The organism is Acetomicrobium sp. S15 = DSM 107314, from assembly GCF_016125955.1.
In the GTDB taxonomy this organism is placed as follows: domain Bacteria; phylum Synergistota; class Synergistia; order Synergistales; family Thermosynergistaceae; genus Thermosynergistes; species Thermosynergistes pyruvativorans.
Window position 1 is genome coordinate 1 of record NZ_JADEVE010000173.1, and the last position, 56,184, is coordinate 56,184.

Genomic DNA, 56,184 nt, shown 5'->3' on the forward strand with positions numbered 1-56,184 from the left:
TGGACTGCGTTATAGAGGGATGACTTTACGGCTTCGTAGAGCGGAGCCTCCGCGCCGAAGGATGCGGCGCGGTCCAGCACGACTACGGCCTTCTTGCCGTCCAACGCTTTTCTGATCTCCTCTTTGGGGAAAGGCCTGAACGTCCAGAGTTTCAAGAGTCCCACCTTTTGACCCTCTTCTCTCATCCAGTCGACGGCGTATTTGATCGTGCTGTTGGTGGAACCAAGGGCGACTATGACGCAATCCGCATCGTCCGTGCGATATCGCTCGACGAAGTCGTATCTCTTTCCGAAGGCCTCTTCGAACTCCTGGGCGAGAACCGGGAAGAGCTCTTTAGCCCCTTTCATTCCCTCTATCTGCTGCCGTTTGTGTTCGAAGTAGTAATCGTAAAGGTCGATGGGGCCATACGTTACAGGGTGCGAGGTGTCCAGCAGGGGGTAGTACGGTTTCGCTTCTCCCACGAACTTTTTCACCTGGTCGTCAGGGTAAATCTCGACTGGTTCCACTCCGTGCGAGAGGATAAAGCCGTCAAGGCACACCATGACCGGCAGCCTCACCTCTTTCGATTCGGCGAGCCTCACGGCCAATACGGTGAGCTCATAGGCCTCCTGGTTGTTCTCGGCGTAGAGCTGTATCCACCCGGAATCCCGCTCGGCCATGGAGTCGCTGTGATCGCAGTGGATGTTGATGGGGCCGCTCAAGGCCCTGTTTACCACCGGCATCACCACGGGGAGCCTCATGGAAGCGGTTATGTAGACCACCTCGTGCATAAGGGCCAATCCGTTGGCGCTGGTGGCGGTCATGGCCCTGGCGCCGGAGGCTGCCGCCCCGACGACGGCGCTCATGGCGGAGTGTTCGCTCTCTACGGGGATCATTTCGGTCTTGACCAATCCGTCGGCTACGAACTGGGCGAAATATTCAACTATAGGCGTCTGTGGCGTTATGGGGTAAGCCGCTACCACATGCGGCTCTATCTGCCTCATGGCGTGAGCTACGGCTTCGGCTCCGGTGAGGGCCTGCTTCGCTCGCATTTTTTCTGCTACCGTGACCATTGCGATTCCTCCCTTACTCCAGAAATTCCGTCTCGGCCTTCATCTCGATAGCCTTTGCCGGGCATACGCTCGAGCACAGGCCGCACCCCTTGCAGTAGTCGTAATTGATGCCGTCCATATGCCCTTGTGTTTGGAGTATCGCCTGATCGGGGCAGTATAGCCAGCAGAGCATGCAGCTCGTGCACTTGTTTTTATCGTGAATGGGCCTCATGACCCTCCACGAGCCGGTCTTGACCTCTTTCGCATTTCCGGCCTCCGTTATCGTTCCGCCGATGGGTATCTCTTTCCATCCCTTTGCAGCCATGTCTTCGCCTCCTCTAATGCGAACAACGGACCTCTTCGTAGCCCCTCTTTAGGGCGCGCTTGTTGGCCTCTATGACATCTTGTGAGAACTTGTCGCCGAACATCTCTTCTATTCGCGCCTCTAAGGCTTCTGGCGCGACCACGCCTGTGACTTTGGCGAGGGCCCCGAGCATGGGGGTGTTCGGTATCCCTCTCTTGATCTCCTGAAGGGCTATCTCCGTGGCGTTGACCGTGCATATCTTACCTTCAAATTGCGTCTTCTCGGCCACAAATGCGGCATCCTTTGCGGTGTTCACGAGCAGAACCCCGTCGTCACTCAGCCCTTCCGCCACGGCGGGGGAGAGCAGCGTGTCGTCTATGACCACTACCACGTCGGGGTTTTCCACGGAGGACCTTACGAGCACGGGCACGTCCCCGATCCTGTTGAAGGCCTTCATGGGAGCGCCCGACCTCTCGGCCCCGTATTCCGGAAAGGCCTGGACGTGTTTTCCCGCTCTCAGGGCCGCCTCTGCGAGCATCTGAGAAGCGCTCTTCGCGCCTTGTCCCGCTCTCCCGTGCCATCTCACCTCAAAATACTTTACCGGCACTTTATGCACCTCCCGTTTCCTTTTGATTTTCTTCGGTATCTTGCGGCGGGCTCGTTTATGCGCCCTTTCCTTTGGTCCGGCGCGCCTTATACAAAGCGGCTGTAAGCTTTTTTAAAGAGCGGCGGACCGCTCCAAACTTTCGTTTATTATAAAACATAGGGCGATGCGTGTATACAGATCGACATGTGTCCGTATATGCCGAAAGCCGCGCCTTGAACATATTTTCTTCCCATGGTAAGATTTTGTCGCGGACCTGTAGCTCAGTAGGATAGAGCGACGGCCTCCTAAGCCGTAGGTCGCCGGTTCGAGTCCGGCCAGGCCCGCCAGGTTTTATCCCGACTGGCTTTGTGCCCTGTCGGGAATTTTTATTGCGATTTTAAGAGCAACGGCCTGCTTTCTTGCTGTGCCGTGATGACACTCGAAATTGCAGCTTTTCCTAAAATTTAAGGCTTCCCTCTTTAAAATTACTGTGTTTTTTTGCTTCTGCCCTACAGCCTTTTAGCAAGTCGCACTCACGCCTTTGACAGAGGCGCTTTTGTTACATTGCTTCTATCCATGGTACTTTATATCCCATTTCTTTATGTTTTTCGAGGTCAAGCTCTGACCTGGGTAGCAATTTTGCCTGCTTAAGAGTGGCGGATTCTATTTTCCTTCTTCAGAAGCTTTCAAGCCGTCTCGGCCGTCTGTGTTTAGAAGCGGCGGTGAGCCTGTGCCAAGACACAAAAAGCGAAGACAAACCCAGCATTCACACGCCATACTTTAAGAGTGTTCAACTCTTGTTGGGTATGATGGACCCCTCTCTTTGGTTTTTCCCATAGGTTTGCTTTACCTCAAGGCCACCCCTTTTTACGGGAAATGTGGGACGCCACCAAGGAGGCGTTGACGATGATGACCTGATAGTGATATAAATCCATTGCACCCGCGTGGCCAAGTGTTCGTGGCGATTGGTAGCCTATATATCCTGGTTGTTGGCAGGGATACCCTAAGGCAACGAAAGATGGTTCAGCAAACTCTAATAACTGTAATAATGCGGGTCTGCCTAAGGAGGTAGCAAGCATGCTCCAAGATTTCAAGGCATTCATAATGAGAGGCAACATGATCGACATGGCCGTAGGCATCATCGTAGGTGCTGCCTTCGGTGCAATTGTAAACTCTTTTGTCAAGGATATCATTATGCCACCTATAGGTCTTATTCTGGGCAACGTCGATTTTACCAATCTCTTCATTGTCCTTAAAGAAGGAGCAACCCCTGGGCCATATGTCTCGCTGGCTGCTGCCCAAGCTGCCGGAGCTGTTACGGTCAATTATGGGGCCTTCATAAATACCATTGTTAACTTGCTCATAACAGGAGCGAGCGTCTACTTTTTGATTGTGCGTCCGGTTGCCAGGCTGCAGATCCACAGGAAGGTGGAAGAAGAGACACCAACTACAAAAGAATGCCCGTACTGTGCTACCGCTATCCCCATTAGAGCCAGCCGTTGCCCGAACTGCACTTCGGAACTAAAAAGCGGCACATAAACCAGCAAGTGTAAAATACTATTAATGATAGACCCCAAAGGAGGACGAGGGAATGCGGAAGACGATTTTAGCTCTTGTGTTGGCGGTTGCGGTGATGTGGGTGGCTGTGCCGTTTGCTGCGGCGGGCACGCTCGACAAAGACGTGATACTGGTGGGCACGGAAAGCACTTACCCTCCCTACGAGTTCCGCGATGACAAAAACCAGCTCCAGGGCTTCGACATAGAGCTGGTGGAAACCATAGCCAAGGAGCTCGGCAAAAAGGTGGAGTGGGTCGACATGCCCTTCGACAGCCTGATCCCGGCGCTCATTTCTGGCAAGATCGACCTGATAGCGGCCGGCCTTTCCGCGACGCCCGAGAGGGCAAAGCGCGTCTCCTTTACGATTCCCTACGAAATAAGCCTGAGCTCTTTCATAGTGAAGGCCGATAGGGACGACATAAAGACCCTCGACGACCTTAAGGGCAAGGTCGTGGCAGTGCAGCTCGGAACGGTCCAGGACACGTACACCACGGGGCTTGGCACTGTGGAGGTTAAGCGCTTTCAAAAGTTCGACGACTGCGTGCGCGAAGTGAGCCTGGGGAGGGCCGATGCCTCCCTGATGGATCGCCCCGTGGCCAACAACTTCGTGGAGTCCGATGAGTTTAAGGGAAAAGTTAAAATCGCCTTCGACCAGGAGATAACGGGCGCCGGCAAGGCGTTGGCCATAAGAAAAGACGATACTGAGTTCCTTAAAGCTGTAGACGCGGTCTTACAAAAGATGAAGGACGACGGTCGCCTGGATGCCTTGCTTAAAAAATGGATGAAGTGGTAACAAACGAAGCCTTAGGGGACGGTTGCGCCCCCTAAGGCTTGTTTCCGAAAAACTGCTTGAAAAGCGAGAGAGGCTTTTTATTTGCCGTTGACTTGCTTAAACGGCGCTTAAACAGTGAGAGCAAAGTGAATAGCAAGCGCTTATTGTTGTTATTTAAGTTTTTAAGCGATATGGTTCAAATATTTACCCTTAAATTTAACCCAAAGCGCCTTACGAACAAAGGCTTTATGCGCGCACCTTTAGGGCGATGCTGTTTCCCGATGGGATCACCACGGCCTTTTTGGGCTTGGCTTCTTTAGCGATGTGCCTAAAGGCTTCGCCAAGCGAATGCGTGACCATGCCGGGATACTCTATGTCCGTCTTGGGTGTTACGAGAACGCTGTTGAGCTCCACCAGATTTTTCACCGTCTTTAGGGCTATAAAAGACGGTATTGTGAAATTCTGCCTCACCTCTTCGAGAGCGCTCCCGAAATCGTCCATGGCCTTCAGCAAAGTCGTGCCGAAATCGGGATATCCCAACCCCTCCGGCAAATCCGCCACCAGTATGAGCCCACCTCCGGGGCGCACGGCGCCGTATGTGGCGGAAACGGCCTTCACGGCCTGATACAGGTCTATGTCAAAGGGATAGCCGCCGCTCGAAACGATGACCAGATCCGCGGGTTCGTCTATGTAAAGCCCCTGGAGCGCTTCGGCTTCCTCTATGCCTTTGGCCCAGGCCTCTTCTATGCTTCCGGCCACGTAGGTCGCCGGCTTTCCCTCCTTGTCGCCGATCACGTTGAGCAAAAAGGATTTCTTGCCCTCTAAGGCTGTGCGCACAAACTCCATCATGTCTCGATGTATCGGGTTTTCGTCGAGCGATCCGCAGTGCACGCCTGGGTGAATGCCGTTGCCCGAAAAGGCGAGGCCGTGGTTGTGCTGGGTAGAGCGCTTGCCCGCAACGCCGGGTATAATCCCCTTGCGCCCGCCGCTGTAACCGGCCAGGTCGTGGTGCGTTATGCCGCCCAAGACCACCACGAGCTCCGCGTCCACGACGGCAGGATGAAGCTCGACGGGCGTTCCGGCAGTCGTCTTTTTGCCCAAGGGGGCAGCTTTGAGGGCATCGTGGGCTAAGATGCGGTCGCCAGAGCTGGGAGCAGAACCCAATATGAGCTCGATCTCCTCGTCCGTGGGCAGCCTGTGCTGTCCTCCTCCGATTACCCAATCCACGCTTTCTACGCCGCACTGAGCGAGCCTCCTTCTGACAGGCTCGGCCATGAGGGGCACGCGCTGCCATGCCCTCGTTGCGTCGGGCACGACGACAGCTATTTTGGAGACTCCCTTCGACAATTCCTCAAGCCTTGGGGAACCGATGCAGTGTTCCAAAGCTTCGTCCGCAGTGCGCCGCTTCACATGCCCTTCCTCGATGTGCGTCTCCTGCAGGGGCAGCAGCAGCTCGAAAACGATTTCATCCCTTCCGATGGGAAGGCGAACGGTAGGCATTCTCTCTCCTCCAGTCTTTGAGAAACTCCGATCCTCTCGGATGTAACCACAAGTATAAGTGTAATATATTTTAAGTGAATGTGAGTGTGAATGTGAATGTGAATGTGAGTGTGAGTGTGGATGTGAATGTGAATGTGAGTGTGAGTGTGAGTGTGGATGCGAAAGCGAGGGTGAGGGTGAGAGTGAGGGTGAGGGTGGACCCGGGCGTGAAATTTCCGAGGTTTCGGCTGTTGAAGTGCCCGACGATGGCCGAAAATAAGATAGGCCTTTTTGTAAAGCCAAAGCTAAAGCGCATATCCGTGAGGTGAATGGTATGAGGGCGATAAAAACGCTCAGGTTCGGAGTGCTTCAGATCAGCGAGGAGGACGTCGTCCGTTTTCCCAAAGGCATCCCCGGTTTTGCCGACCATACGGAGTGGGTCTTCGCCGGCGACGAAGATAGCCCCATAAAATGGCTCCAAAGCTTAAAAGACGGCGACGTGGCGCTCCCCGTGGCCCCGCCCGAACTGATTTTAGCCGATTACGACGCCAAGGTTTGCAGCGAAGACATTAAGGAAATCGAGGCCTCCTCGGCGGGAGAGTTGGCGCTTTTGGTGGTTATAACCATCCCGCCCGATGAACCGTGGCAGGCCACGGCCAACCTGCGCGCACCCTTAGTAGTAAATATCAATAAGCGTTTGGCTAAGCAGGTGATAGTCCAAAACGAGGAATACGCCGTGGCGCATCCGCTCTTTGACAGAGCGGCCAGGGAGGCGATGAGGGGCAGCTCGCACCCGGCTCCCGAGGAAGCTCGTGCGGGAGGGGGCGCTTAAGGTTGCTCGTGCTCTCGCGCAAAGCGGGCGAATCCATAATCTTGGGCGACGATATAGAGATAACAGTGCTCGAGGTCAAAGGAGACTCCGTAAAACTTGGTATAGAGGCGCCAAAAGAGATTCCCGTGTGGCGAAAAGAGCTGGCCGAAGAGATAGAGAAAGCCAACGTGGCCGCCGCTCGGGCAAAGGAGGCCGAGGCCTTGGCGCGTCTCTTCAAGTCTGCTAAGAAGTGACCGCGGGTGCGACTTAAGATGAAAACGAGCCGGGGATGGTGATATTTATATGGCTTCTTCCGTCTGGCAAAAAAACATAGAAGAACTAAAAAAACATCAGCCGCACCTCGAGGCCCTTTTAGAAGAGAAAAAGGTATCACTCGATAAAGAAAACGGCCTTTCAGGACGCGAGGTCAAAGAAACGCCTTCGGGCTTTTGGGTAAAAGGCTTAACGGAACGTCCTTTTTTCGAGCGCAAAGAAAGCCAGGGGCAAAAAGCTTCGCCAAAAAGCGCCTGCGTCCTTGTTATGGGCTGCGGGACGCCTTCTTACTTCATTAAAACCCTTAAAACCCTCGGCAAATCGGTGATGGCGGTCATCGTCGTAGAACCGAATATAAATTTGCTCTTGCACTTGCTCGACGAAGTCTTCGTGTATAAGCTTTTGCCTCCTTTTGTGAGGCTCGGTTTTGCCGTAAACGATGACGACGAGCTCGTTCAAGAGCTTTTGGGCGTTACAGTTGGCCCCCTTGGGACTTTCGCGGCAGGGGATTTAGAGTGCGTCGTTCACGAGGGGGAATGCGAGGCTGGTGGTGCCTTTAACGCCGTATTTTCAAAGCTTAAAGAGCGCATACTTATCAACCTGCAACTAATAGGAAACTCGGTGGAAGACACGCTTTTGGGCCTGCGCCAGATGGCGCTTGCCTCCCCCTGGGTCGTCTTTGGGCCAAAGCTCAGACATTTAGCCGGCGCCTTTAAAGATAGGCCCGCCGTCGTGGTTTCGGCAGGGCCATCGCTCGATAAAAACTTCGAGCTCCTTAAAGGAAAAGAAGACCGCCTCATCATAATCGCCACGGACACGGTGCTCAGGAAGCTCCTTAAAAACGGCATTAAACCTCACATAGTTTGCGCCTTGGAAAGGGGCCTCGTGGTTTTTGACAAGCACTTTAGAGACGTCGTAAAAGACTACAAGGAAGAGCTAAAAGACGTGCTTTTGGTGGTGCAGTCGGTTTGCGTGCCACAAATCGTCGGCACCTGGCCCGGCCCCAAGGCGGTTATAGGCAAAGCAGGCCTACCCCTCGACTTGTGGGTTGTGGCACAGCTTTTGGGCGGAGACGTAATTTCGTCAGGCGCCTCCGTGGCCCACATGTGCGCTACCGTAGCGGCAGCGCTTGGAGCTTCTTCCATCGCCCTCATAGGCCAAGACCTCGCCTACGGCCCTGAAGGCTTTACCCACAGCAAAGACACGGCCTGGGAAAAAGAAAAGTCGGGCGACGCCGCAGTGCCTAAAGAAAACCGCATCGAAGTTCCAGGGGCTTTGGGCGGGACCGTTTACACAAACAGGATATGGCTCATGTTCATCCGCCTTTTTGAACAGATGATACCGTCTCTTAAAGAGTCTGGCATAAACGTTTACGACTGCACCGAGGGGGGCGCGCTCATAAAAGGAACAGCTATAATACCTTTTAATGAGTTTTTAAGCAACTTCGTGGACTCACTTGAACCTCTTGACGTTACGCCATCTCAGGCGGCGACTTTAGCGGCAGAAGAAGATATAGTTTCCTCAGCGGAGCGCGTGCTTAAAAAAATCGACGAGGGCATAGGGGGCTTTAAGCTCTCTTTAAGCCTTTTGGACCGCCTCGAAAAAGAAAAGGCGCGCGTAACCTCACCCGGCCTTTCACCCGCCCAAAGGCAAAAGCTCGCTTACGAAGCTTCTTCTGTGATCGACGCGCTCCACGCCCAAAACAGGGTGTTAGAGTTTTTGGGGCAGACCTACGCGTACGCAACGCTACTTGAAATCATACGAACGCGGGAGCTAAGGGATATAGAGATGATCAAGCGGTGGGAAAAGGCCCACGATGAACTCATAGCGGCCCACCGGGTGGCCGCCAATTTTGCGATTCGATGGCTCAACTACACAAAAGAGGCGCTTAGCTCCTTCGTAAACGCGCCTCGAAATGTTTTGCCTTTTGACCTAAAGCCGCTTGCCGAGAAAGAAGCGTTAAAGCATTTAGAAAGCTTACTCGACGAAAGCGAGGCTTCAAGCGCCGCCCTAAACAAACCGCTGATAGATAACATCATCGCCAGGTGCGACCCCATTTCAGCAGACTGGCCATACAAAGTGTTTTGGAAGCTTGCCCTTCACCTTGAAAGCGAAGGCAGGTGCGAAGAGGGATGCGCTTTTATCTTTAAGGCCATAAAGCTGCTTGAAGATAGCACAGTCCAAACAGAAGAAGCAACCGCAATACTTAAAGATTGGGCGCGCCTTTTGGCTTCGCCCGACCTGTGCCGCCTCCCTCAAATAGAAACGGCAAAGGTAGCTTTAGGTAACGCCCTGCGCTACGCCCCTGAGGACGAAGAGATACAAAGCATGTGGAAGTCGCTTACCGAGCAAGAATACGTTACCTTTAGCGACCTCTTGCAAGTTGACCCTGAAAATGCCGCGATAAAGTGGAGGAAGCGCAAAGCCGAGGTCGAAAGCCTTATCGCCTGTGGCAAAGTCTTTGAGGCGCTCGGTGAAGCCTGGGAAATGGCAGAAAGCTTCTTGCAAGACCTACCAGATGAAAGCAGGGCTATGGCTTCTTGGTGCCTTTCTACGGCAGAAAAACTCATCCCCGCTTTGGGCGAAAAAGACGAAAGGATCGAGGCCTTTTTAGAAAAAATTAAGCAAAACCTCGACATTTTTAAAGAGCTTAGCGTTCCCGTGCCGGCGGGCCTTGCTAAAGAAATATTTTCTGGATTTGAGCTAAAGTTTGAAGCCACAAAGGCCGAATAAAGAAAAGAGGGGGTGGTGCCATAGATAGCAGAAGGTAGGGGAAAAGTTTTTAAACAGCAACAGTTTTTGTTCCAACGGCAGAGCAAGGATGCCCTGCCCGAGCATCAAAAAACAAGGAGGTTGAAAAGTTATGAGAGTTTACCACAATATTCCCGCTCTTTTTACTTACAACGCTTTAAACAGCACCAATGAAGCCCTGCAGAAGTCCATTAACAAGCTATCGACAGGTTTAAGGATCAACACCGCTGCCGACGACGCGGCGGGCCTTGCCATAAGCGAGAAGATGAGGGCTCAGGTTCGAGGCCTCGATATGGCCGTGAGGAACGCCCAGGACGGCATATCGATGATCCAAACTGCGGAAGGCGCACTGAACGAGACCCACTCGATCCTTCAGAGGATGAGGGAACTGGCAGTACAGGCCGCAAACGACACGCTAACGGCAAACGACCGCCAGGTCATCCAGCTTGAGATCGACCAGCTTAAAGAAGAGGTTGACCGCATCGCCTCGACCACGCAGTTCAACAAGAAAAAGCTCTTAGACGGCACGGCGTCTGTCCTTTGGTCAGCGGACAAGCTCGAGACCAAGGCCTTCGTGCGCGGCAGCCTGCGCCAAGTTGACCAGTTCGGCCAGAAGGCGGCCGCCGAAGGCAACTTTAAGATCTCCATCAACGCCACTCCGGGCCAGGGGCAAATTCAAAAAAGCGACGTGTTTAAGATCAAGCACGAAGACGTCATGATGAACGTGAGCGTAAACACGCTCAAAGGCGTCAATGACGTCAGCATCGACGGCCTCCCTGCCGGAGATTACAAGCTTAGTCTTGCAATTGGTCAGATATCAATTAACTCGACTGGTACTACTATAAATAGTATTGACTTGAGTGCAGCTGCAAACCTGGTGAGCTATTATGGTTATAGCGGAGTCATCGTGGCAGGTAGCGCTGCTTCAGCAAATGCCAACATACTCTTTGAGGTTATTGCTGTAAACACCGCAGCGGGCCAGGTTACGTTCCGCGGCGTCTCTTACGTATTGGACAAAGACGGCAACATGAATAATTACGTAGACGAAAATATAGTCGTCCCTCTCGCTGGGAATGGATTGACTGCTTATAACGGTCTCGGAGTGACAATAGACCTTACGCTGTCAAGTATTTCCAAGGCAGATAAGGGTGACAAACTTGTCTACCAAGTAAACGCTAAGGCAGATGTATCTAGCAACGAAATCGTAGCCACATGGGATTTTGAGGTTAACTCCGCATGGCCTTTAGGCTGGAACGGCGCGGGCTCGCTGGCATTTGCCTTTAATAATGCTGGCATCGACAACAAGACCGTCCACTTTAGGACGTTCTACCTCAACACCGCAAACGGCGTCACTTACGAGGGCGACATCAGTGCCCGCTTCGGCTCTTTGACGGGGATTGTAGCAGATGAATCCGTGATGGGCGCAAGCTTCACGGCGGCTTACATCGGGCAGGTCGCAGCTGATGACGTCATGCTCCGCGACCTCGACCGCTTCTGGGACGCTAACGGGCGCTTTTTGCTTGAAGATCCTCAAACCATAACGCTCATCCAGGGTGACGGCACAAAGGCTTCTGTTACGCTATACGCCACAGACACTATCAGAAACGTCCAGGAAAAGCTCAACGCCGCGATCCGCGACCAGTTGGGCCAGGGCCAATACGTGTCGAGCAATGCCGATAAGTTTGTAACTTACGTGTCCGAAGGCGATGATAAGGCCAATACGCCTGAGGCCCTCGCCGGGACCTTCGTCATCCGAAGCGTCGTCGCCGGAACTAACGGCGAAATAGCTTTTGCCGGTGACGAAGACGTCATAAAGGCCTTGAGCCTCAGCGTAATCCAAAACTCCAAGGAAAACGAGTTCCGCGTATCAGTCCAGGATGCCCACAGCGGCGCCACGGTAGCTTCCAACACCAAGGTGACGGGTAACATGCTTATAGGCATAGTGCACCCGAACGTCGACGTCGAGTTTGACCCGATGGCCGACATCGCTATCGCCTGGAACGACAACACGAAACAGTTTGAACTTTCAGCCGAAACGACCACCTATGAAACTTATCTACATCTGGCCGACAACTCCACGGTGTTTCAGATCGGCGCCAACGAGAGTGAAGACATGGGCATAGACATCGGCAACATGTCGTCTCGCGCTCTTGGCATCCACAGGGTGCTGGTCACCGACCGCGACTCGGCGTCCCGTTCCATAACGATCATAGACTCTGCCTTGGACCGCGTTTCTAACCAAAGGGCAAAGCTCGGCGCATATCAAAACAGGTTGGAACACACCATAAATAACTTGAACACCGCTTCTCAGAACCTGACCGCTGCCGAAAGCCGCATCCGCGACCTCGACATGGCCCAGGAAATGATGAACTTTACGAAGCTTCAAATACTCATGCAGGCCGGTAACGCGATGCTAGCTCAGGCTAACACGCTGCCTCAGGCAGTGCTCCAGCTCTTGCGGTAGCAGTAGCACGAAGGAGGGGGCTTCCCCCTCCTTCCCCCTTTGGGGTCAGGTCTTTAATTTTTTTGTTTCTTAGCTTCCCCTAACTTTATACCTACCCCGTGGGGGATTAGTTTTTGCTTTTTTAATGTTTTTTAAGACTGTCGCAATCTTAAAGGGGGTTAAACCGTGAGCGCGGGCGGCCTCGACAGCCTAAAACAGGTTTCTCATGAAGGAAGTTTTTTGCGGGAAATAGCAACTGAGGCGGGCAGACGCCTCTTAAAAAACGGTCCTATTGAGGTTGAGGCTCCTTTAAAGTTGGCCGAAGGCAGGCGGCAGGAGCAGGAAGCTGAACCTGCCCTCGCCAAAGAAGGGCTTGCCTCCGCCGTTCGTAAGGCAGAAGAAATGGCCCGCATCTTCGACAGGAGTTTGCGCTTTGAATATGTGGAAGAGGCCGGCATGTACCAGGTTCACGTCATCGACACCGTCAGGGATGAAGTGATCCGCAAGATTCCGCCGGATGAGCTCATCCGCTTTATCGCATACATAAACGAAATGCTCGGCGCTCTGCTCGATGTGGAAGCCTGAAGTTATAATCGCAAATCAGGCCTAACGATGTTGCCTGTCAAAGACTGGCGTGGCAGCAGGCTTTGGGTTAGTCAAGCATCTTTAAAACTTCCGACTTAGACTCGGCGTCGAGTATGGCTTCGGCGGCTGCGTCGAGCTTCGCTTCGTCGTTTATCGAACGTATCTTTTCTTTTTCCCAATGCGTTAAGCCGAATTTGCGGCGAAGCTGTTTTATCAAGGTGGTTTGTTTGCCTTCCATCTTGCCGCGCTTTATCAGCTTCTCAGCCAGTGACGGCATCACTTCTTCACCTCCGAGTTTCTTCACTATTTCCCACACGGTCTCTTCTTCTACGTCCAAGGCATAGATCATGTACCAAAATAAGGTCAGTTTGTCCCTCTCGGGCAGTAATATTATATCAGTTACGCCCATGATGCTTGAGGCATCTTGGCGGGGCACGTATTTCATAAGTTCAAGGCTTGCGGCAAGGAATGCGTTGCCTTTGGCTTTTTGCCTTATTTCTTCGTCTGAAAACAGGCTTAAGTCGATTAGGGCGTATTTAAATTCAGGCATGTAAGGCTTTATCGTTTCTTTTTAGCTCTTAAATTGGCCTTGGAAGTTCGTAGGTATGTTCCACTCCTGGCCGCCATGGTATACGACTACTGGTATTATAGGCGTTAGGGGTTTGTTTTCTTTCTTCCGTTCATCCCATGTCGCGTACATATAGCCCAGCATTTGAAGCAACACGCCCTCATCGGGATAAGATTTGTGCTCGAATATGAAATAGACTTGAGCCTTTGTGTCGTCTATATTGCATTTTACTGCCAAGTCCATGTGATACTTCGTATATCTCCTGACCTTTTCCGTCGGAAGCATCTTCATGTTGTTTAAGCTTATTTCCGTGGAGAGCTCCTGAGGCAAAAACTCCTCGATGAACTGTTTTACGTTCACGCTGTCTGACATTACGGCCTTAAAAAACCTGTCGTGAGGGTCCTTAGGAGATAGGTCTTTTTCTTTCATGAAAGATGCCTCCAAATCTAATAGATTGAGTTTCTATATCGACACGGCTTATTTTACATGAGCGCGGGCGGCCTCGGGCGGCCTAAAAACAAATTTCTCTTTAAAATGGCGATCGAAGCCCATTCAGCGAGATCATATTACCACTGACAGCTCTCATTTTTTACGTTATGCAATAAACAAGCTGCCGTTTGTGTTTTGTAAAGCGTGGTCGCGCGTCGATGGGATATTTGCCATCGAACCGGTGCTGACCGGGCCGTTTGCATCGTCCTCATATTCGCCGAGCCTCTTGCGTCTAAGGGCGGTCGGGTCGAGTGTATAATATGGGCGAACGCGGAGCTGAAGCGGCAAAAGGAGAGCAAGGATTGAAAACCATGGTGCGTGTGCACGAAGACCTCATAATAAAAGTCGTCGTTCCGATTTTGGAAGAGCTAAAGGAAATAGCAGGGGCCTACCTTTTTGGTTCAGCTCTGGAGCTGTGCCGGCCAGACAGCGACGTCGACATAGGGTTGGTCATAAAGCCGTTGAGCGGGGAGCCTGAAACCTATTACTTTAAGACGGCTCTTGCTGTAGAGAATCGCCTTGGTCGGCTCGATGGGCACCCTTTTGACATCATACCTTTGAATACGGCTAACAGCATTTTTGCCTTTAAAGTGATAAAAAACGGGCATTTGATCTACGATCGAGATCATGAAACGATCACCGACTTTATTGAAATCATAAGCCGCCGCTATGGGGAAAATTACCCACGCTATATTAAAAGCCTAAAAGACATTGTGGGAGCATAAGAGATGACCTTAGATATAGAGCGCATCGAACGGAAGATCGCCTATATTCGTGAGCAGATAAATACTATTAACAAAATAAACTTGTGGAGAACAAGATATTTTTCAAGACCCGTTGAAGCTAAGTGGCTTAAAGTATCTTTTACAGACGAGCATCGAAGCGATGATCGACATAGCCTAGCCTGTGGCTGCCAAAGAGTTTTGTTACCCACCAAACGACGCTCGAGATACCCTGAAGGTGCTAATGGAAAAGGGTGTTATTTCAGCCTCAGAGTTTGATACCTATGTTGCTATGGTGGGCCTTCAGAACCGTCTGGTTCATGGTTATGAGAGGGTATCGGCTGAAGTGTTGTATGAAGTTGTAACAAAACAACTAGACGACTTCGAGAAATTTATCGGATCAATTATGCCGATAATTCGCTCAAGAAAATCAGACCGTTAATCTAAAAAATAGCCACCCATTGTCCTGTGGTTCAGATACTGGATTGATTGTAAGTCCTTAAGACGTCTCCTGCGGGTTTTTGCATAGATATGGCGAGCTCGCCCTGCCTTTACACCGCGTAAAACCCACAAAGCTGCCGTTTATTTACGCTCACATCCACTTCTGCATAATGCCAGTTGCCACTGAAGGAAAAAGCAGGCCGGCTTCCTTCCATTTTGTAATCAAATGGTCACCAACCAATATTCGATCACTCCTGCTCGTTACAGCAGCGATGATAACTTCTTGACGGCCTTGATGATAAGCGTCTGAGCTCACTATCAATGCGGGGCGCCGCTTTATGCCGGTCTCGTCGGAAAAGACGAAGTTAACCAGCACTATGTCTCCTCGCTTATACTCGATCATAGGCCCCGTCTTTTTCGTTGTCCCAAACTTCGGCAAGCACTGGGTCTACTTCGGCTGTAAGCGCAATTAAACCGTTGGCGTCATTCTCAAATGCGCTTTTTTTGAGGGCTTTATCAAGCTCGTCCTTGCGGAAACGCCAAGAGCCTCTCTTGCTGGTCCTATAACCCGTCAATTTTTTCTCGTGGCAAAGCCTGTAAATTGTCCGCTTTGATACCCGCAGACGCTTAGCAGCCTCATCTACCGTAAACCACTCTTGTTGTGTCGTCACGCTTTTGTCTCCACGTCTTTATTTATCAAGTTCTGGCAAAAGTTTAGCTTTTTGGCAAGAATTTGCAACCACTTGAGGCCACTAATCTTTGTTTTCTCTCACCTTCATATCCACGCTCATTTGTTCACATCTCACGCCTTACGTTTCACATCCCCATTTAGCCTCGCTTAACCCTTGTCTTTATCGCTCGCTCTCGCTTTCGCCACATATTTTCAAGGGTTCATTGTCGCTATAGCCTCACTTTAGCTGCCTATGTGACCCCACGACAGGGGTGTCCCGCGCTTTATGTCGCAAGAGGCTTTCTTTCCCAGCACTTCTTTCAAGAATTTAGGGGGCAGGCCATGGCCGGGCCTGATAGAACGGACGTTGTCTTCCGTAAAACCCTCACCAGCTTTTACGTCTTTAACGACAAATAAGGAGCGCCTAAAAACTCGGCTCTTTGCCTCTTTTTCACTTACTCCGTAATATACTTTACCGAGCGTTTTTTCAGCAGCCCTCACAGCTTCGACCATGGCTTTCAATTCGTGCGGCTCTATAGAAAAGGCAGAATCTGGGCCTGGAAAATCGCGCGACAGTGTAAAGTGCTTTTCTATAATGCAGGCTCCTAACGCGACCGCAGCGACAGGCGCTGCTATTCCCAAGGTATGGTCAGATAGCCCCACTGGAAGGCCAAAGCCTTCGGCCATGTGTGGGATGGTGCGCAGGTTCATCTCTTCAAGAGGGGCGGGGTAGGCGCTATTGCATTTAAGCAGGGCAACTTGAGAAGCTCCAGCGCCTTTAGCGGCGCTAACGGCTTCGTCTATCTCGGCCAATGTCGCCATACCAGTAGATATGATTAAGGGCTTTCCTGTTCGGGCCATCTTTTCTATAAGCGGGATATCGACGATTTCAAACGAAGCGACCTTATGGACTGGCACGTCCATTTCTTCCAAGAAATCCACAGCCGTGGAGTCAAAAGCCGTGGAGAATAAGTCTAACCCTAAATCGTTTGCGATCTCTTTTAGTTTAGGCTGCCATTCCCAAGGCATGTAGGCCTCAGAGTATAAATCGTAAAGCACGCGCCCTTCCCAAATAGTCCCGTCTATACGAAATTCGGGGGCATCGGACTTAATAGTTATGGTATCTGGGGTATATGTCTGAAGTTTCACCGCATCGGCCCCAGCTTCTTTGGCGGCATGCAAAATCCTTACAGCTTGGTTGAAGTCTCCATTGTGGTTGGCTGACATCTCTGCAATGACGTAAACCGGACATTCTTGCCCAATGCGTCGCTTGCCAATTTCTATATGTGAACTCACCGCTTTTTACCTCCTATCGGATAGAACGTATCATTTCGAAAGCCTCAACAGCCTCTCTGCCTACAACAGTTCCCCAGCGGCGTGAAATAGCGCAAATCGCTTCAGGGGATCGTGGGTGAGGAAATGCGCGAACTTCTGTATCGTAGCAAGATAAGGCTTTGATTTTAACGTTTACAGTCTTGCTGATGTCTACAAAGACGTTGGGGTGGAAAGTGGGGTCAAACTGCTGGAAGCTCCACTCCGTAGATGAAGGGACCTCAAAGGCACAAATTTCCCGCACAGATTGATCTTCCACAGGGCGCGTCGCCGTCAGCACCGCCCGGTGCATTATAACGTGGTCTATATTTAGGTCGCCGCCATGATGAGTAAAGATTACTCGGGGTTGCAAGTGCTCTATCAGCCCTTCAATAATCTTAATTACATCCAATAGCGGCACGGTATCGAAACGATTGTCGGGTAAACCGTAAAGAAAAAGGTCTTTAGCGCCCAATAATCCTGCCGCTTTCTCGCAACGGCCCTGAAGCTCCTTAACCAGCGTCTGGTCGGCTTCTTCTCGCTTTTCGTAGCGGGACGTGATGCCTTCGCCCAAAATGGCAATGTAAACGTCGTGCCCTTCTTGGGTTAGTCGAGCGATAGTGCCACCGCAACCAAGGACTTCGTCATCGGGGTGCGCAGCCACAACTAAAATATTCATGAAACATCGCTATCTTTCAAGGGTCTTATGGTTACATCGGCCACAATGCGTCCATCATATAGCGCTGCCCTGCTAAATTCATACAAAAAACCTCTACATTTGATAAAGGCACGGGGATACCCTTCGGCGTCGAGCATGCGGATAAAATCATATAACGCTTGTAGTGAATTAAGTTCAGGAATTTCGCTTTCTTCTGGCTTACGCCGTTTAAATACCAGGGGTTCTCCAATTTGGGGCACTGGTTCTGGTTGCTCTTTAATAATACACTTGACCATTTCTGCAGCAAGGTAGGCAGTACGTATGTAAATCTCTTCAGCGTTGCCTTCAAGGCAAAGGTCCTTTTTTAAATAAACAGGGCCGGCGTCGAAGTCTTGTGTCATGCGCAAAGCGGTGAGCTTGGTGTGCCGATGCCCTCTAATAATGAGATTTTGAAGAGGACTTCCCCCACGTCCGTAGGGAACATCAGTCATATGAAAACACACACACTCATAATTATTAATAATCTCATTAGGAACTTTCCAAGACCAGTGAAGAAAGAATATATACCGCGGGTTAATTCTTTTAACACTATCGAGGGTTAGCTCCTGCGGCGAACTAACAAAATACCACTTCCCAGGTAGCTTGTTTATAACCTCTTCAAACACACGCCTATTCCATGGTTTGCTACCAGCCACGATGTATACACATTTTTCTTCAATAGAGCTCATTTTATCTCTCCATCACATAATGTTTTGCCTTGTGTCCTTTTGCGGTATCTATTCCAATATATCTAAATCCAGCTTTTTCAAAGCTCTTGGTCGAGCTAATATTGTCTGGCTTAATAAATGCATGCACTGTTTTAACCATCGTGTTCTGAAATAGCTCTTTTACTCCATTTTCGATAATATAAGCTCCATATCCTAAGCCACGCTTACCTTTATCTATACTCACATCAACTTCTGCCTGTTCGCCCTCGATGTCAAATCGTATTTGCCCAATAGGGATGCCTTTTTGGTCTTCTGCAATAAAGACAAGACAATTAGGATCGCTTAGTTTGTCATTGAACCACTTTACATGCTCTTCCCAAGGAATCAGCACTGAACAAAACGCCGACTCTCTAACTTGCGCATCGTTTGCCCATTCCCACAGTAGCTGGCAATCCTCTTCGCATGCAGGTCTCAACCTAAGGGCTTTTAGACCCATATAACATAAAACCCTTATGGCTCCTTTGCCATCCACTATTTGCTGTCCGCACTGATTCATTTCTGCACGGCGTTTTTGATTTAGCAGCAAACTCAGCAAAGGTTCTGCTATTTCTGAAGAAGATAAATTATAATACCAACCTAGGTTTAAAGCGCAACCCGCATCGTTAAACGCTTCAGCGACCAGGCGCTGGTTTTTCGCCAGCGCTATAACAATAAATGGTAAGCCTGAGAATACCAGCTCCCAGCAGGTTGTGCCGCCCGCAGCTATTGCGATGTCGGCCCAGCTCATGAGTTCTGCCATGTTGGGCACATCGCGCATCAAAATAATGGAGTGCCTCGACGTGCGTGCAGCTCTTTCTAAAGCTTCATAATGCGGGTTAGTCGGCCCAACTACTACCGCCACTTCGAGCGGTTCAAAATCGACCATGTTTATGGCGTTAATCACCTTTAAGGTTACGTTTTTAGGGTCAGAGCCGCCCATCGTAACGAGCAACTTACGAGCTACTTCCGGCACTTCCCTCTTCCATCCGCGCCACTTTAAAAACTCACGCCGCAAAAGCACATATTTTGTGCCCAAAAGTAGCTTCGTATAAGGCTCGCAGGAGTACGGAAGGCTTTCGGCGTGGAGGTTTTGGTTTAAGACTATATCGGCGTAGTAGTGGCCGGCATGCCCATAGTCATCGATAGCAAGCAGCGGGTGTCCCGACTCCTTGACCAAGCGCTGGTATGAGGAGTCAAAGTGATAGCCGTCGATAACAAGCCAGGCCCCCTTGTGTTCTTCTAAGATCTGCCTTGTCGTCTGCCAATCTTGGGGGTGAGGGTATGGGTTTTCTATTTTATGCACCCTAAAACCTTCCTCATAAAGGCGGCCGAGCAGGTTGTCGTTTGAGCATGCAGTGGCGAAAACGACCTCACCGCCACCGTCTTTCCATCCTTGAGCCAGGGCGAGGCAGCGCATTAAGTGACCGCTACCTATATGAAGGCCGGCATCGGCACGGATAATAAGAGGTTCTAATGTTACCACGCGGAAAATCCCCCATCCACAACCAGACATTCACCGGTAATGTAAGAAGCCTCATCTGAAGATAAAAATGCTACGGCGTTAGCGATCTCTTCTGGAGCAGCCATGCGTCCCAACATTGTCTTTCTGGCGTAGTTACTTACAAATTCATCGGACTGTCTTGAAGCGGAACGAACACCACCAGCTACAATAGCATTAACTCGGACGCCTTGTCGCCCCCAAAGCGCTGCCAAGTACCTGACAAGCCCCAACATTCCGGCTTTAACCGCAGCATACTGAGGTGGCGTAAAAAGCATCCCTGGAGGATAAATAGAATGATCTACACCAACTATGCTATATATTGAAGACAAAAACACAATGCTAGCCGTCTTATCTGAACCAAGCCGTGTAACTATATTCCGAGCACAAAGAAAATGACCCGCCACATCCACTTTAAACAACTGCACGAAATTATCATGGGTTAACTGTTCAAAAGGTGTTGCAAGACCATCGCGCAACGATGCATTAGCTATCAATATTGTTGGAACTCCAACCTTTTTCGCCATTTGCTCAAAGGCAAACTCAATGCTACTTTCATCCGTCAAGTCCAACTCGACAGGGAATAACTTAGTAGCGCAGTCACTGGCCTGCTCGCTGATCCACTCTTTTGCCTTTTCAATCCGCCGTGAAGCAACTATTACCCTTACATCAGAGGCTGCCAACCTTAGTGTAATAGCTTTTCCCAATAGACCCGTCGCACCTGTTACCAATGCGATACAGCCGGACAGCCCTTTCATTTACTTCTCCTCCTAAGAAAAAACTCACATAGATCAAAATCAAATTGGGTTCCTACATGAACGGACCGTTCCTCCGGAGTTTCTATCACGCCTAATCGATAGCCAAAAAAATGTCCTGTTTTTTGTAGCTCGTTCAGTTTCGCAATTTTGATTGAACCATTGGGACGATATACGGAGGGCAGTAGAGGGCGTTCTTGCATATATTTATCGCCAAAATATCTCCGCCAATAACCACTTTCTTCGTCTGGTATCACAGCCCAATGGAAATAGTGCGGGTCAATCTTAGTAACGCTAACTACATAATCCAAATCTCCTTGCAAGAAACGATCCACACCCGCTCTTAAATCCTCAACAGAACGTAACGGAGAAGTAGGTTGCAAACAAACCAAGGCTTCTTTGTGCTGCCCTTTGTTTTTAAGAAACTCGGCTATATATTGACATGGTTTGTGAGAAGCCACCAAATCTCCACACAATTCCGGTGGCACCAAAGTGGGCACGCTTGCGCCGTAGCGGCGAGCCACTTCCGCGATAGTTACGTCTTCTGTGCTTACATAAACATTATCGAATAGGCCAGAATCAAGAGCTGCTTCAATTGAATAAGCAATCATGGGTTTGCCAGCTAAAGGCAACAAATTCTTGCCTGGAAGCCTCTTGCTACCTGCCCTGGCAGGAATACAGCATAGCATTTTATCGATCATAAAATTGTCCCCCTAGGAATGGTTTACTATCCACAGGCTCAAGAGGAGACTTCTCGTCTCTTTGCCATAGGCCTCGCACTAACACATCAGCGAATTCAACATCTTCCATGCAATCCAAATCCACGCCTCTGTTTGCATCCATCACCGCTAAATGAAAAGGGTCTCCGTAAAAAGCCCGCTGCGAAACAAAAGCAGATGCTCTTGCCCACCAAATTGCGCCTGTCGGGCAATAAGCTTTTTTAAGATGTTGGCTTAGGGTATTATGCGCTGGGCCGAATAACCAATTTCCTTTGCCCTCATCATCCATTGTCAATGCCCAGTGTGGATAAACCACCCTATATGGCACGACGGATATCTGAAAAAGCCTACGATTAGCCTCAAAAAGGCGGTAATGTTCAATGATGTCATCGCTGCGTCTTAAGGGGCAGTTTGGCATGAGTTGGCATATTATGTCCACTTTTGCACCCTGACTCCCCACAGTTTTAAGTGCATGTAGTTCCACATCTACGAGGGAAGCCTCATCTGTAGCCAACTCCTCAGGACGAGGTAGATATTCAGCGCCATACCACTCGGCAACCTTGCCAATAAAAGGGTCATCCGTCGTGACTATAACTCTATCAAATAGCCCGCTCCTCAAAGCAGCAGCAATAGTATATGCGAGCATCGGGTGACCAAAAAATGGATAAATGTTTTTACTGGGGATCCGCTTAGAGCCTCCACGCGCGGGTATAAGCGCAATAAGAAATTGATTATTTATAGTCAATACATATCACCTTTCTCCGTTGTGATGCGCAATGTGCTGCAAGGGCCACTTGTAATGTTTGATAGCTTTCTTTCAAGCTAACTAACGACGCATCTTCACAAGTTACTCGTGCCAAAAAGTGTTCTACTTCGGCTATGTATGTTTGGTTCGGATCAAATTCATAAGAAATAGTTTCCCAACCGGCTCCATCGGCTCTAAAAATTTGGACCTCGCTTTTTGAATAATCCCAAACTATAGTGCCCTTTTCACCTGCAAGCTTGCACAATCTGGCATAACCACGCTGCACAAAATCCATGTGGATGTCAGCCTGGGTGCCATTTTCGAAGCGCAACAATATAGTCGCGCAATCTTCGACGTTTACTATTAAATTGCTCACCTTGCCAGCCATGCATATTAATTCTATAGGGCGCCCTAACAACCAAATGACATAATCAAGCTCGTGCGAACCATCCAGGATAATGCCGCCACCCAAATCTCTTCTGGCCGTATAGCTTTGCCGGTAATCCTGCCATGGTCGCCAATCTGGAAGATACTGCCCTACTTCAGCATATGCCCACAAGACCCGTCCTATTGTGCCTTCATCAACTAATTGCTTAACTTTTAGAAGTCCAGGATGAAAACGTAAATTGTAACCCACTTGGACAACACGTCGACGACTTTCAGCCTCAGTGATCAATTCAGCAACAGCATCGAGCGTATGTGAAAGTGGCTTCTCAATGAACACATGCGCGTTAACTCGCACGGCTTTTAAAGCCTGGGGGACATGAAATATGGGTGGCGTGCATATGAATACCAACTCTGGCTTAATCGACGCCAATGCTTCATCAAAATCGCTAAACGGTTTCACATTTAGTTCGGTCACCATAGGTGCCAATCGTTCTTGGTCGGCGTCGCAAGCTGCTAAATGTTGGATTCCTATTTTACGCAAATTACGCAAGTGTCGCCTACCAATGGAACCTGACCCAACTACTAAAACGGAGTAATCTAACACTTGCCCGCTCATTGTTAACAGCTAACGACCTTTCGCACTGCAGCTACAACATTACTTACATCATTGTCGCTCATGGCGTAAAAGAGGGGAAGCGTTATGATCTCTTCGTATGCCTCTTCGGCTACCGGGCATAGGCCCTTTTTGTAACCGAGCTTTTGGTAGTAAGGGTGCCAGTACACCGGGATGTAGTGGACATTTACGCCTATGCCTTCGTTTCTAAGCGATGAAAATATGTCTTTTCTGTCGATTTTTCTGTCGATGCTTATTTTGTTTAGATCTAACTTTACCACGTATAAATGCCATGCCGAATTTCTATCGGCCTTCTGGGTTAAGGGCCTTACCGCTTCGATTCTTGAAAAAGCTTCGTTGTAAAAGGCGGCCAATTCCCTGCGGCGCGACACGTTTTGGTCGAGCCTCTTTAGCTGGCTCAAGCCCAAGGCGCAGTTTATGTCGGGCAGGCGGTAGTTGTAGCCCAAATCGACCATTTCGTAAAACCAAGAGCCGCACCTTTCGCGCTCTCTGTGGTCGCTCGTGATGCCGTGGTTTCTAAAGATGCGCATGACTTTAGCCAACTCTGGGTCGTCTGTAGTTACCATCCCACCTTCGCCAGTCGTAATGTGCTTTACTGGGTGGAAGCTAAAGACAGTCATGTCCGCGAGGGCACCGACGCTACGACCTTTGTACGTGGCGCCCAAGGCATGGCAAGCGTCGGCTATCAGCGTGAGGTTGTGCCTTTTAGCTATATTCTTCAGCTCGTCGTAATCGCAGGGTTGGCCCGCATAATCGACGGCTACTATGGCCTTGGTCTTAGGGGTTATCTTTTCTTCTATTTCACTTACGTCGATGAGCAGGGTTTCGGGCTCCACGTCAGAAAAGACAGGGCGAGCCCCCTGGTAGAGGACGCAGTTTGCGGTGGCAGCAAACGTCATGGGGGTGGTTATCACTTCGTCTTCTGGCCCTATGCGGGCGGCGAAGGCAGCCGCATGTAGCGCTGCCGTCCCGCTGCTTAAAGCTACCGCGTATCGCGAGCCCACTTTCGCGGCAAAGGCTTCCTCAAACTCTTCAACTTTAGGCCCAGTTGTGAGCCAGTCGAACCTTAAGACGTCCGAAACAGCTTTTACGTCTTCTTCCGTTACCCATTGGCGCCCGTAGGGGATAGCGCTCATATATATCGCCTGCCTAAACCTTAAAAATTTACCTTATTCTAACTCTTTTATCATGTTTGTAAGCTCCTGGGGCGAAAGCCACCAGGAGTTGTTGTCGCTGGTGTAGGCGAAGCCTTCAGGAACAGGCTTGCTCCCTTTAGAGTTATTTTTGTCCCAAAAGGGGTGCTCAGGCTCTATTACGAAACTGTCGTCGTATTCCACGGCGTGGCGCGACTCTTCTTCCGTTAAGAGGCATTCGTGCAGCTTCTCCCCCGGCCTTATGCCAACTACCTCAAGCTCTGCTTCGGGGGCGATGCACTTTGCGAGGTCCACTATCTTCATGCTGGGTATTTTTGGTATAAAGATTTCCCCGCCCTTCATCCTTTCTATAGAATTTATCACGAAGCGCACGCCTTGGTCTAAGGTTATCCAAAACCTGGTCATCCGATCGTCGGTTATCGTGAGTTTGCCTGTGCGCCTTTGTTCTAAAAATAGCGGAATGACGCTTCCCCTGCTTCCCACCACGTTGCCGTATCTTACGACGGAAAAGCGCGTCTTTTTGCCGCCAGTATACGCGTTGCCGTGAACGAATAGCTTTTCTGCCACGAGCTTTGTAGCGCCATAAAGGTTGACAGGGCAAACCGCCTTGTCTGTGCTTATGGCGAGTACCTTTTCGACGCCGTTGTCTATGGCGGCGTCGATTATGTTAGAGGCGCCATCTATGTTGGTTTTAACGGCCTCGATGGGGTTATACTCGCACGTTGGCACTTGCTTCAATGCCGCGGCGTGGACGATGATATCCACGCCGTTTGCTGCTCGATACAAGCGGTCTTTGTCGCGCACGTCTCCTATAAAGAAGCGAAGGCGCGGATCTCCATTAAAGCGCTTGCGCATCTCCATCTGGAGAAATTCTCCCCTGGAAAATATCCGAACCGCCTTGGGGTTATGCTCTTTTAAGGCCATTTCGGTGAACTTCTTTCCGAAAGAGCCGGTGCCCCCGGTTAAAAGAATGGTCTTTGCGGTAAGAGCCACTTTGAGCGAACCTCCTGTGCGATAAAGGTTACCTTTGCATCACAAGTTTCTACAAAGAGCCTGCATATATGTTTCGACCTTATCGGCCGAAGTTGAAAGCGATTTTTGCCATTTGCGCAGGTTTTGCCGCGCACAGGTTTTCGCCTATTTTTTAAAGGGATACAAGGAACCCCCTTTCTTTGTCCCTCACTCTCACCTTCACATCCACCTTCACATCCACCTTCACCTATCACCTTTTAGCATATAATAAAAAACTAAAGACAAGACGCTTATCGCCGCAAAAGGTCGCCGCGCAGGTGCGGTCTTCGGCGGTTGATATTTTAGAGAGGGGCGACGTTTGAGCAAACCACGAAAGTCCTTAGCGCAAAACCTCATATGGTGGTCGCTGTTACTCTTGGCGCGCTTCTTCAGGTTCCTGCCTCACGGTGTCTCTTTGTCTTTGGGGTCTGCCGTAGCCACAGCGGTGTGGTCTTTGAGCGGGCGCAGGGTGAGGGAAGCGGAAGCGCGATGCGCCAGAGCCCTAAGGGTAGACCCGTCGGAGGCCCGAAGAATCGTGCGCCTTTCTTATGTAAACTTGGGGCGCAGCCTTGCGGAGGCGCTGCGCTTCCCCGTAATTAAAGGTAAAATAGGGGAAATTGTGGAAGCGCACGGCCTCGAGAATCTGGATCGCGCCCTCGCGCTCGGGAAAGGGGTCATACTCCTCACGGGGCACTTGGGCAACTGGGAGCTCGCCGCCGCCTATTTAGGCATAAAAGGTTATCCTATGAAGGTGGTAGGGGCCGAGCAGCGCGACGATCGCCTCACCGATATGCTCGTTGAGCTGAGGAAAGGCGTCGGCGTAACGACTATAGGTAAGGGCTTCGACTTAAGAGGCGCGATAGGATGCCTGAGGCGCGGTGAGATCTTGGGCGTATTGCTTGACCAGGATGCCAAGGAAAAGGGAATTGTGGCGCCGTTTTTAGGGCTGCCCGCGAGCACCCCTTACGGTCCCGTGAAGCTCGCTCAGAGGATGGGTTCGCCCATAGTGCCGCTTTTCATCGTGCGCCGCGACTCTGTGCGCCGACACGACCTTTACGTACTCCCTCCGCTCGAGGTCACCGCAGACGTGAAAGCCTCGGTGACGCGGTGCAATGATGTCATAAGCGAGTGGATAGCACGATTTCCCGAAGGTTGGCTTTGGCTTTATCCGCGTTGGGCTTCCACCGTGAAAGGGGACTAGTGCCGTGGAGTTGGGCATCGACCCTGGTCGAGCCAAGGTGGGGTTTGCCTTTGTGGAAGGGGAAAGCCTTTTAGGTTCAGGCGTCGTGCCAAAGGCTCTCTTTGGCGATTTTGTGCGGATCGTTGCGGCGCAGTCTTGGGGATCGCTCACTTCCTGGCTTTTGGAGGGAGATGCGGGCTCCTTGGAGGGGCGCCGCATTGATGTTATAGTTATAGGAGGAGGAACTGGAGCGGAGGATGTGAGGGCGGAATTAGAAAGAGCGGGATTTAGCGTGGCCATGGTCGAAGAGGCGTTTTCGACGCTCGAGGCCCGCTCTCTGTATTGGAAGCTTCACCCGCCCAGGGGATGGCGCAGGATCATACCGCTTTCACTTCTCGTTCCGCCTCGGGATTTGGACGACTTAGCTGCGTGGATTCTGGTTTTGCGATTCCGTGCTTCTTCGTGGAGGTAATGAGATTGGATGCTGCTACAATAACTGCACTGGTAAACAGCTTTGGCGAAGCTTTGGTTTCCGTAAGCCAAAGCTTGGGGGTCTCGGTTACGATAGACAAGGCCAACGTTAAACCGGGCGTTAACGCGCCGGGTAGCCGCCTTGCGGCCTCTGTGGGGTTCGTGACCTCGAATGTTCAGGGCACGGTGGCCGTCATGATCAACGAGGATAGCTTCAGCCAATACGTGACGGCCATGTCCGGAGGGATGCTCAAGCCGGACGTAAACGACCCCGTTGCTCTGAGCGTCATAGGGGAATTTGCCAACATGGTGGGCGGACACGCAACCATGAAGGTCAGCTCCGAGAGGATTGACCTCACCCCTCCGCAGCTTTTCGTGGGCCATGAGATAAAAGCCGTCTCGTTTCAGGGTGAGTCGGTGAAATCGTTCACGGTTCCCTTTAGGGTGGAGGGCAACGGGATGGTGTTTTTGGTGTTGGCTATCCATGAATGACGATCATATCAGGTGACGGCTGTGGTTCAGGGAGAAGAGAGCAAAGAGCGACACCTTGAGGACCTTTTGGCCTACGTCGTGGGGATGCCTGTCGACGAGATAGAAAGATTGATGGCGACGTACAGGGAATCGGGCGCGAAAGAAAGCCCGGCAGCTCTGTTGGGCTTTCTGGCCCGCTCGGGCAGGAAATACACCCTTCTCTGGGTCGTAATGTCTTACACCGACGAGGTGTCGATAGTCGCGGCTGCGCTCTTCGGACCGGATAAAGCCCTCATCTGGGAAGGGGCTTCGGCTGTGCCCTATGGCGCAGACAGCGGTTCATTCAAGCTTTGGAACCGTGTCCTCGAGTTAGCTTCCGGCATTGCTCTCGGCAAGCCTTCTCCGGTTTCCGAGTCCGATTTCTGGATGGCCCAGCAGATTGCCCGCCACGTGCGCGCCGTGTGGCCCGAATCTGCCCCTCAACTGTTGATAGAGGCAGAAGAAGCGCCCTTCTCTGAGGCGCAGGAGGGCGAGGAAAAATACCTCGAACTGAAGGTCATCGCCCTGAAGAAGGCCGTGGAGCTCGAGAAGGAACTCAGAGATCGGGCGGGGCGATCGCTCCCCCTGTCAGCGCTCCGTATATTCAAGGTTTCCGTGCCCGAATTGCGCGAGATGGCCCTCGGGGTGCATTCGCTTCAGCACGCCCTTGACGACTATATCGCTCGGGCGATCCAAGAACCCCGCCGCGAAAAAGGGATTCCATCGGAAGAGAGCCCTGAAGAAGAGGGAGGAGCTCAAGAAGAAGAGCTCCTCTATTTTCGCCCCCTCGTCGATCCGATCAAGGGAAGGCCCCTTTCTGACCTACGCGCGGGCGAGGCTATATTGCTCGATGGGGGGGAGGAGGCGCTCGAGGGGCAGATATACCTGATCCGCCTTCTCAGGGATGGCCATTACGAGCTCCACGGGATGCTCGCAGGCGGCGGTTATTTCAAATGCGTCGCCCCCGGAGACATAAAGGTAAAGGTTCCCGGGCTCAAGGAAGAACACTCTCAAAAGCAAATGCCTTTGATCGTCGTGATTATGCTCGCCGTGGCCATAGGGATCCTCCTCTTTTTGCTGTGATTGCAACCGTCAGGAATAGATGACAGAAAGTGTCGCTTCGGCCAGAGACGCGAGGCTCGAAACCATCTTCTCTTGGGGCAGCCCGGCCGCGTCGTAAGCGAGGGGAGTCTCGGTGCAGGCGGTCATGAGCGGCAGCGGCTTTTTCTCCCACAGCTTCTCCGCCGCGCGGCGCATCTTCTCCGCCGCCTCGGCCATTTTATTAGCCTTGACCAGCTTTATCAGGAGCTGGATCTCCGATTGCACCTCGGCTTCGGGCAAAAAGAGCGGATATCCCACCTTTGCGGCGTAGGTTTCGTAGATGCCCGAAGCGCGCGTTCCGTCGGTGGCCACGAGCCACGCCCCCTCCGGCGACGTTAGGCGTGCCTTTTCGACGGTAGAGTGGACGATGTGGATGAGGGGCACGGGGATCTCGGCGAGGAAGTGGTCTATGAAATAGTGGGCCGTGTTGCACGGCACTGCCAGAAGGTCTGCCCCCCACTCGACCAGGCGGAGCAATCCCTCCTTTAGATATGGGGTCGGGTCTTCACCCCTGCCGAGTATGGCTTCCGTCCGGTCCGGTATCTTGGGGTTGGAAAGCACGATGACGACCGGATGGTCTTGGTCTTTAGCGGCCGGGGCGAGTATCGTAAGCAACCTCAAAAATTCCGCCGTGGCTGCCGGACCCATGCCGCCGAGCACGCCTAAAACTTTATCTCCTTTTGACATAGAAAAACCCCCTTTGGCCTGTTTTGTAACCATGTTGGCGAATGCGAAGAGCCCCTGCAGACGGAACTGTCGCATCCGCGCCGATATTATATTCTATCCTACTCGGTCTTTCGGCTGTGGTGGAAAACACCCATTTGTAGTTAAATTTCGCAATGAGTGATATCGTTTTGCCATAAGCTTACCGAGCGAGGCGATGGACCGTGAACGCAAGGTTTAAGTTCGCAGCTTGTCTCCTGTTTTCTTTTTGCTTCCTTGTGAGCTCTCCCTCTTCCTCCGAGGGGAAGGCGGTGGTTTTGGCCCTCTCCGGCGGCGGCGGTAAGGGGATGGCCCACATAGGAGTGCTCAAAATCCTCGAGGAACGGGACATACCTGTTGCTGGCATAGTGGGCACGAGCATGGGAGCCATCATCGGTGGGCTCTACGCCGTAGGTTACAGCGCAAGCGAAATAGAAGGGCTAATCGAAGAGTTGGACTTAACTGCCATATTATCAGACCGAGCTCTGCCCGAGATGGTGCCCGCTGGCGAGGAGGAGGCCATGATAAGGCGCCCCTTCTTTAGGCTTTCCTTCGATGAAGAAGGCAAACTGATCGGGCCAAAAGGGGGATTGCCGGCGGTGAGGTTGTTGAACGAAATCGCCGCCATCGTGGCTCAAAGGGCACAAGCTGTGGACTTTTACAAACTCCCCATACCGTTTGCTGCCGTGGCCACCGACCTCGAGACTGGAGAGGCCGTTATCCTGCGCCGTGGGAATTTGGCCTCCGCCATGCGAGCCTCTATGGCTATCCCGGGTTTGTTCGAGCCGTGGCTTTACGATGGCAGGATTCTCGTTGACGGAGGCCTGGTGGCCAACGTCCCAGTCAGGATAGCCAAGGAGCTCTTTCCGGGCTATCCGGTCGTCGCCGTAGACGTGTCCGGCGGCTTGGCCGGCAGGGATGAACTCCGCTCCCTGGCTGGCATAGTTGGTCAAGCCATCACCATCCTTACGAGGGGCAACGTGGAGGAGGATCTCAAATTCGCGGATCTGGTCATAAGGCCGAACGTGAACGAGCTGCCACTTCTTGACTTTTCCAAAGTAGGAGAGGCGGTTCGCCTCGGAGAGGAAGCCGCTACGGCGGCATTTCCGGAGCTGGCAAAACTGGCCGAAAGGGCTCCATCGCCGCCAGAGTTTGTGGCGGAGAAACCCCTGGTGGCCCGCGTCGCGGTGACGGGGTTGCCGTCTCAGCTTGAGCGGGAATTCTTGGCTAAAAGGAGCGATTGGATAGGCAGAGAGCTTGATGTGAAAGCGGTCGTGAGTTCTTGCGAGGAGCTGAATGCCTACGGCGACATTAGAGCGGTTGATTATCAAATCGAGGAAGGCCCGGACGGCGTGGCGCTGGAGTTTATAGCTCACCGCACCCCTCCTCGCCAGCTCGTTTTGGACGGTTACGCGAGCAACCTCACACCCTACAGATGGCTTTTCGTCGACGCGACGGTGAGGGATATCGCCTCCGAGGGGGATGAATTGAAGACGCGATTTCTCGTGGGCGAACAGTGGGGGGCGCGGTTGGCTTACTTTTGGCCTGCCCACGGAGGTGAACGCACGAGCGTGCGCCTGGACGTCCAGGATTGGGAAGTGGAACCCGAAGGGCGAGGTGGGCTTTCCTGGACCCGTTACAACCTCGCATTAAACCATCACATTTCTTGGGGCAAGTTCAGGGCAAGCTACGGACTGATGGCCGAATGGCTCGATGGATCTGGAGACGAAGAGAGTTGGGGACCTATGGCCGAATTGGCCTATTTGGGCTTGGACAACCCCTTAGACCCCAAGAGCGGAGTAAGCGCGCGGTTTTTAGGATGGTATGCCGAGGAAGAGCTGTTGGCCAGGCTTTCTTTCCGCATGGCCGCTTCGCCTTCCGAGAGTTGGCGCTTGCTCTTGGAGGGCGGTGCGGAGATAGGTGACGAGAGCATCCCGGCCCATGCCGCCACTTTGGGAGGCCTTGACGAGTTGTTGAGCAGAGCGTATCACCCGCTGATGGGCGAGAACGCCCTCTGGCTGAGGGCGACGTTGCGCCACCCCTTGGTGCAGACGTGGTGGGGAGGATTGAACGCGGATCTCTTCGTCGGTGCCGGCGCCACGTACGACGGCGGCTGGGGTAAAATGGAAGACGCGTGGGAAGTGGGTGTTGCCCTTTCTGTCCCCAGTGCCTTCTTTGGGGGCAGTATTTACGCGGTTTACGACGATCGCTCCGACTGGACCTTCGGCTTCTCCATAGGCGCTCCGCCTCTTAACGACGAGCCTGTGCGCCAATAGCTCTCGTTGCGTCGTATTCGATCTCAGTCTAAAATGTCAGTTAAGACCATTACAGCTCTGGCTGGGGGCGGAAAAACCCAGCCTGCCCGAAGAGTGGGCAACGTGAGGGGGTTTTATGGCGAGAAACATCACGCCTAAGGAAGAAGATTATTCTCAGTGGTATTTGGACGTCATCAAGATCGCAGAGCTTGCCGACTATGCCCCGGTCAGGGGGTGCATGGTCATACGCCCGTGGGGCTACGCCATATGGGAATCGATTCAAAGCCAGCTCGACGCGCGCTTCAAGGAGACGGGGCACGCGAACGCTTACTTCCCCCTACTCATACCCGCTTCCTTTCTCGAGAAAGAGGCGGAACACGTAGAGGGCTTTTCCCCCGAATGTGCCGTGGTGACCCATGCCGGTGGGGAGGAGCTGGAGGAACCTTTCGTCATCCGTCCCACTTCGGAGACGGTGATAGGTTATATGTACAGCAGGTGGGTGCAATCGTGGAGAGATCTCCCGATACTCATAAACCAGTGGTGCAACGTCATGCGCTGGGAAAAGCGCCCGAGGCTTTTTTTGCGCACCTCCGAGTTTCTGTGGCAGGAAGGGCACACAGCCCACGCCACGAAGGAAGAGGCGATAGACGAGACGCTGAAGATGCTCGAGGTCTATCGTTCTTTTATGGAAGAAGTGCTTGCCCTTCCGGTGGTCACGGGAGAGAAGTCGGAGGGCGAGCGTTTCCCTGGAGCCTTGAACACTTATACGTGCGAAGCGATGATGAGCGATAAGCGCGCCCTCCAGGTGGGAACCAGCCATTTCTTGGGCCAGAACTTCTCCAAGGCTTTCGATATCTCCTTCCAAAACAAAGACGGGAACATGGATTACGCATGGACCACGAGCTGGGGGACCTCAACCCGCCTCATAGGGGCCGTGATCATGACGCATTCGGACGACGACGGCTTGGTGTTGCCTCCGCGCTTGGCCCCTGTGAAGGCGGTTTTGATCCCCATCAGCACCGATGAAAGGAAACTCGAGGACACGCTCTTGCCGAAAGCGCGGGAGCTCGCCAATCGCCTGGAGGCCGCCCTCGGGCCCCGCTCCGTAATCGTGGACTCCCAATTTCACCTCCGCCCCGGCGATAGGTTTTTCTATCACCTCCAGAGGGGAATTCCATTGAGGCTCGAGTTGGGAGAGCGCGAGTGGGACAGGTGTGTCCTTAGGGCCGTGAGGAGGGACACGGCGCAGAAAGAGGAAATCTCTTGGGACGCTGTGGATAGCGCCGTGCCCCGCATATTGGAGGAGATGCAGAGGGCGCTTTACGAGAGGGCGCTCGCATTTCGAGAGGCCAATACCTACCATGCGGGTTCTTTCGATGAGTTTAAGGGGCTGTTAGAGGAAAAAGGCGGCTTCATAAAGGCCTATTTCGCCGGCGGAGTTGCGGAGGAGAGGGCCATAAAAGAGGCTACTACCGCTACGGTTCGTTGCCTGCCGTTGAACGATAATAGCAAGGGCAGGTGCTTTTACACGAAAAAAGACGGAGGCAGGTTGGCCATCTTCGCCAAGGCCTATTAGCGATATATAAAAACCCCGGAGGGGTGATGTCGATGGCGACGGAAAAGAAGGTGCGCGGCGTTACGATACGCCTTTATAAAGGCGATATCACCGACTACGACGGCGACGCCGTCGTCAACGCTGCCAACAATTATTTGTGGATGGGAAGCGGTGTGGCCGGCGCGATAAAGAGGAAGGGCGGCGTCGAGATAGAGAGGGAGGCCGTGGCGAAAGGGCCCATAAACGTAGGGGAAGCCGTCGTGACAGATGCCGGGCAGTTGAACGTGGATTACGTAATACACGCTGCCGTGATGGGCCAAGACTTGACGACCAACGAGCGCTTTATAAGGGAGGCCACGACGAACAGCCTTTTCTTGTGCGATGAGCTCGGCGTAAAGCGCGTCGCCTTTCCCGCCTTTGGCACCGGAGTCGGAGGTTTTCCCTTGAGGGAATGCGCCAAGGCCATGCTCGAAGAGGTTGTTCTGTATTTAAAAGAGGAGGATACAAATCTCGAGGAGATCGCCTTTTACCTCTACGGAGACGAGGCTTTTAGGGTCTTCAGCGAAGTGTTGGAATCGCTTGAAACCGATCCCGGATCGGGGCAATGATAAACCTCTACAGGGGGTGAAGTTATGAGCGCAAATATGTTCAGTTTGGACGGCAAAGTGGCCGTCACCGTCGGAGGGAGCGGTGCCCTCGGGACGGCGGTCTCGCGGGGACTCGCCAGGGCCGGGGCCGATGTGGTTCCTGCGAGTCGCAACCTAAAGAACAACGAGCAGCTGGCCGGTGAGATACGCGCTCTCGGGAGGCGCTCCGTGGGGGTATCCGTCGACGCCACGGACAGGTCTCAGGTTAGGGACTTGATAGAAAAGATAGTCAAGGACTTCGGTCGCCTCGACATATTGGTGAACATGCCGGGGACGCTCTTTAAGAAGCCCATGTTCGAGCTATCCGACGAGGAGTGGGACAAGACTATGGCCGTCAACCTCAAGTCCATCTTCGTCTTCGGTAGCGAGGCGGCCAAAGTCATGAAAGACCACGGAGGCGGGTCTATAATCAATTTCGCGTCGATGGGGTCTTTTTTGGCCATAGTGCGCTCTTCGGCCTACTGCGCCAGCAAGGGCGGCGTGGCACAACTAACCAAGGTGATGGCCGCAGAGTGGGCGCAATACGGCATAAGAGTGAACGCGATAGCCCCCGGATGGTTCAAGACGAAGCTCAACGAGATGTTTTTGGGGCAGCCCGAGGTGGAGGCGCGCATAACGGCCAGGACCATGCTGGGCCGTTACGGCAAGGCGGAGGACCTGGTAGGGCCGGTGGTCTTCCTGGCCTCGGAGGCTTCTAATTTTGTCACCGGCACGATCATCCCCGTAGACGGCGGCTACCTGTCTTACGGCGCATGACGATGAGGGCGCACAGGCGCCCTCATCGTTTCTGTGCATCTGTCATAGCGTGCTGATGCTTAGCAAGTTTGAGGTTTATGGGGAGCCGCATGTGGCTTTTTGCGAGGGGGGATAGGCACGGGCTAATCGTATAACGTGTCCCGTTTGATTAATAATAAGTTAAGTAGAAAAATCTTGATCATAGTGGGAGGCATAGCATGTCACAACCGTCATCCGATGAGAGGCCGGGTAAGGAACATAAGATAATAGTCGCTTGTGGAACGGCTATCGCCACTTCAACACACGTAGCGATAAAAGTCAAGGAATTGCTACAGGAACGTGGCATAAGCGTTCACACGGTTCAATGTCGAGTGCAAGAAATCCCTATGTATGCGACCGACGCGGACCTCGTTATATCGACCGCTCAGGTTCCTTTCGATTTAGATGTGCCTGTAGTTGACGGCATTCCCTTTCTTACGGGGATAGGCTTAAAAGAAGTCATCGATAAGATTGAAGGCATCTTGAAAAAGAAGGGTTGAACGTAATAAGAAATTAGTTAGGCTTATGGATGCATTCCTTTGGACGCATCGTTTAACTAACTTAAATAAAAAGGGGAGATTGTGAATGGAGATTGTGGCTACAGCATTTAACTTTCTCACCGGTTTGGGTTCTCCTGTCATGCTGCCGATCGTTATTTTCATTCTCGGAATTATATTGGGCCAGAAGGTTGGTCGTGCTTTTGTATCGGCCATTACCGTAGGGGTGGGTTTTATCGGTTTGGGCTTGGTTATATCTTTGTTGTTCGATGCGCTTGGCCCCGCCACGAGCGCGCTCGTCGAGGCGACGGGTTTGCAGTTGAACTCGCTCGACGTGGGGTGGGGCGTAGCAGCGGCGATTGCTTTCGGCACATCTGTCGGGGCTCTGGTATTCGTAATAGCTTTGGGAGTTAATGTCATTATGTTGTTGCTAAATTGGACGAAAACGTTAAACGTAGATCTGTGGAATTTTTGGCATTACGCCTTTACTGGCTCTTTGGTATATCTCGTTACGGGGAACAACCTGCCACTGGGCTTGTTAGCCGCTGCCATACATGCCGCGGTGGCTCTGTTGATAGCGGACTGGACCGCCAAAAATGTGCAGGAGTTCTTTAAAATTCCTGGCGTTTCCATACCTCAAGGCTGGGCTGTAAGCAGCGTGCCCATCATCAAGATCTTAAACGCAATAATCGAGAAAATTCCAGGTTTGCGCGAGGTTTACTGGACTTCCGAATCGCTGCAAAAGCGCCTTGGTGTCTTTGGGCAGCCGATAATCATGGGCGCCGTTTTGGGATTGCTTTTTGGAGTGCTCGCCTACGGTATAAATCCCGGGGAGATGGGCCCATCCGAAGTTTTGGGCAAAGTGTTGATGCTATCGGTGCAGATGGCTGCCGTAATGCTGCTCGTGCCTCGTATAATCGCTATCTTCATGGAGGGCTTGACGCCTCTTTCCGAGGCGGCGCGATCTTTCATGCAGAAGCGCTTTGCCGGCCGGGAGTTTTACGTCGGACTCGATTCCGCCATCTTGATAGGGCACCCGATTACGATTGCGGCGGCTATCATACTGATCCCGATCGCTTTGTTTTTAGCCGCCGTTCTGCCAGGGAACACTACGCTTCCTGCCGCTGATCTGGCCGCTACTGCCTTCTTCGTGTCGATGGTCCCGCCGCTTACCAAGGGAAACTTGTTTCGCTCTATCTTATACGGTGCAATCATTATGGTAGTCGTGTTGTATGTCTCGAGCGCTTTTGCCCCTTTGCTCACCCAGATTGCCAAGAACATAGGCTATGCGATTCCGGAAGGCGCCGTTCAGATAACCGGCTTATCTGGCGGCAACTGGATAGCCTGGATTATAACCACTATAGCGAGGGCGTTGTTCGGTTAAGTAAGAATGTGTGAGGCGATGTTTGTGAAAAGAGAGCTCGATTGGGAACTTCTTGAAAAATTGTGTTCGATTCATGCAATGTCCGGGCACGAAGATGCCATGGTCACTTTTTTGTATGATAGGATTGCTTCAATTGTCGATTCCATCAGCATCGACAACTTGGGCAACGTGGTGGGGATCTTAACAGGGTCACAATATCCCGCCAGCCGTCTGATGTTGCAGGCCCACACGGACGAACTTGGCCTCGTGGTCCGCAACGTCACCGCAGATGGCTTCCTTTTGGTGGAGCGCGTGGGCGGTGTGCCCGAAAAGACGCTCCTCGGCCAGCGTGTCGATGTAGTGACCGAAGACGGCGGCATCGTTACGGGCTACGTGGGCCCCAAATCTCACCATGTCACCAAACCAGAAGAAAAATATAAGGTTCCGAACATCCACGACATGTTTATAGATGTGGGTTTGTCGAGCAGTGAAGCCGTGGAGGGAGCGGGAATAAAGGTGGGAGACCCTGTTTTGTACCATCCCAACTTCTGTTGTTTCGGGGATGGCATGATTTCTTCCAAAGCTCTCGACAACCGGGTTGGGGTTTTCGTTTTGCTGGAAACCCTCAGGGCTTTGGCTCGCAACCGTCCGCCTTCTACCTTGGTCTTTTCGTTCACGGTCCTTGAAGAGTTCAGCATCCGCGGTTCTTTACCTACCATCGCTGCCACTGAACCCGACGCCATCATATCTGTCGATGTTACTATCGCTACGGACACGCCTGTCGAGGAGCCGCTTCATCCTGTGGCTTTAGGCCATGGTCCTGCAATAAAGATGATGGATTTTCACGGCCGAGGCACGCTGGCGGGCCTTTTCCCCTCGCCCAAACTGCGTCGATTTATAGAATCGGTTGCGAAGAAGCAAGGCATACCGCTACAGCGCGAGGTAATCGTGGGGGTTATAACGGATCCGGCGTTTCAGCTTTACGTAGGCAAAAAGGGCCAAGTCATTGCGGGAATCTCGATACCGCAGCGATATAGTCATTCCCCAATTCAGACTTGCCACGAGTCGGACATCGCTTGGGCTGTTGACCTGGTGGAGACGACGGCTAGGGCTTTTACTCCAGAGGTGGACTTGAGTCGTGGGACCATTACCGTGAGAAAGGGGCATCAGTGACCATGAAATGGCTGAGGGAACTGTTTGGAACTAAAAAGCCGATCATCGGGATGTGCCATATGCGGGCTCTGCCCGGAGACCCGGGTTACGCACTAGACAAGGGCATGGATTGGATATACGAATGCGCGCTTCGTGACCTTAAGGCTTTGCAGGAGGGCGGGGTGGATGCCGTGTTGTTTTCCAACGAGTTCAGCCTTCCCTACCTGACCGAGGTTGACACCATTACAGTGGCGTGTATGGCAAGCATCGTTGCTTCTCTTAAACCTGAGATCAAGTTGCCCTTCGGAGTTAACGTCTTGTGGGATCCGAAGGCCTCGATAGATTTGGCCATGGCCACAGGGGCGTCTTTTGTGCGCGAAATCTTCACCGGCGTCTATGGCAGCGATTTCGGTTTATGGAACACCAATTGCGGCAAGGTCGTCCGCCATCAGCATGCCATAGGTGCTGACCATGTACGCCTGTTCTTCAATATCGTCCCTGAGGCGGCGGCATACTTAGGTTCGCGAGATATCGCGGATATTGCTCGATCGACGACGTTCAACGCAAGGCCAGATGTTTTATGCGTCTCAGGCCTTACCGCCGGCAGAGAGGCGTCGACACAAACCCTGAAGATCGTAAAGGAGGCTGTACCGGACGTGCCGGTATTTGCTAACACCGGCGTACGATTAGAGAACGTGGCTGAACAGCTCGCCATCGCCGATGGCGCTATAGTCGGCACGGCTTTCAAAGTCGATGGCAATACGTGGAACCCCATCGATGCAAACCGCGTCAAGGCTTTCATGAAAAAGGCGAGAGAGGCTCGGGGAGAGTAGCGAATCGTGCCCGTCAAGATTGCGCCTTCGTTGGCATCGGCACCGTTAACCTGTTTAGCCTCTGTGGTGAAAGAGCTCGAAACGGCAGGGGCAGACTACATCCATTTTGATGTAGAGGACGGGTCGTTTGTGCCGGTCATGACGTTAGGCGTAAAGGTCATAGGAGACCTGCGTCCGCTGACTAACATTCCCTTCGATGTCCATTTGATGATGCATGACCCCGAGTGGCTGTTGCCTTATTTGATAGAGATGGGAGCGGATCGCGTTGTCGTTCATGTTGAGACATGCAAATACCCGCGTCGCACCTTGCGTATGATCGCTGAGATGGGAGCGAAAGCTGGGGTCGCTCTGAACCCGGCTACTCCGCTGCCGGACCTCAAATACCTGCGCCCTTATCTTTCCTTTGTCCTAACGCTGACGACGGAGCCTGAGCTTCCCGATTGCCCTTTCCTGCCAGAGATTTTAGACAAGATCTCTAAGGGGAAGAAAGATCCGGCTTTGAACGGGATTGAATGGGCAGTCGATGGCGGCATCGGGCTCGATAATATAGGCGAGGTCGTGCGTTCTGGCGCAGATACGGTGGTGGTTGGCAGGGCAATCTTTAAAAATAGCGAGATCGCCGAAAATCTACGTGCTCTGCGCGAGGCTGCAAATTCCTGCCGATCGTGAGGGAAAGCTATGCAATATACGTTAATGGATTTGCTAAGACAGGCACATATCATCACAGGTCTTAAAGTTCTCAATGCGCAGGAGGCCATCGAGGAGCTCTCAAAAGCGTTATCGGAAACCGGGCATGTAGAACCGGAGTTTGCCGATGATGTGTGGAAGCGCGAAAAGATTTATCCGACGGGCTTGCCCACAAAGCCGGTAGCGGTTGCCATGCCCCACGCAGATCCAAATCACGTGAAACAGTCGGCTATGTGCGTAGGCGTGCTTAAATCGCCTGTAGAGTTCGGCCAAATGGGCACCGATGGCTCTGTGTTGTTAGACGTGCAACTGATATTCCTGTTGGCCATCAAAGAACAGGAGAAGCAGGTTCAGATGATCCAGCAGTTGGTGAGCTTGATTCAATCATCGGAGTTGCTCGAGGCCCTCGTCAAGAGCGAGAGTGCCGAAGAGGCCTTTGCCCTGATTAAGGCTGCATCCATGCAGGTTCAATCACGTGCTTAGCGGCGCGGAGGAATGATGGTTAGAGAGCGGGCGTATTGGGTTTTAGAGAGGACGGAATCTCCCAAGTTTCCCTATAGGCTTTCCATAGTGAGGGGAGAGGGGATATTGCTCTCTTTGCTGGTGGGGGACCGCTGGCCCGGGAGCAAGGGGAATATCTTTTGTCTCAGGGATGACCCACACTTCTCGCCGGAGCCGCTCGAGGAAGTGGAGCGCGTCCCCGTGGTGAACATGAGGCGCTATGGCAAGCGCCTGTCGATAGTCTTGGATAGGACGAGGAGAAAACGCTGCGACTTCCTCTTCCTCGAAAAGCAATACAAAGACGGCAGTGGCACGTATGAACAGATCTTCTGGCAGACCCAGAAAGGTTTGAAGGAGCGCAAGACCAAGACGCGCTTCGCCGTGTACAACAAAGGCGAAGACGCTCTGCACATAGTGATAGATGCGCACGAGCGTTACCCCTGGAGGTTTGCCGGCTGTCGAGAGGAGCGCTCCGTCTTGCCCGCAGGGGATTACGCGTTGCTCGAGGATGACGAGATCGCCGCAGTGGTGGAGCGCAAGACCATGGAGGATATGATCTCTAGCCTTTCGAACCTGCGCATACTCCACCAGGCCGTCAGCGAGCTCGAGGCATACCCCTTATCCGCGCTGGTCATCGAGGCTGAGTATGCCGACTTCTTGAAGCCAGACAAGATTCGCCCGCTGAACCCTTCCTACTGTGCCAGGGCCTTCGCGGAACTCGTCGCCCTTCACGCTTCGGTCATCGTGCATTTCGCCGGCAGCAGAAAGCTGGCCAATCTTTGGACCTTGGCCTTCTTTCGGGCCGTTTCCGGCATAAAAAAAGAGCCGCAGTTTCAGCTTCCTTTGGGAATGCCCGCCTATGTGAGGTCGCCGGCGCTGCAGAGCAGGGTCTCTCTCCGCGTGAGGGACGCATTGAAGGCGTTGCCTGAGGAATTTCGCTTTAGCGAATTGAGGGAAAGGCTCTCCGACGTCCCCGAAGCGGCTCTGCGGCGCGCTTTGAGGGACATGCGCGACCTCGGGCAGGTGGAGTGCAAAGGAAAGGGGAAGACGGCGCGGTGGGTGCAAAATGCGGCTTTTTGAGGGCGCTGTATTTGCTTGCCTCGGTGTGGTGTTGATCTTATGCACAGAGCTTGCCGGCGTTGTCATGGGCGCCGACATTGAAGACCTCTCCTTGCCTCAATGCGCCGCGTTCTACCTCAGAGCCGACTACGATGTGCCGCTGTTGGAGAGCGGCTTACAGCAGAAGCGCGACGAGGAGTGGAATGCGCGTTATTTTTCTCCTTGGACCGCCGATGGATTTGTCCACTCCGTCTCCGACCTCCTCTATCCCTGGAGAGTTTACGGAGATAGAGAAATCTTCGGGGAGAACGGCCGCCCCAGGGGAAGCTCCTGGCTAAGTGGTTTGCTAAGGGGTGCGAATTTTGCCGCCTTCAGGTCGCTCGACAGTAGAGGCGTGATTTTGGAAGAGACAAACCTGCGCGCCCTTCCGACGGAAAAACCGCTGTTTTTGGCCCCTCCCTCTTCGTATGAAGGTTTTCCCTTCGATTACGCCCAAGTCTCTGCCCTCAATGCGGGTGAACCCGTCAGGGTTTCTCACCTCTCCGAGGATCGTTCGTGGGCTTTGGTCGAGACCGGTTACGCCGCCGGTTGGGTTGACTCTCGCCGCGTCGCCGCTGCAGACGACTACTTCGCTGAGATATGCAGCTATGCGAATATGCCCCTCGTGGCGGTTACGAAAGACGGCGTGGCGATGTGCGACTCAAGCGGGCGCTTTCGCTCGCGCACTCGGATAGGCAGCGTCTTTCCGTTAAAAAAGAATCTATTATACGAATACGAGGTTGCGCTCCCGGCGAGCGATGGAGGCATCGGGGCGAAAGTCGTCTCGGGCAGGATCTCGAAAGGCGCGTCCGAGCGCAAACCCATCCCTTTTACGCCTCGGAACGTGGCAAATTTGATCGATGAGATGTTAGGGGCGAGCTACGGCTGGGGTGGCCTATACGGGAATAGGGATTGTTCCGCCGCCGTAAGGGACCTCTTCGCTCCTTTCGGCATTTGGCTCCCCAGGAACTCCGCGGACCAGGCCGCGTGGGGGCGCACGGTGTCGCTCCAGGGATTGCCCAGGGAGGAGAAGGAAAAGAGGATCGTCAAAGAGGGGATACCCTTCGCCACACTCCTCTACAGGGAAGGGCACATCATGCTTTATATAGGCCACTACAGGGGAAGGGCCATGATCTTCCACAATATGTGGGGCATAAAGACACTTGAGGGTGGCGCCGAGGGCAGACATGTGGTGGGCAAGGCGGTCATAACCACCCTCTATCCGGGTGCAGAGCTCGCAGACCTCCACCCCGACGGACTGCTCATCGATGCCATCACGGCGATGACGTCTCTGGTGCCATCCGAGCGAAGCGGGCCTCTCCGTTTTTGAGGTGGATCCACGTTCGCGATAGTGCGACCCAATAGAGGTTGTGGTCGGTTGCAATATGTGGTAATATGGCCACATAAGAGGGGGAGGCGCGATGAAAGATCTGATCGAGCGCAAGGCGGCGATATTGAAGGCTATCTCTCACCCCGTGAGGCTCTCTATCGTGGAAGAGCTTTCTAAGGGGGAACGATGTGCCTGCGAGTTGGCGTCTCTTTTCCCCGTGGATCGGACCACGGTGAGCAAACACTTGGCGCTGTTGCGCCGCTTGGGGATCGTGGAAGACCGAAAGGACGGCCTGAAAATCTACTACCGATTGCGCATGGGTTGCCTCGTAGACCTCCTGCGGTGCCTCGACGGGGTCCTCATAAATGGCGCAAAATGCTGCAGCGATTCGGGTGAAAGGAGGTATAAGTGATGAAGATCCAAATTTTGGGGACTGGGTGTCCAAAGTGCAAAAAGTTGGCGAGCCTCGTCGAGGAAGCTGCTAAGGAATTGGCGTTGGATTATGAACTTGAGAAGGTCACCGACGTCAACGACATCGTCTCTTTTGGGGTCATGTCCACGCCGGCGCTGGCCGTGGATGGCAAAGTCCTCGTATCAGGCAAAGTGCCTTCCGCTCAGGAGGTAAAACAGCTCCTTGAGGAGGCCATAAAATAGCCACAAAACGAGTGTTGCGCGAGGCCAGTTAAACTCCTGCTTTAGGGCAGGGGTTTTAAAAAGCTCTCTATGTGAATTTTATTGCACATATAGATCGAGGAAAGTAGACGAACTTGAGGAGCGAATTCGATGAACGCGGAGCTTAAAAAATTTTCTCATCTTGCCGTTCTGTTTCTCGTTTTTTATTTTATGCCCGTAGATAGCTTGAGGTTACAGAATGCGGCGATCGAAGCCTTGGCCATGACGCACGAATATGCAAGAAAACACGTGCTGCTGTGCCTCGTGCCGGCTTTTTTCATCGCCGGAGCGATCAGCGTCTTCGTCTCTCAGCAGTCGGTCATGCGCTACTTGGGAACGAGCGCGAAACGCTGGGTGGCCTACGCGGTGGCGGCGGTATCCGGTGCGGTCCTGGCGGTCTGCTCCTGCACGGTCTTGCCGATCTTCGCGGGCATCTACAAGCGGGGGGCCGGTTTGGGTCCGGCGTCGGCTTTCCTCTATTCTGGCCCAGCCATCAACGTCTTGGCGATAGTCCTCACCGCGCGCGTCCTGGGGTTGGAATTGGGAGTGGCCAGGGCAGTTGGCGCTATCGGCTTTAGCGTCCTCATCGGTCTGCTGATGGCCTTCGTTTTTCGCCACGATGAGGAGGAGCGACAGCAGGCCTTTGTGGGGCTGTCGATCCCTGAGGCCGCCCGACCTCTGTGGAAAACGGTCTGGTTCATGGCGAGCATGGTCGCCTTTCTGGTATTCGCCAACCTGGCTGCGCCGACCGTGCCTGTGGGCTTTTGGGCTGCCGCATACCGGGCGAAGTGGGTCGTGGCTGGTCTTGCTCTTGTTTCTACAGTCCTTTCGGCTCGTCTTTGGTTCGACAGCGGAGAGAGGGCCGACTGGTATGCCTCTACCTGGAGCTATGCTCTGCAGGTGTTGCCCCTCCTTTTCGGCGGGGTTTTGGTCGCCGGTTTTCTCTTCGGCCGCCCCGGGCACGAAGCCCTGATACCGAACCGCTGGGTGGTAGCCATGGTGGGGGGAAACTCACTCTTCGCCAACCTCTTCGCGGCGGTCGTGGGGGCCTTCATGTACTTTGCCACCTTGACGGAGGTGCCCATCTTGCAGGCGCTCGTCGGCGCGGGGATGGGCAAGGGTCCTGCTCTCTCGCTTTTATTGGCAGGGCCGGCGCTCTCTCTGCCGAGCATGCTCGTCATCCGAAGCGTCATTGGCACAAGGAAGACGGCCGTCTATGTCGCTTTGGTCGTCGTTTTTTCTACCCTCGCCGGCGTGACCTTTGGAGCATTTTTCGGTTGAGACGGGTTTAGACATTGAAATCTCAACGAGGTAAGCCTTTCGATCGCGTATTCGATGTGGCGCTGGGCAGGCTTGGTATATGAAATCTTATGAAAAACAGAGATATTCCGTGATTTGATGAGAAAAGATTATCATATGGCCTATATTTCATGGTTTTTAGGCGGTTACCAATATTATTGGGATTTTTTGGGATTTGACTAAGGTTGACCTACTGACTAATATTAACCTTGGCAATGATCCTTGAAAATTAAAGATTCATAAGGGAGGTGGATCGCGATGGCTCGCAGAGAATTGGCTCGGTATGAAGAACCTACTTCCTTCTCCCTGTTGCCGGAGTTGGATGATTTCTTTAGGAGCTTTTCGAACCTCTTTACGTGGTCGAGCAGGGATGTGCCCCTCGAGATATATGAGGAAGGCGATGAGCTTGTGGTGAAGGTAGACGTCCCTGGCGTGGACCCCGAGAAGGTAGAAGTGAGGGCTTATAAAGATAGAGTGGCGATCAGTTCTCAGGAGGAGAGCGAAGAGGAGAAAGAAGAGGGTCGCAAATACTACTATAAAAAGCGTCGTGGCGCCTTTAGCTACAACGTCGCCCTACCCGCCGAAGTTGATCCCGAGAAAGTGAAGGCGTCGTTCAAGAACGGGGTCATCGAACTGCGCATGGAGAAAGCTCACAAGGACGAGGGTCGCGTGATCAAACTCTCATAGCATAGCAAGTGCACTTCAGGCTATTGAAAGAGGGGGCGGTAAAACCGCCCCCTCTTTTTCGTTGCCTGGTACAGAGCCAGCCTTTAATGTAAAATGGCAAATACGGGTGAGTAAAATCAGCGCACAGGACAGCTCCTCGCATACCGCAGACTACGAAAGGCCGAGCTTTGGACTTAAGCGGGTGTTTTGGAGTGCTCAGGAGATAGAGTAGTAATGCGTGGAGGAGGAGTGCATATGTTTAACATGCAGAGAAGTTTATGGATCGTTACGGCGATCATCATCATCGTCTTATTGGGCTTTCCCTCGTTCGTTCACTTCTATACCGATTATCTGTGGTTTGGCGCTCTCGGCTTCAAAGGTGTCTTTTTGAGGCGCATTTCGTTCGAGGTGGGACTCGGCATACTTGTGGCTGCGGCATCGTTTTTCTTTCTCTTCGCCTGCTGGCGCAGGGCGCGCAAGATCGCCCTCCGCGACGCCTTTGCCTCTTATGATTCCCCATTGGCTCAGCCCGTTGCCGGTTTTGCCATTGCGGGCATATCCGGGATCGTGGCGATTGCCAAAGGTTTGGAGGCACGAACGCAGTGGGAGACGCTGTGGCGTTTCATCCGCGCCGTTTCCTTTGGCAGGGCCGACCCGATCTTCGGCAATGATGTGGGCTTCTATGTCTTTCGCCTTCCCTTCTATAGCTTCCTTCAAGGATGGCTGTTGGCGCTTTTAGGGGTTGCTTTGGCAGGCGCCGCGGTGATTTTGCTCGCAGACCGCGTGAGGGAGAGCAGGGAGGGCGGATCGTTCTGGATCTCTAAGGCGGCACAAGCATATCTCGGGACCCTTGCGGGGGGTATAGCATTGCTGCTATGCGTCGGGCATTGGTTGGGCCGCTACAATCTCCTTTACTCCACTCGGGGCGTCGTCTTTGGCGCCAGCTACACCGACGTCCACGCTGAACTGCTGGCGTTGAATGCGCTCGTGGCCGTCACGGGGATCCTCGCCGTGTTGTTGCCCATCTCAGCTCGGCGGCGCAGCTGGAAAGCTCCTCTCCTGCTTGTGGGTGTGTGGTTAGGCGTGAGTATCGTATTGAGGGGGCTTTATCCCGGCATAGTTCAGCGATATGCGGTCGAACCCAACGAATTTCAGCGCGAACGTCCTTATATAGAGTACAATATCGCCGCGACACTTTATGCCTTCGACTTGGAAAATTTGTCCTCCGTTTCGATGGTTCCCGCCCGTGAGGTTACGGCTAAAGACGTGGAGGAAAACGTCGAGACGCTGCGAAACGTGCGCCTTTGGGACTTTGCTCCTCTTCTTCGAAGCTATCGTCAGCTTCAGGAGATCCGCTCCTATTACGAGTTTTACGGCATCGACGTAGATCGCTATGAGCTTGGTGACGAGAGAAGACAATTGATGCTTTCTCCCAGGGAGTTGGACCTGCGCCAGCTCCAAAACCCCACCTGGGTCAACCTGCACCTCGAGTTCACCCACGGTTACGGAGTGGTGGCAAGTCCCGTGAACGAGGTCACGCCTACTGGACAACCCATCTTCTTCATAAAAGATCTTCCTCCCGTGAGCTCCGTGCCCATACAAGTGGAAAGGCCGCAGATTTATTACGGAGAGAGTCCGTCTTCTTATGTTTTAGTCAAGACGAGCGTTAAGGAGTTCGACTATCCTATGGGTGACGCCAATGTGCGCACCACCTACGAAGGGAGTGGGGGTGTGCCTATCGGGTCTCTGTGGGGGCGGCTATTGTTTGCTACCCGTTTCGGCGATTCGAGGATTCTTTTTACCGATGCGATACTGCCCGAGAGCAGGATTATGTTCTACCGCACGATAAACGAGCGAGTGCGCCGCGTGGCGCCGTTCCTGCGTTATGACGGCGACCCATATCTCGTGATCGCCGAAGGACGGTTGTTCTGGGTTCAGGACGCCTATACCGTTACGGGTCGTTATCCCTACGCGGAACCGATAGTCATATCTGCAGACGGGGGCAGAAGGGAGTGGATCAATTACATTCGAAACAGCGTTAAGGTCGTCGTAGATGCCTATAACGGCAGCTTGGACTTTTACATCGTCGACGAAGAGGATCCTCTCGTGCGTTCTTGGTCTGCCATTTTCCCAGGGCTTTTCAAGTCCTCCTCGGAAATGCCGGCGTGGCTTCTTTCGCACAGGCGTTATCCCATGGATCTCTTCAGGATTCAAAGCGAAGTCTACCGCACGTATCACATGACCGATCCCAACACCTTCTACAACAAGGAGGACCTGTGGGTTTCCCCGGTGAAAGACGGTAAGCCCATGCCCCCTTACTACATCACGATGCGCCTCGCCCAAGAGGACGAGGCGGAGTTTCTTATAGCCACGCCCTTCTTACCCGTCGGCAAGAACAACATGATCGCTTGGATGGCGGGCCGGTGTGACGGCGATAATTACGGGGAGTTGGTGGTATACGATTTTCCCAAACAGGAACTGATCTTCGGCCCCTCGCAAGTGGAGGCCTTGATAGACCAGCATCCGGAAATCTCCAGCCAGCTTTCGCTGTGGAGCCAAAGAGGATCGGATGTGATCAGGGGACAACTCATGGTCATTCCCTTAGGCGATTCGATCCTGTATGTTCAACCCCTTTATCTGCGCGCCGAAAATAGCGACCTGCCGGAGCTCAAGCGCGTGATCGTCTCAACCGGTGGCCGTGTCGCCTGGGCTCAGTATTTCGACGACGCGCTCTCCATCCTTTTGGGCACGGCACCCCCAAGGCGACCGGCGGTAGAAAGCGAAGCTGTCTCTCGGCCGGAAGGGGTCGGTGCTCCCGACGTGTCTTCTCTCGTCAGGGAGGCGAGTGAGTCGTGGACAGAGGCGAAGGAGGCCCTCTCCGATGGAAATTGGGTGGAGTATGGTAAGGCGCTCGAGCGGCTCGAGGAGGCCTTAAGGCGGCTCGAAGAGGCGGTTTACGGGCAAGGAGAGCAAAATCCTTGAACTATTTTCAGATATAGATAAAATGTTGCCATAATTGCGAGGGGTAAAACATGTGGGTCAGGGTGATCCTGCTCTTCGGAGCAGCCTGGTTCGTTCAAGCCTTGCTCGGTTATTTTCAGGTGAAAGATTATCAGAGGGTTACTTTCGAGCTCTCCAAAAAGGGGAAGCTCGTCGTTGGGGCGAAGAGGGGGCGCCTGTCTCGCGGCGCGATACTCGCTATGGCCGTGGATGAAGACGGAAGGATATTGGATTGCAAATACATGAAGGGAATCAGCGTCCTGGCCAGGTTTAAGGGCCTCGACGGACTCGTCGGCAGAAACATGTTCGACGAGTCCGTCGAGCTGTTCCTCGATGAGCCGCTGAAGAAAGCTTACAAAGCGGCCCTCTCTCGCTTCGCTCACATCAAAGAAAAAGGGGGGAGATCGGAGGAAGAGGCTTGATCCCGCACCGGGGAAGACGTAAGAGCATAAGAGTTTACCAAAGGAGGTTTGCACATGGAGTTTCTGGCCAATTTCGCACAGGCATTTATAGGCGTTTTTCAGACCGGGGGCAAGACTTTTGTAGGGCTTTTGACTGGCATCGTACCCACGCTCGTCTGTCTTATGACGGCGGTAAACGCTCTCGTGAAATTCGTGGGTGAGGATAGAGTGAACAGATGGGGAGAGTCTGCGTCGCGCATCGCTCCGTTGCGCTACACCGTAATGCCGGTTATGGCGGTCTTTTTCCTGACGAACCCGATGGCCTACACGTTCGGCCGATTTCTCCCCGAGAAATACAAGCCAGCCTTCTACGACGCAGCCGTTTCGTTCGTCCATCCCATCTTAGGGCTTTTCCCTCACGCTAACCCTGCGGAGCTCTTCGTCTACATGGGGATAGCCCAGGGCATACAGCAGTTGGGCTTGCCAGTGGGCGAGCTCGCCATAAGGTATTTCATCGTCGGTGTCATCGTGATCCTCATAAGGGGCATGGTCACTGAGCGCCTGACGCTTAGGATGGCAAGGCAGCAGGGCATAGAACTTTGAGGAGGGATGGAGAGTGTATAGAGCCGTTCGCGTAGAAAAGGGGCCTGGCGGTTGGGGAGGGCCTTTAGTCATAAAACCCTCTCAAGAAAAGGATAAGATAGTATCCGTGACCGGCGGTGGCATTCACCCGATAGCGAAGCTGATAGCGGACCTCACCGGAGGCGTAGCTGTAGACGGCTTCAGGGGCGCCGTGCCCGAGAGCGAAATCTGTTGCGTCATTATAGATTGTGGCGGCACCGCCCGCTGCGGCGTCTACCCGAGGAAGCGCATCCCCACGATAAACCTCACCCCCGTGGGACAGGTTGGCCCTCTGGCGCAGTTTATAACGGAAGACATATATGTCTCCGGCGTGACCGAGAAAAACGTAATTCTCCTCGAGGGGGAAGAAGGGGCGGTCGCAAGCGCGGCGAGCTCGCCGAGCGCCGCGCCGCGGTCTCCTTTTGAGGCTCCTCGGGCCGCGACTGCTCCGCAGCCGGCTGCCAAGGGAATGGGCAGGATGTTGGAGAGTTTCGGGCGCTTCATGGGCGGTATAGTGGGGACGTTTTATCAGGCGGGAAGGCTTACTATAGACCAGCTCATCAGAAACATCATACCCTTCATGGCCTTTGTCGCCACTATAATAGGGATCATCCTCGCTACCGGTGTCGGCGATGCCATAGCCAACGTTCTCACCCCCCTGGCTGGGACCGTGCCAGGGCTTTTGATCATTTCGGTGATATGCGGCTTCCCGCTCCTATCTCCGCTTTTGGGTCCCGGGGCGGTCATAGCCCAGGTCGTCGGGGTGTTGGTCGGCGTCGAGATAGGGCGCGGCAACATCCCTCCTCAGTATGCTTTGCCGGCCCTCTTCGCCATAAACCCTCAGGTGGGATGCGACTTCATCCCGGTAGGGTTGGGCTTGGGGGAGGCTAAGCCTGAGACCGTTACAGTGGGCGTGAGCGCCATACTCATTTCGAGGCAGTTCACGGGCCCGATATCGGTCCTCATAGCCTACGCCTTCAGCGCTGGTTTATACACGTAAGGGCGACGGTCGTGGTTTGCGCGTAGTCTCTTGTTCCCTGCGGGCGCTTGGATCGCGCCCGCAGGGAAGTTCGGAGGTGTAAATGTGGAGAAATACCGCGTCACGGTGACGAGCATAGGTTCGCAGGTCGAAGAACTGCGAAGTGGCAATATCGTAATACTCTTCGATGAGGGTGCTCCTCCCGAACTCGCCGAGATCTCGGTCCTGCACACCAAGGGCGAGCTGACAGAAGAGATCGAAGCCGGCGATATCCTCCTTTTCGGCGACCTGGAGTATCGTGTCCTTGAAGTGGGATCGAAGGCCAACGAGAACATGGCTTTATTGGGGCATTGTTGCCTCAAATTCGATAGGGATTTGACCTTGTTACACGGCGACATCAGATTAGACGGCACGCCTCCACCTATTGAGGTGGGGCAAGAGATCGTCATATATAAACCATAGACAATAAGAAAGGGAGTGTATAAATGCTTAACCTAAATGCACATTTGGAAGAGCTCGAAGAGATAGGCACGCCCATAGGAATGGGATTGGTGGGCGCAGGGCAAATGGGGAGGGGGCTGGTGAGCCAGCTGTTCCTCATGAAGGGGATAAAGCCGTGCATCGTATGCGACGGTGTCATCGAGAGGGCCATAGAGGCTTACAAGTTCGCCGGCGTGGGCGACGACGATATCAGAGTGGCGGAAAGCGCAGGCGAGGCGCAGGAGGCCTCGGAACGCGGTTACTGGGTCGTTACGCCCGACGTTTCCGTCGTAGCGGAGATGCCGGCGGTTGATGTGGTAGTCGAGGCTACCGGCGTGACGAATGTGGGCGCCCTTGTGGCCTTCAGTTCCATCGCAAACGGCAAACATGTCGTATTGCTAAATGTGGAGACGGACGTCACCGTTGGGCCGATCTTGAAGAAGCTCGCCGACAGCGCCGGTGTCGTTTACACCGCCTCAGCCGGAGACGAACCCGGAGTGGCTAAGGAACTTTACGACTTCGCCAGCGGCCTCGGATTCGAGGTGCTGGTCATCGGCAAGGGCAAGAACAATCCGCTTAACAGGCGCGCCAATCCCGATACGGAGCGGGAGAGAGCCGCCAAAGAGGGCGCAAGCCCCAAGATGCTCGCCTCCTTTAGCGACGGCACGAAGACTATGGTGGAGATGGCCGCGGTGTCGAACGCCACGGGATTTCTCCCGGACGTGCCGGGAATGCACGGCCCGGAAGGCACATGGGCAAACCTCACCCAGGTGCTGCGGTTGAAATCCGAAGGAGGGGTCTTGAACAGGTATGGCGTGGTGGAGTATGTGAACGGCGTAGCCCCCGGCGTCTTCGTCATCGTCACCAGTCCGTCGGATACGATAAAGGCGCAGATGCGATACCTTAAAATGGGGGACGGGCCCAATTACCTGCTATATCGGCCATTTCACCTCACGAGCCTGGAGACGCCCGTTTCGGTCGCTCGCGCTTATCTTTACCGCGAGCCCACAATTGCCCCCCTCGGCGGGTTTTGTTCGGAAGTGGTGGCCGTGGCGAAAAAAGACCTGAAGGCCGGTGAGCGTCTGGACGGCATAGGCATGTATTCCGTTTACGGCCTGATAATGACCGCTGAAGAAGCGCGCAGTAAGAGTGCGCTTCCCATAGGGTTGGTCACGGATAAGGTAAAGATGTTGCGCGACGCAAAAGAGGGCGAAGTGATCACCTACGATGTGGTGGAGCTGGATGAGAGCGCCTTCGTCACCCAGCTTCGCAGGATGCAGGATCAGCTTATCAAGTAGGAGGGATCGATGGTGGAACTGTCCAGGGAAAAGCTGCTTTGGATGTATCAGAAGATGGTCGAGATAAGGAAATTCGACCTGAAAGTGGACGAACTCTTCAAGAAGAACATGATATGGGGAACGTGCCACCTCTACGTCGGAGAAGAGGCTACGGCCGTCGGCACGTGCGCCGCGTTGGAATCCGGCGATTACATAACCAGCACGCACAGAGGTCACGGTCACTGCATCGCCAAGGGCGCGGACATAAAGCGCATGATGGCCGAGCTCCTGGGCAAGGAAACGGGGTACTGCAAAGGCCGCGGCGGTTCGATGCACATCGTGGACGTCTCCACGGGAAACCTCGGAGCTAACGGCATAGTGGGCGCCGGTATCCCGATAGCCACAGGCGCCGCATTGGCCTCGAAGAGGAGAAAGGACGGTAAGGTTACGGTCTGCTTCTTCGGCGACGGAGCTGTCAACGTGGGTCCTTTTCATGAATCTCTCAATATGGCGAGCATATGGAAGTTGCCGGTGGTTTACGTGTGCGAGAACAACCAGTATGCCATGTCAACGTCCGTTCAGAAAGCTACCGCAGTAAGAGACATAGCGGTTAGGGGTCAAAGTTACGACATGCCTGGTGTGGTGGTGGACGGCAACGACGTCATCGCCGTATTTGAAACTGTGAGCGAGGCGGTGAACCGCGCCAGGCGCGGCGAGGGCCCCACGCTCGTAGAGAGCAAAACGTACCGCTTCTTCGGTCACTCCAAGAGCGACCCTCGCGTATACCGCAGCCGCGAAGAGGAACAAATGTGGATGGCGAAAGACCCGATCCCTCGCTTTGCCAATCTCCTAAAAGAAAAGGAGATAGCTACCGAGGAGGAGTTGAAATCCATAGACGAGCTCGTGGACAAGGAGATGGAAGAGGCCCTCGAGTTCGCGCTGAACAGCCCTCTTCCCAAACTTGAAGAGATAGCCAAATACGTTTACGCCTGATGGAGGGGTAGAAGATGACTGAGAGGATGTACATAGACGCCCTCGCTGAGGCCATTAGAGAGGAGTTCGATCGCGACGAGCGCGTCTTCATGATCGGCGAAGACATAGGGGTGTACGGCGGCTCCTTCGGCGTCACGAAGGGGATGTACGAAAAATACAGAGATAAACTGGTGGATACGCCCATATCCGAAGCGAGCATCGTGGGCGTCGGTGTAGGTTGTGCCTTGGTGGGTTTGAGGCCAATCGTGGAGATAATGTTTTCCGACTTCATGATGGACGCTATGGAGTTCATTGTAAACCAGGCGGCCAAACTCTCCTACATGACGGGGGGTCAGCTATGCGTGCCCATGGTAATAAGGAGCCCAATGGGGTCCGGTGCGGGTATGGCGGCCCAGCACTCTCAGAGCCTGCCTGCAATCTTCGCCCACATACCGGGGCTCAAAGTCGTCATGCCTGCGACACCCTATGACGTTAAGGGGCTCCTCAAAGCTGCTGTCAGAGACGACAATCCCGTGATATTTTTGGAGCACAAGCTGCTCTATTGGACGAAGGGAGAGGTGCCGGAAGGGGAGTATCTGGTTCCGCTTGGCAAGGCGGATGTGAAGCGGCAGGGGAGCGATATCACCCTTGTGGCCGGCTCTATTACGGTTCCACGGTCGTTGGAAGCTGCCGATGCGCTGGCTAAAGACGGGATCGAATGCGAAATCGTAGATGTGAGGTCGCTCTCTCCCCTCGACGTGGATACGATCGTTAGCTCCGTGAAGAAGACGGGTAGGCTCGCAATTGTCGAGGACGACAACGAGAACTACGGCTGGGGGGCTGAGGTGGCTGCCAAGATCACCAACAGCGAAGCCTTTGACTTTTTAGATGAACCGATTTTGAGGGTAGCGGGAAAGAATATACCCATACCGTATAGCCCGGAGCTCGAGAAAGCGGCTGTGCCCCAGGTGGAGGACGTGATCTCTGCGGTTAAGGGCGTCTTCTCCGGAAGGGGGTAGAAAGATGGCGACAGTAGTCACGATGCCCAAACTCGGCACCACGATGACGGCCGGCGTGATCCTAAAGTGGCTCAAAAAAGAGGGGGAGCGCGTAGAGAAGGGCGAGCCTCTCCTCGAGATTCAGACCGATAAGGTGAACATGGAAGAGGAAGCCTACGAAAGCGGCGTGCTCTTGAAGATCCTTGTACCGGAAGGGGTTGAGGTGCCTGTAAATCAGCCCATAGCCGTGATAGGTGCTGAGGGCGAAGATATTTCTTCCCTCTTGCGCGAAATTTCAGGTGAGGTGCCGCAAGCCGCAAAAAGCGCAGCCGTAGGGGCTCCTTCTGCTGAAAAAGAAGAGCCGGTCGCCGTTTCGGCCCCTGTGCCAGGGGAAGGAAAACCCAGGGCCACGCCTGCGGCGAGGAGGCTCGCCAGGGAATATGGCATCGACCTTACAACCATAAGAGGGAGCGGCCCACGGGGCAGGGTTCACAGAGCGGATGTGGAGGAATACCTCAAGCGGGCTGTGCCCAGACCGGCTGAAGCACCTGCCGCTGCGGCAAAACAGGTGCCTCAAGTCCCTGGCAAAGTCATTCCGCTCTCCGGCATACGCGGCGTTATCGCCAAAAAGATGAGAGAGAGCGTAAATACGGCCCCGCATTACTTTGTGTTCATGGAGATAGATATGACCGAAGCGCTCAAGGTGCGGGAGCGCATCAATGTAAAGCTTCCAGAGGCAGAGAGGCTCTCCATCAACACGCTCTTGGCCAAGGCGGCAGCTGTTGCGATTTCCGAGTTTCCTGTATTCAACTCCTATGTGGACGGCTCTAACATTGTGTTGAAAGAGGATATCAACATAGGCATAGCCGTAGCCATAGAAGAGGGGATAATCGTCCCGGTCATCAGAAACGTCGACAGGAAGGGCCTGCGAGACGTGGCCCGCGAAGAGAGAGAGCTCATCGCCAGGGCCAGGGCGAAGGCTTTGAAACCGGAGGATTACGAGGGTGGTAGCTTTACAATCTCAAACCTCGGCATGTTCGGCGTTCCGCGCTTTACGGCCATCATAAACCAGCCCGAGGTGGCGATCCTGGCCGTGGGTAAGGTGGCGGACAGAGTGGTCGTCGAGAATGAAGAGATGGTCATACGCCCGATTATGGAGGTGAGCCTATCCTCGGATCATCGGGTAATAGACGGTGCTACAGCGTCGCGCTTCCTGAATCGGCTGAAGGAGATCATGGAAGACCCCATGCAGATGGCCCTTTGACTTTAGGCTAACGGCGGGGGAGCTTCTTTACGAGATAGCCGGCTCCTGTAGTTGGTTGGATAATATACGCAACGCCGATTCCGGTTTATCAGTTGCAGGAATCGGCGTTGCGTATTCTTTACGATTTTTTGTCTATACGAAGCTCTCCGGCTACGGCGAAGTTGGTAAGGGGCATATCGTCGATGATTATCCGCACCGCATCGGGCTTCACGTCGACGGCCCTGCAAATGGCATCCGTAACCTCTTTCACCAGCTTCCTCTTCTGCTCGACGTTTCTGCCCTCCAGCAGATGAATCTCCACTATCGGCATGTCGCAATCCCTCCCCATTCATAATGTCGTTCGCCCGTATTTGCGGGCGCCTCTGCCCATTTATTCTACATGCTTTCGGCAGCTTTGCGTAACAGAGAAAGAGAAGGCCCTAACGGCGACGTAATATGTGTAGAATTAGAGATATATTATAATTGATTCAAATAAGGGAGGGTGGATCGTAGGACCGGAGTAGGTGTGCGCAGTATAACGTTGTGGCTTTTGCTTATATCCTTCTAATGGCATTCAAAACAGTTGAAAGAAGGAGGAAGGGCCATGAGCGATCTGATGCATGAAATAGCCAATTGGTCTAGTGTGAGGAGATACGATAATCGCAGTATACCGGACGAGGTATTACGGCGGATTTTAGATGCCGCGCGGCGCGCCCCGAGTTGGGCAAATGTGCAGTCGTGGCATTTTATAGTAGTAAAGGATCCAAGCACGAAGGCCAAATTGCGTCAGTTGGCCATGGGGCAGAAGTTTATAGAATCGGCAGATGCGGTCGTCGTGTGTTGTGGGGATCTTTCAGCATGGGGCGAAGAGGAGCGGTTGAAGCAGATGCGGCTGCTCTCGCCGGTCCTGGTTGATGACCTTGGCATATCCTTTGACGAGGGTTTCATCAAAAGCTCGCTCAAAGATCCAGCGTATAATCCTGTCCTCCGCGGCAAGGAGATTCTTCTGGCGAGATTGTATGAACAGTTGTCCCTCGCCATTGCCTTCATGATACTTCAGGCGAAGCACGAGGGGGTCGGAAGCTGCATTATCGGGGCTATTGCCAACGAGATGACGGAAATGAATCCGGAGCTATACCGCGAAGTCCGACGCGACCTCAACCTTCCTGAGGATAAGCTGATTTTAACGCTCGTGACATTGGGATACCCGGCCGCTGGTGACCGACTCAAGCCGAGACCTCGCAAGGATTTTGGCGAAGTTGTATCTCGGGAGAGATATGGCACTCCATTTTAAAGAGGATGCGCAAACGAAAGGCCATCGAAGCGGTTGTTTTTTTATAACGCACCTTCTTTACGGATAGACTTAAAAGAGCTAAGGAGAGAAAGACATGAGGCGTTTTCATATAGCGGTCACGTTTGACATCGGCGAGAAAGAAAAGGAGCTGCTCCTAAAGGCGTTCTCCGGAGAGGTGACCCTTACTTTCCTCACCGAGATGAACGAGCGAGATAGAAAAGAAGCCCTATCTACTGCGGAGGTTCTGTTAGCCTGGAACCTCCCAAGGGAACTAAAAAAAGAAGAGTATCAATTGCTGCGCCGGCTGCGCTTCATCCAGCTCCTTTCCGCCGGCGCCGACCACCTGCCCTTTGACGATATTCCTCCAGGTGTAAAGATAGCGAGCAATGTGGGCGCCTACGCCGAACCGATGGCAGAGCACGTCTTGGCTATGACGCTGGCGCTGTCAAAGCACCTCCTTGAAAATCACAAAAAGTTGGCGCAAGGTGAGTTCAACCAGTTCGAAGCGAACAAGATGCTTTCCGGC

General features: G+C 53.2%; 61 protein-coding genes and 1 tRNA gene (1 of these 62 only partly in view). 42 read left to right on the forward strand and 20 right to left on the reverse strand.

What is annotated here, in order from left to right:
* The 3 genes from porA to EZM41_RS04180 form a co-directional block, all read right to left on the reverse strand.
* Positions 1–1,052, reverse strand: a 1,052-nt coding sequence (gene porA / locus EZM41_RS04170; RefSeq protein ID WP_198469821.1) for a pyruvate ferredoxin oxidoreductase, incomplete at its 3' end; no start/stop codon positions are given.
* 13 nt (positions 1,053–1,065) lie between these two features.
* Positions 1,066–1,356: a pyruvate synthase subunit PorD gene (gene porD, locus EZM41_RS04175; protein WP_198469823.1), complete on the reverse strand. Its 291-nt coding sequence runs from the start codon at positions 1,354–1,356 to the stop codon at positions 1,066–1,068.
* 13 nt (positions 1,357–1,369) lie between these two features.
* Positions 1,370–1,942, reverse strand: coding sequence for a 2-oxoacid:acceptor oxidoreductase family protein (locus tag EZM41_RS04180; RefSeq protein WP_198469825.1), 573 nt, complete (start codon positions 1,940–1,942; stop codon positions 1,370–1,372).
* Between the two features lie 249 nt (positions 1,943–2,191).
* On the opposite strand from EZM41_RS04180, the gene EZM41_RS04185 reads away from it, so the two are divergent.
* The 3 genes from EZM41_RS04185 to EZM41_RS04195 all read left to right on the forward strand — a co-directional run bounded on the left by EZM41_RS04185 (position 2,192) and on the right by EZM41_RS04195 (position 4,271).
* Positions 2,192–2,268, forward strand: a tRNA-Arg gene (locus EZM41_RS04185).
* A gap of 730 nt (positions 2,269–2,998) precedes the next feature.
* Positions 2,999–3,460 (forward strand): large conductance mechanosensitive channel protein MscL, encoded by a 462-nt coding sequence (gene mscL / locus EZM41_RS04190; protein ID WP_198469827.1) that lies wholly within the window; start codon positions 2,999–3,001, stop codon positions 3,458–3,460.
* A gap of 52 nt (positions 3,461–3,512) precedes the next feature.
* Positions 3,513–4,271 (forward strand): transporter substrate-binding domain-containing protein, encoded by a 759-nt coding sequence (locus EZM41_RS04195; protein WP_198469829.1) that lies wholly within the window; start codon positions 3,513–3,515, stop codon positions 4,269–4,271.
* 225 nt (positions 4,272–4,496) lie between these two features.
* Here the strand turns inward: EZM41_RS04195 and larA are convergent, their stop codons facing one another.
* Positions 4,497–5,750 (reverse strand): nickel-dependent lactate racemase, encoded by a 1,254-nt coding sequence (gene larA / locus EZM41_RS04200; protein ID WP_198469831.1) that lies wholly within the window; start codon positions 5,748–5,750, stop codon positions 4,497–4,499.
* Between the two features lie 134 nt (positions 5,751–5,884).
* Here larA and EZM41_RS04205 point away from each other — a divergent pair, with 134 nt between their 5' ends.
* The 6 genes from EZM41_RS04205 (at position 5,885) to EZM41_RS04230 (ending at position 12,592) form a co-directional block, all read left to right on the forward strand.
* The gene (locus EZM41_RS04205; protein WP_198469833.1) at positions 5,885–6,058 is read left to right on the forward strand and encodes a hypothetical protein; all 174 of its coding nucleotides are present in this window, start codon (positions 5,885–5,887) and stop codon (positions 6,056–6,058) included.
* A 5-nt stretch (positions 6,059–6,063) separates the two neighbouring features.
* On the forward strand, positions 6,064–6,561 hold the full coding sequence (gene fliW, locus EZM41_RS04210) for a flagellar assembly protein FliW (RefSeq protein ID WP_232619053.1): 498 nt from the start codon (positions 6,064–6,066) through the stop codon (positions 6,559–6,561).
* Positions 6,562–6,569: 8 nt separating this feature from the next.
* Positions 6,570–6,794 (forward strand): carbon storage regulator CsrA, encoded by a 225-nt coding sequence (gene csrA / locus EZM41_RS04215; RefSeq protein WP_342449233.1) that lies wholly within the window; start codon positions 6,570–6,572, stop codon positions 6,792–6,794.
* Positions 6,795–6,843: 49 nt separating this feature from the next.
* Positions 6,844–9,546, forward strand: a complete 2,703-nt coding sequence (locus tag EZM41_RS04220; RefSeq protein WP_198469839.1) for a motility associated factor glycosyltransferase family protein — start codon at positions 6,844–6,846, stop codon at positions 9,544–9,546.
* Positions 9,547–9,676: 130 nt separating this feature from the next.
* Positions 9,677–12,028 carry a flagellin N-terminal helical domain-containing protein gene (locus EZM41_RS04225; protein WP_198469841.1) on the forward strand — a complete coding sequence of 784 codons (2,352 nt, stop codon included), beginning with the start codon at positions 9,677–9,679 and terminating at the stop codon, positions 12,026–12,028.
* Between the two features lie 165 nt (positions 12,029–12,193).
* On the forward strand, positions 12,194–12,592 hold the full coding sequence (locus EZM41_RS04230) for a flagellar protein FlaG (protein WP_342449228.1): 399 nt from the start codon (positions 12,194–12,196) through the stop codon (positions 12,590–12,592).
* Between the two features lie 67 nt (positions 12,593–12,659).
* Here EZM41_RS04230 and EZM41_RS14305 read toward each other — a convergent pair whose 3' ends face one another.
* Positions 12,660–13,142: a DUF4351 domain-containing protein gene (locus tag EZM41_RS14305; RefSeq protein WP_342449229.1), complete on the reverse strand. Its 483-nt coding sequence runs from the start codon at positions 13,140–13,142 to the stop codon at positions 12,660–12,662.
* 21 nt (positions 13,143–13,163) lie between these two features.
* Positions 13,164–13,589, reverse strand: a complete 426-nt coding sequence (locus EZM41_RS13560; protein ID WP_342449230.1) for an Rpn family recombination-promoting nuclease/putative transposase — start codon at positions 13,587–13,589, stop codon at positions 13,164–13,166.
* Between the two features lie 320 nt (positions 13,590–13,909).
* On the opposite strand from EZM41_RS13560, the gene EZM41_RS04240 reads away from it, so the two are divergent.
* Both EZM41_RS04240 and EZM41_RS04245 read left to right on the forward strand, forming a co-directional pair.
* A complete protein-coding gene (locus EZM41_RS04240; RefSeq protein ID WP_198469843.1) occupies positions 13,910–14,374 on the forward strand; it encodes a nucleotidyltransferase domain-containing protein in 465 nt (154 codons plus the stop codon).
* Positions 14,375–14,615: 241 nt separating this feature from the next.
* Complete coding sequence (locus EZM41_RS04245; protein ID WP_232619054.1) at positions 14,616–14,813, forward strand: DUF86 domain-containing protein; 198 nt, start codon at positions 14,616–14,618, stop codon at positions 14,811–14,813.
* 150 nt (positions 14,814–14,963) lie between these two features.
* Here the strand turns inward: EZM41_RS04245 and EZM41_RS04250 are convergent, their stop codons facing one another.
* From EZM41_RS04250 to pseB, 12 genes are all read right to left on the reverse strand, one after another.
* A complete protein-coding gene (locus EZM41_RS04250) occupies positions 14,964–15,215 on the reverse strand; it encodes a type II toxin-antitoxin system PemK/MazF family toxin (protein ID WP_198469847.1) in 252 nt (83 codons plus the stop codon).
* On the reverse strand, positions 15,202–15,483 hold the full coding sequence (locus EZM41_RS04255) for an excisionase family DNA-binding protein (RefSeq protein ID WP_198469849.1): 282 nt from the start codon (positions 15,481–15,483) through the stop codon (positions 15,202–15,204). The genes EZM41_RS04250 and EZM41_RS04255 overlap by 14 nt, the downstream gene beginning before the upstream one ends.
* Positions 15,484–15,725: 242 nt before the next feature.
* Positions 15,726–16,778 (reverse strand): pseudaminic acid synthase, encoded by a 1,053-nt coding sequence (gene pseI, locus EZM41_RS04260; RefSeq protein ID WP_342449231.1) that lies wholly within the window; start codon positions 16,776–16,778, stop codon positions 15,726–15,728.
* A 13-nt stretch (positions 16,779–16,791) separates the two neighbouring features.
* Complete coding sequence (locus EZM41_RS04265; protein ID WP_198469851.1) at positions 16,792–17,472, reverse strand: PIG-L deacetylase family protein; 681 nt, start codon at positions 17,470–17,472, stop codon at positions 16,792–16,794.
* Positions 17,469–18,179 carry a hypothetical protein gene (locus EZM41_RS04270; RefSeq protein ID WP_198469852.1) on the reverse strand — a complete coding sequence of 237 codons (711 nt, stop codon included), beginning with the start codon at positions 18,177–18,179 and terminating at the stop codon, positions 17,469–17,471. The genes EZM41_RS04265 and EZM41_RS04270 overlap by 4 nt, the downstream gene beginning before the upstream one ends.
* A 1-nt stretch (position 18,180) precedes the next feature.
* Positions 18,181–19,680: a UDP-2,4-diacetamido-2,4,6-trideoxy-beta-L-altropyranose hydrolase gene (gene pseG, locus EZM41_RS04275; protein WP_342449232.1), complete on the reverse strand. Its 1,500-nt coding sequence runs from the start codon at positions 19,678–19,680 to the stop codon at positions 18,181–18,183.
* Positions 19,674–20,453: an SDR family NAD(P)-dependent oxidoreductase gene (locus EZM41_RS04280; RefSeq protein ID WP_198469856.1), complete on the reverse strand. Its 780-nt coding sequence runs from the start codon at positions 20,451–20,453 to the stop codon at positions 19,674–19,676. Before EZM41_RS04280 ends, pseG begins: the two co-directional genes overlap by 7 nt.
* Positions 20,450–21,151, reverse strand: coding sequence for an acylneuraminate cytidylyltransferase family protein (locus EZM41_RS04285; RefSeq protein WP_198469858.1), 702 nt, complete (start codon positions 21,149–21,151; stop codon positions 20,450–20,452). Before EZM41_RS04285 ends, EZM41_RS04280 begins: the two co-directional genes overlap by 4 nt.
* Complete coding sequence (locus EZM41_RS04290; protein WP_232619055.1) at positions 21,141–21,914, reverse strand: acylneuraminate cytidylyltransferase family protein; 774 nt, start codon at positions 21,912–21,914, stop codon at positions 21,141–21,143. Before EZM41_RS04290 ends, EZM41_RS04285 begins: the two co-directional genes overlap by 11 nt.
* Positions 21,901–22,917, reverse strand: coding sequence for a Gfo/Idh/MocA family protein (locus tag EZM41_RS04295; protein ID WP_198469860.1), 1,017 nt, complete (start codon positions 22,915–22,917; stop codon positions 21,901–21,903). The genes EZM41_RS04290 and EZM41_RS04295 overlap by 14 nt, the downstream gene beginning before the upstream one ends.
* A gap of 2 nt (positions 22,918–22,919) precedes the next feature.
* Complete coding sequence (pseC, locus tag EZM41_RS04300; protein ID WP_198469866.1) at positions 22,920–24,071, reverse strand: UDP-4-amino-4,6-dideoxy-N-acetyl-beta-L-altrosamine transaminase; 1,152 nt, start codon at positions 24,069–24,071, stop codon at positions 22,920–22,922.
* A 33-nt stretch (positions 24,072–24,104) separates the two neighbouring features.
* Positions 24,105–25,082, reverse strand: coding sequence for a UDP-N-acetylglucosamine 4,6-dehydratase (inverting) (pseB, locus tag EZM41_RS04305; RefSeq protein ID WP_198469869.1), 978 nt, complete (start codon positions 25,080–25,082; stop codon positions 24,105–24,107).
* A 337-nt stretch (positions 25,083–25,419) separates the two neighbouring features.
* Here pseB and EZM41_RS04310 point away from each other — a divergent pair, with 337 nt between their 5' ends.
* The 4 genes from EZM41_RS04310 to EZM41_RS04325 are packed head-to-tail and all read left to right on the forward strand — an operon-like array spanning position 25,420 to position 28,344.
* Positions 25,420–26,301, forward strand: a complete 882-nt coding sequence (locus tag EZM41_RS04310) for a lysophospholipid acyltransferase family protein (protein WP_198469871.1) — start codon at positions 25,420–25,422, stop codon at positions 26,299–26,301.
* 4 nt (positions 26,302–26,305) lie between these two features.
* On the forward strand, positions 26,306–26,752 hold the full coding sequence (locus EZM41_RS04315) for an endonuclease (RefSeq protein WP_198469873.1): 447 nt from the start codon (positions 26,306–26,308) through the stop codon (positions 26,750–26,752).
* On the forward strand, positions 26,752–27,243 hold the full coding sequence (locus EZM41_RS04320) for a chemotaxis protein CheX (RefSeq protein ID WP_198469875.1): 492 nt from the start codon (positions 26,752–26,754) through the stop codon (positions 27,241–27,243). Before EZM41_RS04315 ends, EZM41_RS04320 begins: the two co-directional genes overlap by 1 nt.
* 12 nt (positions 27,244–27,255) lie before the next feature.
* Positions 27,256–28,344, forward strand: coding sequence for a hypothetical protein (locus tag EZM41_RS04325; protein ID WP_198469877.1), 1,089 nt, complete (start codon positions 27,256–27,258; stop codon positions 28,342–28,344).
* 9 nt (positions 28,345–28,353) lie between these two features.
* Here EZM41_RS04325 and EZM41_RS04330 read toward each other — a convergent pair whose 3' ends face one another.
* Positions 28,354–29,049, reverse strand: a complete 696-nt coding sequence (locus EZM41_RS04330) for an aspartate/glutamate racemase family protein (RefSeq protein ID WP_198469879.1) — start codon at positions 29,047–29,049, stop codon at positions 28,354–28,356.
* 200 nt (positions 29,050–29,249) lie between these two features.
* Here EZM41_RS04330 and EZM41_RS04335 point away from each other — a divergent pair, with 200 nt between their 5' ends.
* From EZM41_RS04335 to EZM41_RS04455, 25 genes are all read left to right on the forward strand, one after another.
* Complete coding sequence (locus tag EZM41_RS04335) at positions 29,250–31,340, forward strand: patatin-like phospholipase family protein (RefSeq protein ID WP_198469881.1); 2,091 nt, start codon at positions 29,250–29,252, stop codon at positions 31,338–31,340.
* Between the two features lie 115 nt (positions 31,341–31,455).
* Positions 31,456–32,895 (forward strand): proline--tRNA ligase, encoded by a 1,440-nt coding sequence (proS, locus tag EZM41_RS04340; protein ID WP_198469883.1) that lies wholly within the window; start codon positions 31,456–31,458, stop codon positions 32,893–32,895.
* 32 nt (positions 32,896–32,927) lie between these two features.
* The gene (locus EZM41_RS04345) at positions 32,928–33,482 is read left to right on the forward strand and encodes a macro domain-containing protein (protein ID WP_198469885.1); all 555 of its coding nucleotides are present in this window, start codon (positions 32,928–32,930) and stop codon (positions 33,480–33,482) included.
* A 24-nt stretch (positions 33,483–33,506) separates the two neighbouring features.
* Positions 33,507–34,277 (forward strand): SDR family NAD(P)-dependent oxidoreductase, encoded by a 771-nt coding sequence (locus EZM41_RS04350; RefSeq protein ID WP_198469887.1) that lies wholly within the window; start codon positions 33,507–33,509, stop codon positions 34,275–34,277.
* A gap of 197 nt (positions 34,278–34,474) precedes the next feature.
* Positions 34,475–34,795 carry a PTS sugar transporter subunit IIB gene (locus tag EZM41_RS04355; protein WP_198469889.1) on the forward strand — a complete coding sequence of 107 codons (321 nt, stop codon included), beginning with the start codon at positions 34,475–34,477 and terminating at the stop codon, positions 34,793–34,795.
* An 85-nt stretch (positions 34,796–34,880) separates the two neighbouring features.
* Positions 34,881–36,176: a PTS galactitol transporter subunit IIC gene (locus EZM41_RS04360; protein WP_198469891.1), complete on the forward strand. Its 1,296-nt coding sequence runs from the start codon at positions 34,881–34,883 to the stop codon at positions 36,174–36,176.
* 24 nt (positions 36,177–36,200) lie between these two features.
* A complete protein-coding gene (locus tag EZM41_RS04365; RefSeq protein ID WP_198469893.1) occupies positions 36,201–37,328 on the forward strand; it encodes a M20/M25/M40 family metallo-hydrolase in 1,128 nt (375 codons plus the stop codon).
* A gap of 2 nt (positions 37,329–37,330) precedes the next feature.
* A complete protein-coding gene (locus EZM41_RS04370; protein WP_198469895.1) occupies positions 37,331–38,140 on the forward strand; it encodes a BtpA/SgcQ family protein in 810 nt (269 codons plus the stop codon).
* Positions 38,141–38,146: 6 nt separating this feature from the next.
* Complete coding sequence (locus EZM41_RS04375) at positions 38,147–38,809, forward strand: ribulose-phosphate 3-epimerase (RefSeq protein WP_198469897.1); 663 nt, start codon at positions 38,147–38,149, stop codon at positions 38,807–38,809.
* A 9-nt stretch (positions 38,810–38,818) separates the two neighbouring features.
* Complete coding sequence (locus EZM41_RS04380) at positions 38,819–39,310, forward strand: PTS sugar transporter subunit IIA (RefSeq protein WP_198469899.1); 492 nt, start codon at positions 38,819–38,821, stop codon at positions 39,308–39,310.
* Between the two features lie 12 nt (positions 39,311–39,322).
* Positions 39,323–40,408 (forward strand): ERCC4 domain-containing protein, encoded by a 1,086-nt coding sequence (locus tag EZM41_RS04385; protein ID WP_198469901.1) that lies wholly within the window; start codon positions 39,323–39,325, stop codon positions 40,406–40,408.
* Positions 40,395–41,756, forward strand: a complete 1,362-nt coding sequence (locus EZM41_RS04390; RefSeq protein WP_198469903.1) for an SH3 domain-containing C40 family peptidase — start codon at positions 40,395–40,397, stop codon at positions 41,754–41,756. The genes EZM41_RS04385 and EZM41_RS04390 overlap by 14 nt, the downstream gene beginning before the upstream one ends.
* 91 nt (positions 41,757–41,847) lie before the next feature.
* The gene (locus EZM41_RS04395) at positions 41,848–42,168 is read left to right on the forward strand and encodes an ArsR/SmtB family transcription factor (RefSeq protein WP_198469905.1); all 321 of its coding nucleotides are present in this window, start codon (positions 41,848–41,850) and stop codon (positions 42,166–42,168) included.
* Positions 42,168–42,410, forward strand: a complete 243-nt coding sequence (locus EZM41_RS04400) for a thioredoxin family protein (RefSeq protein ID WP_198469907.1) — start codon at positions 42,168–42,170, stop codon at positions 42,408–42,410. Before EZM41_RS04395 ends, EZM41_RS04400 begins: the two co-directional genes overlap by 1 nt.
* 129 nt (positions 42,411–42,539) lie before the next feature.
* Positions 42,540–43,709, forward strand: coding sequence for a permease (locus EZM41_RS04405; RefSeq protein WP_198469908.1), 1,170 nt, complete (start codon positions 42,540–42,542; stop codon positions 43,707–43,709).
* Positions 43,710–43,985: 276 nt separating this feature from the next.
* Complete coding sequence (locus EZM41_RS04410; RefSeq protein ID WP_198469910.1) at positions 43,986–44,414, forward strand: Hsp20/alpha crystallin family protein; 429 nt, start codon at positions 43,986–43,988, stop codon at positions 44,412–44,414.
* Positions 44,415–44,648: 234 nt separating this feature from the next.
* Positions 44,649–47,375 carry a UPF0182 family membrane protein gene (locus EZM41_RS04415; protein ID WP_198469913.1) on the forward strand — a complete coding sequence of 909 codons (2,727 nt, stop codon included), beginning with the start codon at positions 44,649–44,651 and terminating at the stop codon, positions 47,373–47,375.
* Positions 47,376–47,425: 50 nt separating this feature from the next.
* The gene (locus EZM41_RS04420; protein ID WP_198469915.1) at positions 47,426–47,815 is read left to right on the forward strand and encodes a transcriptional regulator GutM; all 390 of its coding nucleotides are present in this window, start codon (positions 47,426–47,428) and stop codon (positions 47,813–47,815) included.
* A 54-nt stretch (positions 47,816–47,869) separates the two neighbouring features.
* A complete protein-coding gene (gene srlA, locus EZM41_RS04425) occupies positions 47,870–48,397 on the forward strand; it encodes a PTS glucitol/sorbitol transporter subunit IIC (protein ID WP_198469917.1) in 528 nt (175 codons plus the stop codon).
* 13 nt (positions 48,398–48,410) lie between these two features.
* The gene (srlE, locus tag EZM41_RS14310; protein WP_198469918.1) at positions 48,411–49,415 is read left to right on the forward strand and encodes a PTS glucitol/sorbitol transporter subunit IIB; all 1,005 of its coding nucleotides are present in this window, start codon (positions 48,411–48,413) and stop codon (positions 49,413–49,415) included.
* An 84-nt stretch (positions 49,416–49,499) separates the two neighbouring features.
* Positions 49,500–49,856, forward strand: a complete 357-nt coding sequence (locus tag EZM41_RS04435; protein ID WP_198469920.1) for a PTS glucitol/sorbitol transporter subunit IIA — start codon at positions 49,500–49,502, stop codon at positions 49,854–49,856.
* Positions 49,857–49,879: 23 nt separating this feature from the next.
* Entirely contained in the window at positions 49,880–51,172 is a 1,293-nt protein-coding gene (locus EZM41_RS04440; protein WP_198469922.1) for an NAD(P)H-dependent oxidoreductase, read from the forward strand.
* Between the two features lie 9 nt (positions 51,173–51,181).
* On the forward strand, positions 51,182–52,144 hold the full coding sequence (gene pdhA, locus EZM41_RS04445) for a pyruvate dehydrogenase (acetyl-transferring) E1 component subunit alpha (protein WP_198469924.1): 963 nt from the start codon (positions 51,182–51,184) through the stop codon (positions 52,142–52,144).
* A 14-nt stretch (positions 52,145–52,158) separates the two neighbouring features.
* Positions 52,159–53,142, forward strand: a complete 984-nt coding sequence (locus EZM41_RS04450) for an alpha-ketoacid dehydrogenase subunit beta (RefSeq protein ID WP_198469926.1) — start codon at positions 52,159–52,161, stop codon at positions 53,140–53,142.
* A gap of 4 nt (positions 53,143–53,146) precedes the next feature.
* Positions 53,147–54,385 carry a dihydrolipoamide acetyltransferase family protein gene (locus tag EZM41_RS04455; protein WP_198469927.1) on the forward strand — a complete coding sequence of 413 codons (1,239 nt, stop codon included), beginning with the start codon at positions 53,147–53,149 and terminating at the stop codon, positions 54,383–54,385.
* Between the two features lie 118 nt (positions 54,386–54,503).
* On the opposite strand, the gene EZM41_RS04460 is transcribed toward EZM41_RS04455, so the two are convergent.
* Positions 54,504–54,713, reverse strand: coding sequence for a 2-hydroxymuconate tautomerase (locus tag EZM41_RS04460; RefSeq protein ID WP_269778852.1), 210 nt, complete (start codon positions 54,711–54,713; stop codon positions 54,504–54,506).
* A gap of 255 nt (positions 54,714–54,968) precedes the next feature.
* On the opposite strand from EZM41_RS04460, the gene EZM41_RS04465 reads away from it, so the two are divergent.
* Entirely contained in the window at positions 54,969–55,658 is a 690-nt protein-coding gene (locus EZM41_RS04465) for a nitroreductase family protein (protein WP_198469931.1), read from the forward strand.
* A 94-nt stretch (positions 55,659–55,752) separates the two neighbouring features.
* On the forward strand, positions 55,753–56,184 hold the start of the coding sequence (locus tag EZM41_RS04470; protein ID WP_198469933.1) for a 2-hydroxyacid dehydrogenase. It continues 552 nt past the right edge of the window; 432 of the gene's 984 nt are visible here — the first part of the coding sequence; the start codon lies at positions 55,753–55,755; its stop codon lies beyond the right edge, outside the window.

Excerpts from the sequence above, each read along its gene's own strand:
- porD (WP_198469823.1), bottom strand. The coding sequence starts at position 1,356 with ATGGCTGCAAAGGGATGGAAAGAGATACCCATCGGCGGAACGATAACG.
- mscL (WP_198469827.1), top strand. The coding sequence starts at position 2,999 with ATGCTCCAAGATTTCAAGGCATTCATAATGAGAGGCAACATGATCGAC.
- EZM41_RS04195 (WP_198469829.1), top strand. The coding sequence starts at position 3,513 with ATGCGGAAGACGATTTTAGCTCTTGTGTTGGCGGTTGCGGTGATGTGG.
- larA (WP_198469831.1), bottom strand. The coding sequence starts at position 5,750 with ATGCCTACCGTTCGCCTTCCCATCGGAAGGGATGAAATCGTTTTCGAG.
- fliW (WP_232619053.1), top strand. The coding sequence starts at position 6,064 with ATGAGGGCGATAAAAACGCTCAGGTTCGGAGTGCTTCAGATCAGCGAG.
- EZM41_RS04220 (WP_198469839.1), top strand. The coding sequence starts at position 6,844 with ATGGCTTCTTCCGTCTGGCAAAAAAACATAGAAGAACTAAAAAAACAT.
- EZM41_RS04225 (WP_198469841.1), top strand. The coding sequence starts at position 9,677 with ATGAGAGTTTACCACAATATTCCCGCTCTTTTTACTTACAACGCTTTA.
- EZM41_RS14305 (WP_342449229.1), bottom strand. The coding sequence starts at position 13,142 with ATGCCTGAATTTAAATACGCCCTAATCGACTTAAGCCTGTTTTCAGAC.
- EZM41_RS13560 (WP_342449230.1), bottom strand. The coding sequence starts at position 13,589 with ATGAAAGAAAAAGACCTATCTCCTAAGGACCCTCACGACAGGTTTTTT.
- EZM41_RS04240 (WP_198469843.1), top strand. The coding sequence starts at position 13,910 with ATGGGCGAACGCGGAGCTGAAGCGGCAAAAGGAGAGCAAGGATTGAAA.
- EZM41_RS04245 (WP_232619054.1), top strand. The coding sequence starts at position 14,616 with ATGGAAAAGGGTGTTATTTCAGCCTCAGAGTTTGATACCTATGTTGCT.
- EZM41_RS04250 (WP_198469847.1), bottom strand. The coding sequence starts at position 15,215 with ATGATCGAGTATAAGCGAGGAGACATAGTGCTGGTTAACTTCGTCTTT.
- EZM41_RS04265 (WP_198469851.1), bottom strand. The coding sequence starts at position 17,472 with ATGAATATTTTAGTTGTGGCTGCGCACCCCGATGACGAAGTCCTTGGT.
- EZM41_RS04270 (WP_198469852.1), bottom strand. The coding sequence starts at position 18,179 with ATGAGCTCTATTGAAGAAAAATGTGTATACATCGTGGCTGGTAGCAAA.
- EZM41_RS04280 (WP_198469856.1), bottom strand. The coding sequence starts at position 20,453 with ATGAAAGGGCTGTCCGGCTGTATCGCATTGGTAACAGGTGCGACGGGT.
- EZM41_RS04285 (WP_198469858.1), bottom strand. The coding sequence starts at position 21,151 with ATGATCGATAAAATGCTATGCTGTATTCCTGCCAGGGCAGGTAGCAAG.
- EZM41_RS04295 (WP_198469860.1), bottom strand. The coding sequence starts at position 22,917 with ATGAGCGGGCAAGTGTTAGATTACTCCGTTTTAGTAGTTGGGTCAGGT.
- pseC (WP_198469866.1), bottom strand. The coding sequence starts at position 24,071 with ATGAGCGCTATCCCCTACGGGCGCCAATGGGTAACGGAAGAAGACGTA.
- EZM41_RS04320 (WP_198469875.1), top strand. The coding sequence starts at position 26,752 with ATGAGATTGGATGCTGCTACAATAACTGCACTGGTAAACAGCTTTGGC.
- EZM41_RS04330 (WP_198469879.1), bottom strand. The coding sequence starts at position 29,049 with ATGTCAAAAGGAGATAAAGTTTTAGGCGTGCTCGGCGGCATGGGTCCG.
- proS (WP_198469883.1), top strand. The coding sequence starts at position 31,456 with ATGGCGAGAAACATCACGCCTAAGGAAGAAGATTATTCTCAGTGGTAT.
- EZM41_RS04345 (WP_198469885.1), top strand. The coding sequence starts at position 32,928 with ATGGCGACGGAAAAGAAGGTGCGCGGCGTTACGATACGCCTTTATAAA.
- EZM41_RS04350 (WP_198469887.1), top strand. The coding sequence starts at position 33,507 with ATGAGCGCAAATATGTTCAGTTTGGACGGCAAAGTGGCCGTCACCGTC.
- EZM41_RS04355 (WP_198469889.1), top strand. The coding sequence starts at position 34,475 with ATGTCACAACCGTCATCCGATGAGAGGCCGGGTAAGGAACATAAGATA.
- EZM41_RS04360 (WP_198469891.1), top strand. The coding sequence starts at position 34,881 with ATGGAGATTGTGGCTACAGCATTTAACTTTCTCACCGGTTTGGGTTCT.
- EZM41_RS04370 (WP_198469895.1), top strand. The coding sequence starts at position 37,331 with ATGAAATGGCTGAGGGAACTGTTTGGAACTAAAAAGCCGATCATCGGG.
- EZM41_RS04380 (WP_198469899.1), top strand. The coding sequence starts at position 38,819 with ATGCAATATACGTTAATGGATTTGCTAAGACAGGCACATATCATCACA.
- EZM41_RS04385 (WP_198469901.1), top strand. The coding sequence starts at position 39,323 with ATGATGGTTAGAGAGCGGGCGTATTGGGTTTTAGAGAGGACGGAATCT.
- EZM41_RS04390 (WP_198469903.1), top strand. The coding sequence starts at position 40,395 with ATGCGGCTTTTTGAGGGCGCTGTATTTGCTTGCCTCGGTGTGGTGTTG.
- EZM41_RS04395 (WP_198469905.1), top strand. The coding sequence starts at position 41,848 with ATGAAAGATCTGATCGAGCGCAAGGCGGCGATATTGAAGGCTATCTCT.
- EZM41_RS04400 (WP_198469907.1), top strand. The coding sequence starts at position 42,168 with ATGAAGATCCAAATTTTGGGGACTGGGTGTCCAAAGTGCAAAAAGTTG.
- EZM41_RS04405 (WP_198469908.1), top strand. The coding sequence starts at position 42,540 with ATGAACGCGGAGCTTAAAAAATTTTCTCATCTTGCCGTTCTGTTTCTC.
- EZM41_RS04410 (WP_198469910.1), top strand. The coding sequence starts at position 43,986 with ATGGCTCGCAGAGAATTGGCTCGGTATGAAGAACCTACTTCCTTCTCC.
- EZM41_RS04415 (WP_198469913.1), top strand. The coding sequence starts at position 44,649 with ATGTTTAACATGCAGAGAAGTTTATGGATCGTTACGGCGATCATCATC.
- EZM41_RS04420 (WP_198469915.1), top strand. The coding sequence starts at position 47,426 with ATGTGGGTCAGGGTGATCCTGCTCTTCGGAGCAGCCTGGTTCGTTCAA.
- srlA (WP_198469917.1), top strand. The coding sequence starts at position 47,870 with ATGGAGTTTCTGGCCAATTTCGCACAGGCATTTATAGGCGTTTTTCAG.
- EZM41_RS04440 (WP_198469922.1), top strand. The coding sequence starts at position 49,880 with ATGCTTAACCTAAATGCACATTTGGAAGAGCTCGAAGAGATAGGCACG.
- pdhA (WP_198469924.1), top strand. The coding sequence starts at position 51,182 with ATGGTGGAACTGTCCAGGGAAAAGCTGCTTTGGATGTATCAGAAGATG.
- EZM41_RS04450 (WP_198469926.1), top strand. The coding sequence starts at position 52,159 with ATGACTGAGAGGATGTACATAGACGCCCTCGCTGAGGCCATTAGAGAG.
- EZM41_RS04455 (WP_198469927.1), top strand. The coding sequence starts at position 53,147 with ATGGCGACAGTAGTCACGATGCCCAAACTCGGCACCACGATGACGGCC.
- EZM41_RS04460 (WP_269778852.1), bottom strand. The coding sequence starts at position 54,713 with ATGGGGAGGGATTGCGACATGCCGATAGTGGAGATTCATCTGCTGGAG.
- EZM41_RS04465 (WP_198469931.1), top strand. The coding sequence starts at position 54,969 with ATGAGCGATCTGATGCATGAAATAGCCAATTGGTCTAGTGTGAGGAGA.